Genomic DNA, 57,671 nt, shown 5'->3' with positions numbered 1-57,671 from the left:
GCAGCAAGCTGGATGGCACTGCGTTTTGGTCCAGTGCTTGCGGTCATTGGTATTATTGGCGCCTACAGCGTGCCGGTTTGGGTCAATACCGGGAGTAATGACTTTATAGCACTGCTAACCTATGTTGCGTTTGTCAGTGTATCAGCTTCGCTAGTTGCTCATTACGTAAAACGGCATTGGTTGTGGTATCTGTTATGGGCGGGTCATTTAGGCTGGTATTACCTAGTTGCAATGAGTGCAGCTAAAAACCTGCACTGGTTTATTAATCTGTATGCTCTATTTAGCATCGTATTGTTAATTGCTATTCCACGCCTTGGGCTGAGTATTAAGCAAATTGAACACCGCCCACATCGCTTTAAAACGCTACTTAAACAACTACCCGACAACCCTTTGTTGTTAGCTGTTGTCGTGCCACTTTATCTTTTACTCATGAGCAGTAACCAACTGCTTACTTGGCAGCTTAGTATGTTGTCGTTAGTGGCTTTACTGTTGTTTTTGGTATTAAAAAACAGTGCATGGGATCATTGGCTGATAATAGCTGTTGTGAATGTGGTGTGTTTGCTTATAGGGCAACACAATGCTGTTGATTATTCTGAGCAACTTTTTGTATTTCGGCAAAACTACGGAGCAGGGCTGTTTTTTATTGCTTTGTTTGCTGGCTATGGGTTTTTATTTGGCCGTAAATACCCTAAACGCTTTGGCTTTACCTTACTCGCTTCACTTTCAGGCTTTGTGATTATTAGTTGCTTATATATCATCACGCCCGATCATGCCTTAACAACGGCATACCCGGTTTGGTGCTTTGTATTACTCGCACTGTCTGCTTGGTTATTTAAGTTATCAATTAACAGCACGAACCCAATGCGGGTATTTAGTTACTGGCTTGGCGGCAATGCCAATATTAGTTTGGCATTAACCATGCTCCTTGAAGGCAGTAGCTTAACCTTAGCGCTTGCTGCGCAAGTATTGTTGATTAGTTTTTATGTTAATAAACATGCACTCAGCATTCCGACTTGGCCGCTTAAAGGTTTAGTTGGTGCTTTACTTGTTAGGTTAAGTTTTGCCCCTTGGTCAGCTGATTATAGTGATGCGCTGCTGCTCGGTGTGCATTGGAGTTTGGTTGTGTACCCAGTATGCGCTTGCTTATTTTACTTAGCGGCGAGGCACTGGCAGCTGCAATCTGTTCGGGTGTGGCTAGAAGGTGCGGTGCTTCATTGTATTGCTTTATTTATTACCACAGAGACGAGCTATCAGTTGGTGGGGCGCTACCCTGATTTTGAGAGCTTGTCTGTGTATGAGCATATTTTATTAACCTGTAACTGGGGCATCTTGGGTTGTGTTTATTTACTGCGTTCACGCTTTACAGCGCAATTAGCTAAGCTCTATCAAGTAGCAGGTTTTGTGTTATTAACATTGAGTGGCTTGTTAGTGCTGAAAAGCTTTACCGCAGTAAATCCGTTTTTTGAGCCGATAAATATAGGCAGTTGGCCGATTATTAACTGGCTATTATTACTTTGGTTAGTCCCTGCCTGTATTGCAATTTGGGCCAGCCGACTAACTCAATCTCAGCACTATTTACAAAAGCTGTTTACAGCTCTTGCGGGTGTGATGAGTGTTTTATATATCAATGCGGAAATTCGCCATAACTGGCAAGGCGAGTTTATAAATATTGCTTTGCCAACCTCAGATGCCGAGCTTTACAGTTATTCTTTAGTTTGGCTTGTTATCGGTGCCTTGGTGGTTGTGGTGGGGCAGTTAAGAACCATTACGGTATTACAAAAGCTCGGCCTTGGCTTATTGGCGCTGGTGGTGTTAAAAGTGTTTTTGATTGATATGGCAAACTTAACTGGATTACTTCGAGCTATTTCGTTTATCGGCTTAGGCTTGTCGTTAGTGGCACTTAGCTGGTTATTCCAAAAACTTAAGGCAAAGCCTGTAGCTTTGCCTTAAGTGGTATTGTTAAGCACTGTGATTAAGCAGTGCTTTGAGTTTTGCGGGCTTAACGGGTTTACTAAGGTAATGAATTTGCTCAGCTTTGGTTTGTTGTTTTAACGCTTCATCACGCACCGCTGTGATTAAAATAGCAGGCACAGGGCTTTGCCAAATTTCTCTTAGGGTTTTAATAAGCGTTATCCCATCGCAATCATGACCCAACTGATAATCCATTAAGATCACATCGGGCGCTCGGTGCTCTTTGGCATAGGCCATCACGGTTTCAACTTGATCAAAGAGTTGATAATTTGCCTGCCATTTTTGCAATAGGCTTGCCATGGCATTAAGGTTTTCAGGGTCATCATCCACCGCAATAATATTCATCGCACTGCGGTTCTCAACACCTTTTTTAGGCGCCTCTTTTTGTTGAATAAACTGGCTTTCACCATAAGGTACTTCAATACTAAAGCGGCTACCTTTGCCAGGCGTTGAGCTTACATCTAAACGTAAAGAGAGTAAGTCGGCCATTCGTTTTACAACTCCTAAGCCAAGACCCACCCCTTTGTTATCACCGGCTTCAATACGATAAAAGTCATTAAAGATTTTCGCTTGCTCTACTTCTGTAATGCCAGGGCCTGTGTCCCATACTTCAATTCGTAAATGGTGTTTGCGTTTGCGACAAGCAATTAAAACTCGGCCACTATCGGTGTATTTAACCGCATTTGACACTAAGTTTTGAATAATTCGTCGTAAGTAAGTGATATCACTGTGAACAATAATTCCTTTTGAACGCACCGTCAGTTTTAAGCCTTTTTCGCTCGACATAATGGCGTATTCATTTTTCAGCGGGGCAAGTATGTCATCAATACTAAAGTGGCGTGGAGTAGGGGTCATTGCCCCTTGCTCAAGCTTGGCAATTTCTAACAGCGCCGACATCAAATGGACTGTCGAATCTAAACTTGCGCCAAGCTTTTCAAAGTTATTTAAGTTGTTGCTCGATAGGGTTTTATCATCAATGGCTGCAAGGTACAGACGCGCCGCATTCAGCGGTTGTAAAATATCGTGGCTAGCTAAGGCTAAAAATCGTGTTTTACTGTCATTAGCTTGTTCTGCCTCTTTTTTAGCTAAAGTAAGTGCTTGCTCAGTTTGTACTCGGCTATCGATTTGTGCTTGTAAATCTTTATTGATAGTACGGATTTCTTGAGTACGCGCTTCAATACGGTTTTCAAGGTCCATGTTTACTTCTTCAAGCGCATTTTGCGTTTCGATATGCACAGTAATGTCAGAGAAACTTGTTACAAAGCCGCCATCTGGCAGTGGGTTACCAATCATTTCGAAAACTTGGCCATTACGGCGGTGGCGAATAAAGTGATGGGGCGTGCCGTTTTTAAGATGCTGTACACGCTTCTCTACATGGCGCTCAACTTCACCGGGACCACATTCACCACGCTCGGCATTGTACCTAAGCACATCTTCAATTGGTTGGCCTACTTCAAGAAAGTCATCTGGGTAGGCAAACATCTCTGCGTAGCGCTTATTCCACGCCACTAAATTAAGCTCTTTATCTACAACTGAAATACCATGACTGAGGTTTTCAAGAGATGTAAATAGTAAGTTTTGATTGAATTGCAGGGCTTGCGTGGTTTCATCAAAAAAGTTAACCACTTCTTCAAAGGCCATGCGTTTACCAGAGGCAACCGTGTGGATCAGCGCTTGTGCTGAAGAGGCACCAAGCACACCGGTTAAGGCGCGTTCACAATAAGCGATAAACTCAGGTTCAGGGTGCGCGTTGTTGTCATCTAAGTTATGCGACAACGCAAAGTGAGCCAGCACCTGTTGCGAGCGTTGTACGCCTAAGAAGGTTTGCAGCAGCACTTTAAAATCGTAAACGGTGGCTTTAACGTTTTTATTTAAACGTCTGGCGAACACGGCTTGCTCTTTTGGATTTACAAAGGCTGCAGCTTGAATTTTATCAATTAAACGCTCATCTGCACCGAGCGAAAAGCTAATGTAACAACCAATATTGGCAAACAAGGCGATTAGAGTGCCACGAGTAATAAGTGTTTGTTGTAGCTCTGCGTTTAAGGTATTGCCCGCATCTAAAATAGGCAGCATTAAGAATAAAACCCAGCAAATAAAGCCTGCTAATAATCCGGCATAAACCCCATAAGCATGGCCTTTTCGCCAATATAGGCCACCGACAATTGCAGGAAGTAATTGCGATACCAAAGAAAAGGCCACTAAACCCATACTAGCCAATGCTTTACCATGACCAAACCATTGCTGGTAGAAATACGACAAAATCAAAATGCCGGCAATTGTGAAGCGCCTTACTAACAGGATTTGCGACTTATAGCTGCTAGTGATGAGATTACGTTTAAACTTACGACGCAGCATTAGCGGCAATACTACATCGTTTGAGATCATGGTGCTGAGCGTGAGTGTGGCTACAACAATCATCGCTGTAGCCGCAGATAGACCCCCGATAAATACAAAGGTCGTTAAAAAGGCGTTTTCGTGCATCAGTGGTAGGGCTAATACAAAGCTATCTGGTGAGAAGCCACTGCCAATGCCAGGGTGTATAGCTGCCGTTGCAATAGGGAAAATCATTGCAGCAGTCAGTAATAAATACAGGGGGAATGCCCAGCGGGCAGTATAAAGATGGCGTTTATCTTGGTTATCGACCACAGTTACGTGGAACTGCCTTGGTAAACAGATAATCGCCGCTGCCGCCATTAATGACTGGCCGATAAAGTTAAAGCTAAAAAAGTCGAAGTTATGCCAGTGCTGCCAAATAGAGCCCGTAAGCTGCTCGGTTTGCACCGTACTTAAATTAAATAATGTGTATAAAGCAAGTCCAGCAACGGCCACCAATGCCAGTAATTTCACCATAGATTCAAAAGCGACAGCCAGCATGAGTCCTGAGCGATATTCAGTTACATCGACTTTACGCGTACCAAAAAATATCGCAAACATTGCCATGATAAGTGTTGCTGAAAGGGCCAGCATAGACCCCGAAATACGATCGTCGTTTTGTAATAATAAGAAGCTGCCACTCAGTGCTTTTAATTGCAGAGCGATATAAGGGATCGTCGCTAATAAAGCGATAATGGTTACCATAATCGCGGTGGTTTGCCGTTTACCATAGCGAGCTGAAATAAAGTCGGCGATAGTGGTGATATTCTGCTTTTTACTGACCAGTACTAATTTACGTAAAAACCCTTGGCCAAAGAAAAATAGCAGCGCAGGGCCAATTAAAATAGGTAAGTAATTCCAACTGCTGGTGGCTGCTGTTCCAACTGAACCGTAGTAAGTCCAAGACGTACAGTAAATCCCTAGTGAAAAAGAATAAACAAATGGGTGGTGACTAATTCTTTTTGCAAGAGGAGTGGTTTTGTCTCCCCAATTTGCCAACCAAAACAACACGCCAATATAGGCGAGTGCAACAAATAAAAGCGCAGCTGTCATGTTTAAATTCAGTAATTATTGTAATAACACTACCTTACCAGAATTATGTGCGATTTCGATGGCTAGATTTTTTGCAATAAAAATTAATAAATAGCAAGTTATTGATATTTAAAAGATAGTGGTGTTTTGTTCGCTGTTATTAGACTAATGTCGCAGATCATTCGTTTTTACTATTTTCGCTATTTCGCAAATTTATCTTTATAGATTAAGTTGTTGTTAATTATTGTTTTTTACCATTCATTAACAAATGGTGTTTTGCAGTTTACGTAAACGTAAACTAGCTGTTACGACTATGGTCTCAATTCCATAAATCAGAACCCTTGCTAACTTAGTTAATGACAACTAATACCACTCATTACTTTTTTGTAATGCATAAGGGGATAAAAAATGGCTTTTAAAGATGAAGAACAAGCAAAAGCTTATTGGGCGGAAAACCTCGCACTGCTATTTAAATTATTAGCAATTTGGTTTGTCGTGTCATTTGGCTTCGGCATTTTACTAGTAGACGTACTTAACGAGATACGTTTCTTTGGGTTTAAACTCGGCTTCTGGTTCTCCCAGCAAGGCGCTATTTACACCTTTGTTGCTTTGATTTTTGTTTACGTTTTCAAAATGAATACGTTAGATAAAAAATATGGCGTAGACGAATAGGAGCTAAGCAATGGATGTTCAAACACTCACGTTTATTATCGTCGGTTTAAGCTTCGCGCTTTATATCGGCATCGCAATCTGGGCTCGTGCTGGGTCAACTAATGAATTCTATGTTGCAGGGGGCGGTGTACCGCCGCTAGCAAATGGTATGGCAACCGCTGCTGACTGGATGAGTGCGGCATCGTTTATCTCAATGGCGGGTATTATCTCGTTTGCGGGTTATGACGGTGGTGTATATCTAATGGGTTGGACAGGTGGTTATGTACTACTTGCACTTTGTTTAGCTCCTTACCTACGTAAGTTTGGTAAGTTCACGGTGCCAGATTTCATTGGTGACCGTTATTACTCACAAGCTGCACGTGTTGTTGCAATTTTATGTGCCATCTTTATCTGTTTCACATACATCGCAGGTCAAATGCGTGGTGTAGGCGTGGTTTTCTCTCGCTTCTTAGAAGTAGATATTGAGACCGGTGTTTACATTGGTATGGTGATTGTATTCTTCTACGCTGTATTAGGTGGTATGAAGGGGATTACATATACGCAAGTAGCTCAGTACTGTGTACTCGTATTTGCTTACCTTGTTCCAGCAATCTTCATTTCAATGATGATGACAGGTCACTTCTTCCCACAAACAGGTTTTGGTGCAACCCTTAGCGATGGCTCAGGACAGTTTGTACTCGATAAACTAGATGGACTCAGTACCGAGCTTGGCTTTGCGCAATACACCGAAGGCTCGAAGAGCATGATTGATGTATTCGCAATCACAGGCGCGCTAATGGTTGGTACTGCAGGTTTACCACACGTAATCGTTCGTTTCTTCACTGTTCCTCGTGTTAAAGACACGCGTATCTCAGCTGCATGGACACTTGTTTTCATTGCAATCGTTTATACAACAGCACCTGCTGTAGCGTCATTCGCTCGTGTAAACATGATTGATACAATTAACGGTAAAGACGGTAGCGGTACAGAGTACGCTGAAGCACCAGCATGGGTTAAAAACTGGGAAAGAACAGGCCTAATCACCTTTAACGATAAAAATGGTGACGGTAAAATGTTCTACTCAGCAGGTAAGATTGATGATCCAAACAGCGCAAACGAAGTTAAAGTTGACCGCGACATCATGGTACTTGCTAACCCTGAGATTGCAGACTTACCTGCATGGGTTGTAGCATTGGTTGCAGCAGGTGGTATTGCAGCAGCGCTATCAACTACAGCAGGCTTACTATTGGTAATCTCAACCTCGGTATCGCACGATTTATTAAAACGTACATTAAAACCAGATATTAGCGATAAACAAGAGCTACTTGCTGCGCGCTTAGCAGCGATGATAGCGATTGTGATTTCAGCTTACTTTGGTATTAACCCGCCAGGGTTCGTGGCCTCGGTTGTTGCCTTTGCCTTCGGCTTAGCAGCGGCGAGCTTCTTCCCAGCCATCATTATGGGTATTTTCTCTAAGAAGATGAATAAAGAAGGTGCGATTGCGGGTATGGTGACAGGTATTACATTTACAGCGGCTTATATTATCTACTTCAAGTTCGTAAGCCCTGAATTAAATGCACCGGCACACTGGTTATTTGGTATTTCACCTGAGGGTATCGGTCTAGTTGGTATGATTGTTAACTTTGTAGTTGCAGGTATCGTACTGAAACTAACAGCTGAAACACCAGTTGAAATCCAAGAAATGGTTGAAGGTATCCGTAACCCTAAAGGTTCGAGCGCAGCACACGCGCACTAATAAAACCATTTAATGAGAACACACTCTTGAAGTTCAAAAGCCCGACTTAAGTCGGGCTTTTTATTTATTTAAAACAGGGGTAGTGTAGATATTGTCTCTATTTTATAGCGAGAATGACCATGAATACCGAGCAACAGGAAGTCGCCCAATTTGTGATGCAACAAACGCCATTTAATCAGCTCGAAGGTGCTGCTAGTGAGTATTTTGTAAACCATCTCGATATTATTTATCTGACCCGTGAGAATCAAAATCAGTGGTTAAGTTCAGATAATCTAAGATTATTTTTAATTCGCTCTGGCGATTATGATTTGGTCGACCCAAAAGGCGATGTGATCACTAAGTTATCAAGTGGCGATTACTTTGGTTTTCCTTCACTGTTAACCGGCGAAGCAATTCAAAATAGCATTTCAGTGCAAAAGGAAGGCATTGTGTACATGCTAAACCAAGCGGCATTTGATTACTTACGCCGTGAGTATAAAGTGTTTGAGCAGTACTTTGTTCGCGCCCATAAAAACCGTTTATTGTCGTCTCATTATAAAAGTCAAAACGACAGTTGGTCGGAGAAAAAAATTTGCGAATTGATGAATCGCAAAGCCGTCACCTTGGCACCAGATGCAAGTATTCGTCAAACCGCTAAAAAAATGAAACAGCATGGTGTTTCGTCGATTATGTTAACGGAACATGATCGCCTCGTTGGGGTTGTCACCGACAGAGACTTACGCAACCGCGTATTGGCCGATGAGGTTGACCCTCAAGAGTCAGTAAGTAGCATCATGACGTGTAAGCCCAAGTTTATTTTTGAAAATAACCGCGTGTTTTCGGCGCTACACTTAATGCTTAAGCACAATATTCACCATTTACCTGTGCTTGATGAACATCACAAACCCCTAGGTATGCTCACCAGTACTGATTTGCTGCGTCAGCAAAAAAGCGACCCAGTACAATTGATTGGACGAATTTACAAAGCGCACAGCGTGGTTGATTTAAAGCGTTATTCGCAAGAGATACCTGGCTTGTTAAAAGGCTTTTCGAACAATATTGATGACATCTCCTTGATTGGTAAATTATTAAGTGGCTTAACCGATGCACTGACTTCGCGTTTGATCCGTTTGTTTCAAGAAGATAATGGTGCGGCACCAACCAGCTTTAGCTTTATTTGTTTTGGTTCACAAGCACGAGAAGAACAAACGCTGCATTCAGACCAAGATAATGGCCTGTTGCTACCTGATGATCTAACAGACGAACAACATGATTACTTTAAGCGCATGGGCGAGTATGTCTGTGAGCATTTAATTGAGTGCGGTATAAAACGTTGCCCTGGCAATATTATGGCGAGCAATGCAGCGTGTCGAATGGGCATTAATGCTTGGACAGAAAAGTTTCATAAGTGGATCACTTCACCGACACCAGAGGCGATGCTCAATTGTAAGATATTTTTTGATTTACGGTTTATTGAAGGTTCCACTACTTTATATGCGCGCTTTTGTGAGCAGCTAAAACGCATTTCTAAAAATGACTTGTTCTATGCGGCTATGGCGAGCGACATTAAAAATACCCCAGTGCCCATTGGTTTGTTCAATCAGTTCAAATTAGAGAAAGACGAAAAGCAGCATAAATACCTCGACTTAAAAAAACGTGGTGTGGTGATCATCAACGACATAGTGCGTTTATATTCCCTCAAAGCGGGTATTCAGCGTGCTAATACGCAAGAGCGTATTGACGCGTTAATGAAGTTTTCGCTACTCAATAAAGATGACTTATATAACTTAAAAGACTGTTGGCGCTTTTTAACTCAACTGCGTTTGGGCACGCAAATTAACGAAGAGGGATTGCCTAGCAACTGTATTAACCCAAATGCGTTGAATTCATTGGAGCGACATCAATTAAAAGAAGCATTTTATTTGGTTAAGCAGGCGCAACAAGCCGCCGCATTTAAGTTTGCTCGCGGTAGTTTATAGGAGAGGGTATGGTTAAACGCTGGTTAAGTCGGTATTTAGCGCGCAAGCAACTCTTGGCAGCCGATGCCTATAAAGAGCGCTACGTAGTGATAGACATGGAATTAACGGGTCTAGATCCTCGCCAGCACGAAATTGTCTCGGTGGCGTGGGTAATGATAGAAGATCAATGCATTAAGCTCAGCGGTGCACAGCACTTAATAAATAAAGACGTGCAAAGCTTAGAACAAAGTCCGATTTATCATGGTATTGCAAAACAAGACATAGATACAGGTGAAAGCCTCGAAACTATTCTTGGCAAGCTGCATCAGCATTTTGGTGAGTGCATTTTAGTGTTTCATAACGCGGCACTTGATTGGGGGTTTTTAAAACAGGCCTGCAGGACGCTTGGGTTAGATGCAAAGGCGCGATTAATTCTTGATACCTTTGTTATTGAAAAAAAACGCCTGCACCAGCAAGGCCACGAAATCGGCCACGATGATTTAACACTTAGCGAATGCCGTAAGCGCTACAACTTACCGCATTATAGCTCGCACCATGCCCTCACTGATGCGATGGCAACGGCCGAGTTATTCTTAGCACAGTGTCATCAAATTAGTCGAGGTAAGGCATTGAAAGTAGGGGAGCTGGTGTGAATCAGTTAAAATTAAAAGTGCCCCCAGTTGTGCTGCTGTTGATCATTGCGTTGATGATGTGGGGCACAGCTGACTTGTTTATGAGTTTTAGCTTCTCGTTTTTTGCATCATCTTTTGTAGCACTACTCATAGCATTTTCAGGTGTGATGTTTGCTTTATTAGGGGTTTATCAATTTCGTAAGCAAAGCACGACCGTTGATCCTCGAATTCCAGAAAAGTCAGCGAGTCTTGTTACAAGTGGTGTTTATCAAATTAGCCGTAACCCAATGTATGTTGGTATGTTACTAATGCTAGTTGGTTGGGGAATTTATCTTGGTAATATTGCGAGTTTTATTATGTTGCCGGTATTTATTCTTTATATGAACCGATTTCAAATTATGCCAGAAGAAACGTTTATGGCAGAGAAGTTTGGGTTAGCATACCTGCAATACCAAAAATCTGTTCGTCGCTGGCTATAAAGGAATAAAGAGGACAGAAGTTGCTATGGCAGTTGCATTAACTTTGCTCTCATATAAAAAAGTGTAAGGTCGATTACCAAAATTGAGCCATCTAAAACATGCTAAGCAACTTTTATTTCACCTGACCTCTTATAATAATGTGTAAGGTCGATTACCAAAACTGCGCCATCTAAAACATACTAAGCAATTTTTATTTTGGCTGACCTCTTATAAAAACTTCAAAGGTCGATTACAATACCGCCATCTAAAAGGCAGCTGCCTTTATCTGCAAGCAAATAGAGTGGATTTTCTTCTTCATGGCAATCAAACTTGCAATTAATGGTTTTGGTCGAATCGGGCGCAACATCGTCCGTGCTCTGTATGAATCAGGGCTTGAAGATCAAATCAAAATTGTCGCTATTAACGAATTAGCCGACCCTAAGGGCATTGCCCATCTCCTTAAATACGATACATCTCACGGCCGCTTTTCATTCCCTGTTAATCTTGGCGAAGATACTTTAACGGTTGCTAATGACTCTATTGCTTTGTTTGCAGAAGAAAACCCAGCAGAACTGCCTTGGCAAACACTTGATGTTGATGTGGTTCTTGAATGTACTGGGGTGTATCACTCACGTGAACATGCTGAGCTACATTTAAACGCTGGTGCGAAAAAAGTATTGTTTTCGCAGCCTGCAGATGCAGATGTTGATGCCACAATTGTGTATGGTATTAACGATGATGAATTAAAAGCTGAACATACGATTGTTTCAAATGGTTCATGTACCACAAACTGCATTGTACCAGTGATTAAAGTGTTAGATGACGCATTTTCGATTGAATCTGGGGCCATTACGACGATTCATGCCTCGATGCATGATCAGCAAGTCATCGATGCGTATCATCATGATTTACGTCGTACTCGCGCTGCAAGCCAGTCTATTATTCCGGTAGATACAAAGCTTGCTCGTGGTATTGAGCGTATTTTGCCTAAGTTTCATAGCCGCTTTGAAGCCATTGCTGTTAGGGTACCCACTATCAACGTGACGGCGATGGATTTAAGTGTAACAGTGAATACTGATGTGAATTTAGCGACTGTCAATCAAGCACTTAAGTTAGCTGCAAAAGACCGCCTTGACGGTATTTTAAGTTACACTGAAGAGCCATTGGTATCGGTAGATTTTAATCATGACCCACATTCTTGTATCATAGATGGCACTCAGACACGTGTTAGTCATAAACGACTGATAAAGTTGTTAGTGTGGTGCGATAATGAGTGGGGCTTTGCGAATCGTATGCTCGACACTGCGCGTGCGATGATGGCTGTAAGCCAATAATTTATAAATATAATATTAGTATCGTTAACTAAGGAGAAGTCCATGTCGGTCATTAAAATGGCAGATTTAGATTTAAACGGCAAACGCGTGTTAATTCGTGAAGATTTAAATGTGCCTGTAAAAGAAGGTAAAGTGACCTCTGATGCACGTATTCGTGCAGCATTACCAACTATTAAATTAGCGTTAGAAAAAGGCGCTAAAGTAATGGTGATGTCACACCTTGGCCGCCCTACGGAAGGGGAATATGATGAAGCGTTTTCACTTGCCCCTGTGGTTAATTATTTAAATGATGCCCTTGAGCAAACAGTTCGTCTTGAAAAAGACTACCTAGAAGGCGTAGACGTTGCTGATAACGAAGTGGTTGTTTTCGAAAACGTACGTTTTAACGCTGGCGAAAAGAAAAACGACGAAGCACTGTCTAAAAAACTTGCTGCCTTATGTGATGTTTACGTAATGGACGCATTTGGTACGGCTCACCGTGCACAAGCATCTACTCACGGTGTGGGTTTATTTGCTGATGTTGCATGTGCAGGCCCACTACTTGCGGCAGAGCTAGACGCATTAGGTAAAGCGCTTGATAACCCAGCTCGTCCTTTAGTTGCTATCGTTGGTGGCTCTAAAGTATCAACTAAGTTAACAGTACTTGATTCACTATCTAAAGTGGTTGACCAACTTGTAACAGGTGGTGGTATCGCGAATACCTTCATCGCAGCAGCAGGTTACCCGGTAGGTAAATCTTTATTTGAAGCTGATTTAATTGATGAAGCAAACAAATTAAGTGCTGCAGCAAAAGCTAATAACGGTGAAATTCCGGTACCGACTGATGTTGTTGTAGGTAATGAGTTCTCAGAATCTGCAGTGGCAACACTAAAAGATGTGAATGAAGTAACAGACGAAGACATGATCTTCGATATTGGTCCTGATACAGCAAACCAATTAGCAAAAATCATTGCTAATGCGGGTACCGTTGTATGGAATGGCCCAGTAGGTGTATTTGAATTTGACCAATTTGGTAACGGCACACGTGCTATTGCTGATGCGATTGCTAATTCAAGTGCATTCTCGATTGCTGGTGGCGGTGATACGCTTGCAGCGATTGATAAATACGGCATTGCCGATAAAGTTTCTTACATTTCAACAGGTGGTGGTGCTTTCCTTGAATTTTTAGAAGGGAAAAAATTACCAGCAGTTGCTATGCTTGAAGAACGCGCTAAGTAATTAGTGCGTATACCAGCGTAGTTATTAAGTAATTACGCTGGTTCAGCTGTTAATAAAATACCTCTCACCCTTGTTTTATTTACAGCTGTTACGGTAAGCGCGAGCTTTTCGTGATGCAGTGATGCATCAAAAAATAACTTATCCGTTCAAACTAGATAGTAGGAAACTACTGTCGATACAATTTGGAGAATACCAAATGGCTTTAATCAGTATGCGACAACTTCTTGATCATGCAGCTGAAAATGGTTACGGCGTACCTGCGTTTAACGTTAATAACCAAGAGCAAATGCGCGCAATTATGGAAGCGGCTGACAAAACAAACAGCCCGGTAATTGTACAAGGTTCAGCAGGCGCACGTGCCTATGCTGGTGCCCCTTTTATTCGTCATATGATTTTAGCAGCCGTTGAAGAATGGCCTCATATTCCAGTTGTAATGCATCAAGACCACGGTACTTCACCAGGTGTGTGTCAGCGCTCAATCCAGTTAGGCTTTTCATCAGTAATGATGGATGGCTCATTAATGTCTGATGGTAAAACACCTTCAAGCTATGAATACAATGTTGATGTAACACGTCAAACAGTTGAAATGGCACATGCTTGTGGTGTGTCTGTTGAAGGCGAGCTAGGTGTTTTAGGTTCACTTGAAACAGGTGAAGCAGGTGAAGAAGACGGCGTGGGTGCAGAAGGTAAATTGTCTACTGATCAAATGCTAACAGATCCTGAAGAAGCAGCTGATTTCGTTCGTAAAACTAAAGTGGATGCACTGGCTATTGCTTGTGGTACATCACATGGTGCCTATAAATTCACGCGTCCACCAACGGACGATATCTTAGCGATTGATCGCATTAAAGAAATCCACGCGCGTATCCCTAACACGCACTTAGTAATGCATGGTTCGTCTTCTGTGCCACAAGAGTGGTTAGAAGTGATCAACCAATACGGTGGTGAAATCCCTGAAACGTATGGTGTACCAGTAGAGCAGATCATCGAAGGTATTAAGTACGGTGTTCGTAAAGTAAATATCGATACCGATCTTCGTTTAGCATCAACAGGTGCAATTCGTCGTCACTTAGCTTTAAACCCAGCTAACTTCGATCCACGTAAATACCTAGCTGAAGCAACGAAAGCAATGACTGAGATCTGTGTTGCTCGTTACGAAGCCTTTGGTACTGCGGGTCAAGCAGCTAAGATCAAGCCTATCTCTTTAGATGATATGCACCTTAAATATTTATCAGGTGAACTTGATCCACAAATCAAGTAATTGATAAAAAATTGAAAAAGCCGGCTTACATGCCGGTTTTTTTATGATTCGATCAAGGCGGATCAGCGATTTACTTACTCATGTTCGTGAGGATCAGTGTTTTACTAACCTTCGCTTTCACGGATCATTATTTTACTAGTTACGCACTGATCATCGGCTTTTCTTTGCTCAGCTTTTAAACTAAATACTGATCCCCTTAACATTAAATCAACAAGTTACCTTATTCTCTAAGTAAAATACTGATCTCGGGCTGATCAACTTAGTAAAAACCTGATCCTGATCTGATTTGGTTAGTAGATCAGTGATCCGTGATTTTTGTGTGAAATATAGCCACCTTGCCTTGACCAAAAGCCCTTTATGTTCGATTTTTAAGTTACTGCTTAAATTAAGGATCGCTACCATGAACAAACCTGCCATGATGTTGTCGAGCTTTGCAATGTGCTTTATTTCTTTTCATAGTGTTGCCGAAGCCGTAGATGTGTATGGTCGGGCCCATTTAGGGATTGCCAATAGCGACACCGGGGAGGGCAGTAAAACGTCTGTTGAAAGCTACAACTCACGTATGGGTATTAAAGGTAGCGGTGAAATAAGTGATGGTTTAAAAGCCGTATATAAGTTTGAATTTGCAGTAAATGCGGCTGATCAAGATAGCGATGGTAAAACAGAAGAAAATATTACCGCGCGTAATCAATACGTTGGCTTACAAGGAAGCTATGGCCAGGTGGTGCTCGGCCGTCATGATACGGCATTAAAAGTATCGCAAGGTAAAATTGATTTAATGAACGACTTTAATGGTGACATTAAAGCCTTGTTTAACGGTGAAAATCGCCTCGGCGATGTGGTTCATTATAGCTCGCCTATTGTCGGCAATATGCAATTTGTGGTCACCTATATTGCTGAAGATAATTCTAAACAAGATGAAGAAACCGGTGTCTCTGCGGCCTTTATGTATGGCGATAGTAAATTTAAAAATGCGCCTTACTTTGTGAGTGTTGCCCACGACAGTAAAGTAGCCGGCTACGATACTACGCGATTTACGGCGCAAGGTAAATTAGGCGATTTGACGGTAGGCGGTATGTATCAACAAAGCGAAAAAGTCACAGGCTCTGACAAAGAAGATGGCTATTTAGTGAGTGCATCTTACAAAATAGATAAATATAAATTATTAGCGCAATATCAAGATACCGATGGTAGCTTTGGTAAGTTGAAAGATTCGGGCAGTGGTACCTCTGTTGGGGTTGAACGAAGCCTGTCAAAACAAGCACGTATGTATATGTGGTATACGCAATTTTCACTAGATAATAATACTGATGAAGATCACGTGGCAGTCACTATAAGGTATGACTTTTAATCTAAAATTCACTATTAAAGCGTAAAAACTGGCTATTTTTGCATTGATTTTTTTGCGCTTTTTGAATTACTCGTTAGACTTTCATAAAAATGTCATACTTAGTCATAATAATGAAACCAGTTCGCTAACGAAAGAGATAAATTGGAATGTCACGTAAAGTACTAGTCGTCGATGACGAAGCGCCTATCAGAGAGATGCTGGTTTTTGTTCTAGAGCAAAATGGTTTTCAAGCAATTGAAGCAGAAGATTATGACTCTGCAATTGAAGCTATGGTAGAGCCATACCCAGATATGGTTCTATTAGATTGGATGTTACCTGGTGGTAGCGGTATTCAAATTGCTAAGAAATTTAAGCAAAGCGAATACACTCGTCAAATTCCTATCATCATGCTGACAGCTCGCGGTGAAGAAGAAGATAAAGTGCGCGGCCTTGAAGTAGGTGCTGATGACTACGTAACAAAACCATTTTCTCCTAAAGAATTAATGGCACGTATCAAAGCGGTAATTCGCCGTGTTTCGCCAACCTCATTAGAAGAAGCCATTGAAGTACATGGTTTACGCCTTGACCCTATTTCACACCGTGTAACCTCAGAAGGGAGTGAATTAGATATGGGTCCTACAGAATTTAGATTACTGCATTTCTTCATGACTCATCCAGAACGTGTTTACAGCCGTGAACAATTACTTGATCATGTATGGGGAACAAATGTATATGTAGAAGACCGTACAGTTGATGTACATATTCGTCGTCTGCGTAAAGCGATTGCACCATTAGGACATGACCGTTTAGTACAAACAGTTCGCGGTGCTGGCTATCGTTTTTCAAGTAAATTATAAGTGTCATTGGAATGACCTTAACAAGCTAATTTACATACTTAAGGTAAAGTGAGTGTATGTATCGAGTAGTGAATAAACAGGCGTTAGCAAAACGCCTGTTTATGTATTTCTTACCCTTGTTATTAGTTGGCGTACTTGTAGGTGCGCCTTTTTTGCTTTTATTTTTAGGCTCTTTTGCACTTCTAATTTGGCATTATCATCAATTATATCGCCTCAGCGATTGGCTCCTAAATCAACGTAGTTTTAATCCACCGGAAGGTGAGGGAGCGTGGGAACAAGTCTTCGAAGGGATCTATCATTTACAACATCGCAACCGTAAAAAACGCAATGAGCTGGCTGACTTAATTCGCCGTTTTCGTGATGGTGCCGAAGCTGTGCCTGATGCGGTGGTGGTGTTACAAAAAGATCTCAGCATCATTTGGTGTAACCAACTGGCGTTAAAGGTATTAGGCTTAAAATGGCCGACTGATCATGGACAGCGCTTAGATAATCTTATTCGCGATCCTAAGTTTGCTAAGTACATGCATAAAGCCTGTTTCGATGAACCGCTCGAGCTTGATGGTGGCCACAGCTACGATCAAACGTTAGAGTTTCGTGTGATGCCCTATGCAAGTTCGCAGTTGATGATGGTGGTACGTGATGTTACTCGCTTAAAGCAACTTGAGCAGATGCGCAAAGATTTTGTGGCGAATGTTTCTCATGAGCTGAGAACACCACTTACGGTGGTGACAGGCTACTTAGAAATGCTTGATTCAGATAGCTTACCACCTCCTGCAATGTGGCAAAAAGCGCAAACAACCATGCTTGAACAATGTAAGCGTATGGACAGTTTGGTTAATCAATTACTCTCGCTATCGCGTATTGAGGGAGCACGTCGTCAAGATAACGATAAGCCGGTTAATGTGCCGCAGCTACTTACCTATATTCAAACCGAAGCACAGTCATTAAACCAAGATAAAGGTCATGAGCTTATCTTTAATGTTGATGCAAGTTTAGATATTAAAGGGGCTGAAGACGAATTACGAAGTGCCTTTTCTAATCTTGTGTTTAACGCCATCCATTACACCAAGCCTGGTGGCAAGATTGTAGTTGATTGGCAGCTTAAAAATAACCAAGCCGCGTTTAGTGTGACTGATAATGGTGATGGTATTGCTGCTGAACATATTAACCGTTTAACCGAGCGTTTTTATCGCGTTGATAAAGCGCGTAGCCGCACAACAGGTGGGTCTGGATTAGGTTTAGCGATTACAAAACATGTACTTACAAGGCATGACAGTCGTTTAGATATCAGCAGTAAATTAGGACAAGGCTCGACCTTTGCGTTCGCATTTGGTAGCGAAAAAGTCGTGCGTATAACAGATAATATTAAAAAAACGGCAAAGTCATAAAAATGTCATTTAAGGGTAATCTAACTGTCATCTAGTGTCATTAGAGTAGACCGCAGTTAGGAAATGGGACGAACAAATCGGAGTAACCCCTATGAAATTCAAAAATCTCGTTGCCGCAATGGGTGTGGCTGTAACAACATTTGTATCAGCACAAGCAGCTGCAGTTGATAAAGATATGCCTGAGTACACTAAAACAAGTGGTATCTCTGGTAATTTCTCATCTGTTGGTTCTGACACTCTTGCTAACATGATGACGTTCTGGGCAGAAGAGTACAAACGCTTCTATCCAAACGTAAACATCCAAATCCAAGCAGCGGGTTCTTCAACTGCTCCTCCAGCATTAACTGAAGGTACAGCAAACTTCGGCCCAATGAGCCGTCGTATGAAGTCAAAAGAAATCGAAGCTTTCGAAAAACGTTACGGCTACAAGCCAACTGAAGTACGCGTTGCAATCGATGCTCTAGCTGTATTCGTACATAAAGACAACCCAATCAAAGGTTTACGTATTGACCAAGTTGATGCGATTTTCTCTTCTACACGTAAATGTGGTGCTGAAGCAGAAGTTAACCGTTGGAGTGAAGTAGGTCTTGAAGGCGATTGGGCTGCAAAAGATATCCAACTTTACGGTCGTAACTCAGTATCGGGTACTTACGGTTACTTCAAGAAGAAAGCACTTTGTAAAGGTGACTTCCGTAACAACGTAAACGAACAACCTGGTTCTGCATCTGTAGTACAGTCAATCTCTTCTTCAGTGAATGCGATTGGTTACTCAGGTATCGGTTATAAAACATCAGGTGTACGTACAGTACCACTTGCTAAGAAAGGCGATAACTTTGTTGATGCGACATTAGAAAACGTAGCAACAGGTAAATACCCACTATCTCGTTTCTTATACGTTTATGTGAACAAGCACCCTAACAAGCCTCTTGCACCAATTGATGCAGAGTTCTTAAAAATGGTTCTTTCTGTAGACGGTCAAAAAATTGTTGAGAAAGATGGTTATGTGCCACTTTCAGGAAAAATGGCAACAGCTGAACTTAAAAAGCTAGGCCTTCTGTAACAACCATACAGACATAGATGAAAAAACCGCTCATTGAGCGGTTTTTTTTCGTTTAGCTTTTGGCAAATAGTTTTGCCTTAATGCGTTGCTGGGCAAGGCGTACTTGCTTACGCTTTTTACCCGAAGGTGCCTTAAAGCTTTGAATTGGCATTACCGTAGGGTATTCATTAGGCAATGCTGGCACACTAAAGTCAGCGTGCTCATCTTTAGGCAAACCAATCTCTTGTTGATGTACACGAAGTGCCGCTAAGGTATCATCGTTTTCAACTTCACTTGGGCATAAAAATAAACCCATTTTACGCATTTTAACACCTAAGCCGATGCTGCTTGAGTAGCGTACAATTGGCGCTGCTAAAACAAGGCCCACTAAAATAGGTGATAACCACCAAAAGGAAGGTCGGTGTGTAATAGTAAGCAACCGAGCCCCAAATAATCGCAGTAATAGTCGAAAATAGCGTATAACCAATCGCTTCTTTCCACGGCACCATTCTGCCTTCACGAGGCTGTGCATCCCAGCTAACTTTTTTACCTAAAAATACGCACACGACAAAATAGCTATGGAATACCATCATTAGCGGCGCAATTACAATGGCAAAAACCGTTTCGATGAGTGAACCTGCAATTAGCTTCATCGTGCCACCAAAGGCTTTATTACGGTGTACTAAAGTCACAATAACACCCATTAATTTAGGCAGTAACAGCAGCACGGCAGTAATAAATAACAACGAATCAATTAAATCCGTTTTGGCAATTTGCCAGGTTGGGAAAAGCTGATAAGCATGGTTAAAGTACACGTCGCTATTTAGTGCCCGAGTCACTGCATCTAAGGTACTTAATGCCAGCATCGATAACCAAATTAACGATGAGATATACGCCGTAGCACCGAATAAAAAGTGCATTTTACTCATTAGCTTAAGGCCTGATTTAGGCAATAAACCTAAATGCTGGATATTTCCTTGCACCCAACGTCTATCACGAATCGCGTAATCGAGAATGTTACTTGGCACTTCTTCGTAGCTACCTTCAACATCGCTAAGCAGCAACACATCCCAACCACTTCGGTGTAGCAGTGAAGCTTCAACAAAGTCATGACTTAAAATTTCACCACCAAATGGGGCATTGCCTTTTAAAACCGGCAGGCCGCAGCATTTTGTGAATGCTTCAACGCGAATAATCGCATTGTGACCCCAGTAGTTTGCTTGGTTTGTTTGCCAAAAAGCAGAACCGGTTGCCAACATTGGGCTATATAAAATCGATGCAAACTGTAAAAAGCGACCAAAAAACGTGTCTTGGCGAACCGGGATCGGGATTGTTTGGATCAAGCCTGATTTTGGATTGCTGATCATGCTAGAAGTTAGCTCAAGCATACACTGACCGGTCATAATGCTATCGGCATCAAGCACAATCATGTGATCGTACTGGCTGCCCCAACGCTCACAAAAGTCGGTTAAGTTACCTACTTTACGGTGTTTGTTGTCTTCGCGGCGACGATAAAAAGTATGCGCTGCTAAATCACCTAAACGCTTAGTAAGAGCATTCCATGCTTTAAGTTCATTACGAGCAATTTCAGGGTCTTGCGTATCACTGAGCAAGTAAAAGTCGTAATGTGGCATTTGCCCTGTTTTTGCCAGCGAGCGAAGGCTAACCTCAAAACCGGCAATTACACGCTCGGTATCCTCGTTATAGATAGGCATAACAATGGCTGTTTTAGTTTGGCTTAAGGCATGCTGATCAATCTCGATTGGTTTTTGACGTTTTAAGGTCAACGGGTCAATACGAAATAATTGCAGGATGAAGCCCATACAGCCACTACAAAAGGCTGTAACAATCCACGCGAAGGTGACTGTAAATAATGCTAGTAAAGCGTACTCAAGCGGTGTCATGCCGTTAGAATTTAAAATATCGAACATGATCCACACGCCATAGGCGGTAATGGTGAGCGCTAGGCTCGAAAAAAGCCAAGCGCGGGTTTTCTTAAAAGGCATTGCTGTTGCTTCTAATGCTTTACTATTGGACGTCGTTTGGATACCAGACATAGCTCCATACCTCGCTGATTTCTTTATCACGTAGTTTTAACGATAAGCGCATATCAACTGGCTTATCTCCCTCTGGCGCCACTTTAAAGGCTACGCGCCATCCTTGATTGTTTGGTAACTGCTGTACCGTTTTATCGCTTACTTGACCTGAAGACAGGGTTAAATCGGCCATCATGGCAAAATTAGCGGATAGTTGATTAATGGTTTCACCACTAAAATCTACGGTAAATTGACGATGACTTTTCGGTGGCGGATTCTTCTCACCCGGAAGTGCAGCACTACCAATTCGGGTTCTTAACACACTCGCTTTATCTTGAGTTGCAAGCGTGGCATTGAAAGTTGAAAGCTTGTAACTAAAGCTTAAGTTGTCACCGGCTTTCATTGGCTGCTCTGGCACCCAATAGCTAACAATATTGTCGTTGGTTTCTGTATCTGTTGGGATCTCAACTAACTCAACGCGTCCTTTACCCCAGTTACCCAGTGGCTCAATCCACATGCTTGGACGATTGTGATAATGGGCCTCAGTATCAAGGTAGTTATTAAAATCACGGTCTCGCTGTGCAAGACCAAAGCCTTTCGGGTTCTCGTAGCTAAATGAAGTGACACTTAGCTTCTTCGGGTTATTCAGTGCGCGCCAAACCCATTGACCTTGCTCTGATTGCATTAAAAGGCCGTCAGAGTCATGTACTTCAGGGCGGTAATCATCAAAAAACTTAGTACTATTTTCACCGTGATAGAACATACTTGTTAGCGGGGCAATGCCGAGCTTTTTGATGTCTTTGCGGGCAAAAATTTGCATTTGAGTTTTCACTTCAGTGTTGGTCGAAGGCGTTAATTCAAAACGATAGGCTCCCGACACTGATGGGCTATCTAATAATGCATAGAGCACGATAGTGGTATCTTCGGGTGCCGGTTTTACTAACCAGAACTCTTTGAACACGGGGAATTCTTCACCTGAACTGAGTGCTGTATCAACCGCAAGACCACGCGCTGACAGACCATATACTTGGTGCGGGCCAACTAAACGAAAATATGAAGCACCTTGGAACACAGCTACTTCGTCTTTGTACTGGTTGTTGTTCAGTGGAAAGTGTAAACGAAAACCTGCATGGCCAAGTTGTGTATTAGCAATAGCGGTGCTGATCTCTTGCTCTAACGGAGCAGCGGTTGCATCGTAACGATAGTAATCTGTTTTAAAAGGTAAACTTTTTACTTCAGCATTTTGTTCAAGGGTATTAATCGCCACCGGTGAGCGATATAAAAAGCCAGGGTGGAATAACTGCACTTCATACAGGCTTTGATCTTTCCAAATTGCTTGCTCAGTACGAAAACGGATTGCACGGTAGTCTTGATAACCAATGCTAGTTAATGCTTCAAGCTCTAATTCTTTAGGCGCTACATACGGCTCAGAGGCTAATTTTTTCGCACGTGCAGTGATAACTTCAAATAGCTTTTCTTGCGGAATAGTGATCATTGCAGGCTTAAGCTCAGCAGCATTTTCCTTTACTTGCTGTTTTTCATTTTCGGTTGCTTGAACCTTGACGGCTGTTTGTTCTGTTTCAGTCGCTTTTGGCTGGTCTGGATCTTCAACTGCGTAACTATGACCTGCACTCATGGCTAATAATACGCCCAAGAAGGTCTTCTTTTTAACAGCGCTGAAGAGCTTAGTTCGGGTTTCTGGTCTCATTCAATTTTCCTTTAGCCGTAAATCACATTAATTCATTCATATCTCTTAGCAATTACTGAACCCAAAATAAAAACTAATAATCTCAATGGCTTTGAGTTGGTACAGCGAAATGCGAAGAGTAAAATTTTGAAATTAGTGAGAAACAATTACACGGTTGCAGTTGTTTATTCGTCACCAATATGGAGAAGTTTAATGAACGAAAGCTTGCCCTAATATGAATAGCTTAAAGGATAAACAAAAATATGAACAAAATTACCAGAGGCTTAATTTTGCAAGCGAAATTGTAATCGAGGAGGGGAGTGTAGGCACCGAACAGGTTTTCAGTGCCTTAGAAAGGCAAGCCGTGTTATTTAACTTCACCTAACTTTTCTGCATTGGCTTTACATTGGTTGTAAGCTTCAATGCATTTGTTGCTACAGACTTTATGAACTAAACCATCAGCGGTGCTTTGCTGTTCACAGCTCGCTTCACATTGATAGTTTTGCTGAGCACATTGCTGCATTTCTGGGTTTTCAATTTTGTTTGAGCAGGCAGACAGTAATGTCATTGCAAAAAATGTTGCTGCAATTGCTGGTAATTTTTTCATGCTTATCCCTAGTTTATGTCTTTTCTTTGCAATCCATCTTACCCAGATTGTTGCTATTTAATCCAGCTCAACTTGTAAATTGTCAATTAAACGTACTGAGCCTAAATAAGCAGCAGCTAAAATAACAAGTTGTTTGTCAGTTGTTGTTGCAGGCTTTAATGTTGAGCGCTCTGCAATTGCGTAGTAGTCAGGCTTAAGACCTGCATCTTCAAGCTGTGCTTTTGCATCAGCCTCAAGTGCTGCAATGTCTTTGTTGCCTTGCTTAAGTGCTGTTGCTGTATTATTGAGAGTGGCAAACAGTACTTTTGCGGTGTCTTTTTGCTCATCAGATAAATAGCCATTGCGAGAACTCATTGCTAAACCTGAGATTTCTCGGCAAGTAGGTACGCCAACAATTTCAACTGGGATAGATAAATCACGCGTCATTGTTTTAATAACTTGCAGCTGCTGAAAATCTTTTTCACCAAAACAAGCAAAGTCAGGTTGTACTAAATTAAATAGCTTAGTAACAACGGTTGCAACGCCTTTAAAGTGACCAGGACGCGAGCCTCCACAGTAACCCATAGAAACACCCGGTACATCGACAAAGCTTTGCTCGCCTAAACCATTTGGGTAAATTGTTTCAACCGAGGGAGTAAACACGATATCAGTACCAAGTTCAGCCAAACCTTGTTTATCTTCGTTTAGTGTACGCGGATAACTATCAAGGTCTTCATTGGCACCGAATTGCATCGGGTTTACAAAGATACTCACAACAACCTTATCAGCAAGCGTCTTGGCTTTTTCAACAAGTGAAAAGTGACCTTGGTGTAAATTGCCCATGGTAGGTACTAGCGCAATGCTCAGGCCAGCTTGACGCCAAGCTTTGATTTGACTGCGTAACGATTTAATTTCAGTGATTGATTGCATTTATTTAAACTCGTGTTCGGCACTTGGGAAAGCACCACTTTTTACATCTTCACAATACTTTTGCACTGCTGCTGGCATATTGCCGGTTTCTAATAAAAAGTTCTTTGAGAACTTAGGAATATAACCTGCAGAAATACCAACTAGGTCGTGCATTACTAAGATTTGACCATCGGTTTGATTACCCGCACCAATACCAATGGTAGGAATATTCAATTCATCAGTAATACGTTTAGCAAGCTCACTTGGAATACATTCTAAAACAAGTAACTGTGCACCTGCCGCCTCAAGTGCTTTTGCATCACTGACCATTTTATCGGCTTGAGATTGCTCACGACCTTGAATTTTAAAACCGCCAAATACATGCACTGACTGAGGTGTTAAGCCTAGGTGACCACATACAGGAATACCTTGCTGTGTCATTGCCCGAATGCTGTCGTGCAGCCATTCGCCGCCTTCAAGCTTGATCATGTTTGCCCCAGCACGCATCAACTCTGCTGCATTTTTACAGGCATCAGTTGGATTGGCATAGGTCATGAAGGGTAAGTCAGCAATCACAAATAGCTCTCGGCTACCTGCACGTACGCAGCGTGTATGATAAGCAATCTCACTGTTGGTCACCGCTAATGTGTCATCACCACCTTGCAATACCATACCTAGTGAGTCACCGACTAAAATCACCTCGACGCCATTATCATGAAACAATTTAGCAAAGCTGGCGTCGTAAGCCGTTAATGCGGTGATTTTTTGTTGTTCTTGTTTCATTTTATTGAGAGTTGAAACGGTGATTTTAGACATAATTTCCTCTAAGGCTTAGCCTTGGTTGATTACTGCTGAGGGAGTTGTTGTAAATCGTTTAAAGGCAACGTTTTTGTTATATCAGCAAGTGATTGATTATTCGGTAGTACAAGCGTTGGTGCTATCTCAAATAATGGATAAACAACAAATTCTCGCTCTGTTAAGCCATAATGAGGCACAGTTAAGCGAGGGGTGTCTATCACGTCATTACCGAACAATAAAATATCTATATCAAGGGTACGAGGACCCCAGCGTTCTTCTTTTCTAACACGGCCATGTTCAAGTTCAATGGCTTGAGTTAAATCAAGCAATTGTTCAGGCTCAAGTGCAGTTTTAACACACGCGACCGCATTTACATAATCTGGTTGATCCTGCGGTCCCATGGGTTTGCTTGCGTAATCATGAGATACACAAACAAACTCAACATCTTTTAATGCTTTTATGGCAGCGACAGCGGCATGTATCTGTTTGCGTGGTGCATTTAAGTTAGCACCTAAACCTAAATAAACAGTCTGCATGCTTAGTCTACTTTTTTCTTACGAGGGCGACGACGGCGTTTTGGGCCACCTTGGTGCCCTAAATTTTTAACCATCTCTTTTTGGCCATTGATGTCTTGGCTCAAGTAAGCTGTCCACCAATCTGCAAGTTCTTTATGTTGCTCTTCACCGGCTTGTACACGCAGTAATAAAAAGTCATAGGCAGCTTTGAAGCGGGGCTGTTGAGTGAGCCTGTAAGCGCGCTGACCGCCTCGTTTATCAAGACGCTGCTGAATATGCCAAATATCGCGAGCACCCAAAGTGAAGCGTTTTGGAACCGCGACATGTTGTGCACTTTCACTAAGTACTTTATTCATTGCTTGAGCAAATGCATCGTACTCTGAAAGCTGATCGCGTTGTTGTAGCTTCTTAGCAATACTGAGTAATGGGAACCACAATAAGGCTGCAAAAATAAAGGCCGGCGTGACTTTTTTATCTGCATTGATACGCTTATCGGTGTTTTTAAACATTTGCAGAATAAACGCATGCTCAAGGCCATCAGGATTGGCATCTAAGATTTTATCAAGTGCAGGGAATAATGCTTTGAATAAGCCATATTGGCGTAGCATTAGGTAGTTTTCTTCAGCTTTACCGTTTAAGAACAATTTAAGTGATTCTTCGAATAAACGAGCTGGCGGAATATGGTCAAGTAAATTAGCAAGGCCTTTAATTGGTTTTTCGGTGCCAGGCGCAATGCTCATTCCCAGTTTGGTAGCAAAACGCACTGCACGTAACATACGCACAGGGTCTTCACGGTAACGTGTTTCTGGGTCGCCAATCAATTCAATTTGTTTTGCTTTTATTGCGCTAATACCATTGGCATAGTCATAAATACAAAAATCGTTTATTGAGTAATACAGTGCGTTAATTGAAAAGTCGCGGCGTTCGGCATCTTCTTCGATACTGCCGTAGACATTATCGCGCAGGAGTTGGCCGTGTTCACTTGATTGACTAATTTGATTTTTACTTTCGTCAGCTTCGTGATGACCACGCATGGTCGCTACTTCAATAATTTCTCGACCAAATACAATATGCGCTAAACGAAAACGACGACCAATTAGGCGACAGTTACGAAATAGCTTTTTGATTTGCTCAGGCGTTGCGTTTGTTACAACGTCGAAGTCTTTTGGCTGTTGGCCTAACAATATATCTCGAATACAACCACCAACTAGGTAGGCATCAAAACCACCTTCTTTTAGGCGGTACAATACTTTGATTGCATTTGGGCTAAATTGTTTGCGTGAAATACCGTGTTCACTGCGCTCGATCACCAAAGGTAACTCGCTCGTTGGTAAAGCATCACTCGATGTCGTGGCATTTGGGCCAATAATCTGCCGACAAAATTGAAAAAGCTTGGAAATAATAATCTGTCTCCTACGACGCGGACTTTGCGACTCATCAAGTATAGCGTTTGTTTGTTACTTCGCCGATGTGAGATTGACGTGTAATCAGTGTGTTTTACTTGGCGCTAAAATAAGCTGTTGATGATTCGCACACTTTGGGTCGCTATCATATACCAGCAGGGCAGAAAAATTAAGTTACTCGGCCTTTAAAATTGGCAATTTATTTTTCAATAGTAACAAAGTCACAAAAAGGAGAGTTTGGATTTTCGCTGACCGTATTTCTTGCACCTTTGGGATGTGTTCAAGACGGTAAGTTTCCACTGCCCAAGCTAACATTTGTTCGATATTTAACGATAAAAGAGCGCTTTCTGGCTTTAGTCCTAAAAAGTGAAAAGCATCGAACAAAGCGGGCTTAGGATCTGATTTTGCTATTGCGGGGGCGTAATTTTGCTTTGATAACTTAAAACCCGGCTTAGCAACCGCTAAAGGTAGATGAGCGTAATCGGGCGCAGGTTTATTAAGCTGCTTAAATAAACTAAGTTGTCGTGCGGTTGGCTCTAGTAAATCAGCGCCGCGCACAACATGTGTTATACCTTGTGCAATATCGTCAACCACTACAACGAGTTGGTAGGCAAATAAACCATCGCTACGCTTTATTAAGTAATCTTCTTTGGCAAGTTGGCTATCAATACGCACCTCACCTTGAATTAAATCATGGTAGTGGCTGGTCGCAAATTGCTGGGTTAAACGCAGTGCTGAGTCAGAAAGCCCATGACTTTTATCTCGGCAATGGCCTTGGTAAATGCCCCCGATAGCTTTGATTTCTTTACGAGTGCAGTGACATGCATAAACTAGGTTTTGTGAGATTAGTTCATTAACAATAGCTTGATATTGCTCATGACGCTGGGTTTGGTAAATGACGGATTCGTCCCAATGTAGGCCGTAAGCTTCTAAGGTGTGTAATATATCGTCGCTAGCACCGCTGACAACACGCGTTGTGTCGATATCTTCAATGCGTACTAACCATTTTCCTTGATTGGCTTTAGCATCAAGGAAACTACCCACAGCCGCTATAAGTGAACCAAAATGTAATGGCCCAGAAGGTGATGGCGCAAAACGGCCACGATATTCACGCGTTGGCGTGTTAACGGCTGTGGTAGACATTGGCTAATTAAAGGATATTAACCGCGTCCAGATTGTTTTTCTTTAATTTCCGCAAGCGTTTTACAGTCTACACATAAATCAGCTGTAGGACGCGCTTCTAGGCGGCGGATACCAATTTCGATACCACAAGATTCACAATAACCAAAATCGTCTTCTTTGATTAATTGAATCGTTTTCTCAATTTTCTTGATCAGTTTACGCTCACGGTCACGAGTACGAAGTTCTAATGAGAATTCTTCTTCTTGTGCTGCACGGTCTACTGGATCTGGAAAGTTAGCTGCTTCGTCTTGCATATGCGATTTAGTACGGTCTACTTCGTTACGTAAATCGTTACGCCAAGCTTCTAAAATTGTTTTAAAATGAGCACGTTGTGCATCATTCATATACTCTTCACCTGGCTGTTCTTGATATGGTTCCAACCCGGCCTGAGCCAATAACCCTAGTTTTTTTTGGTCTGGCATAACTTTCTCCTAAATCCTTAATATTTTGCCCAGCGTTAGCCGGCGGCTATAAATAGCAGAATCATTAGATTGAGGCAAATTTATTTTTAATTAATCCTCTTGACCTCGGACTAATGATTGCTCAAATAATTATGGGCGGTGTTATAAGCCCTTAACTATCCGTAAATTTTTTAAATTTGCTAAGTTATATGGGCAAAAAAAAATAATACAACTTAAATCGTGCTTTTATTGTCGTTTTAGTAAAAGAGTAGCTTAGGCGATGAATGGGCATTTTTCCTGTATTTTTATCTCATCAGCATATATTTTTGCTTTGTAAGCAATAACTTCAACGCCTTTTTCAATTGCATCAGTTAAAAGTTGTGCGTATTTAGGGTCAATATGAGTTGCCGCACTTACTTGGTTAATACCTTCATGTAAAACAGCAAATAAAAGGACCGCACGATGTCCTTGCTGCACCATTTCGACAAGCTCTCGAAGGTGCTTTTGGCCACGCTCAGTTTTTGCATCGGGAAAATACCCTTGCCCAGACTGCGGCTCTGTTTGCGACAGTAAGGTCACTGACTTGACTTCAACATAACAATGAGGTTTTTGATCATCTGTTAATAAAAAGTCGATGCGGCTGTTTTCTTGGCCGTATTTTACTTCTGCAGCAATGGTTTGGTAGTTTGCAAGTTCAGCAATCGTGCCTGCTTCGAGCGCCTCTTGCACAACATTATTTGCTATAGCCGTATTTACACATATCAATTGGTTAAATTGGTTCTGGGTTAATTGCAGCGAATGAGGATATTTGCGTTTGGCATTATCGCTTGTTGAATAGAAAGCATTAAAGCCAGGCTCTGCACAGCCTGTCATTTTGCCGGTATTAGCGCAGTGAGCTGTAAACTCTTCTCCGTCAGCCGTTTTTAAGTCAGCTAAAAAGCGCTTGTAACGCTTAATTAAGGTGGCTGATTGTAATGCGGGAGTAAATTTCATAACTTTAAATAATTCGTTTTTCTTTATTGTATGTGATTCAAGACAAGGATAGAACCAAACAGCATAACGCTATTTATCGCAAGCTGTTGGGAACTGACGAAGGCTGTAGTAAACTCAAGCAACATTTTTAGCGCAAAGAGTATTCTAACATGTCAGAAAAATTTCTAGTTCAACTTAGCGAGCAGGGCGCTGCCGCACATTGGGGCGAAAAAGCCGCTCTTTCTTTTACTGAACAAGGCGCAACTGTTCATCTAACTGAGCAAGATACACTTAAAAACGTACAAAAAGCAGCACGTACGTTAGCTAATCAAGGCTTAAAAAATATTGCGTTAGTAGGCGATGTTTGGTGCACTGAATCTCAATGGGCTTTCTATCAAGGCTTTGTTTCACCTAAGAATTTAGATGCGATTGAATTTGTTGAAAATGCAAAAACAGACAGCAAAGAATTAGCTTCTTTAAAGCAAGCAGCGACGTGGGCTCGTCAAATGATCAATGGCACAGCTGATGATATTTTCCCAGAAAGCCTAGCCGGTAAAGCGGCGGAGTTTATTCAGTCATTAGCGCCTGAGCACGTAAGCTACCAAATCATTAAAGGTGATGCTTTATTGGAGCAACAGTGGATTGGTATTCACGCGGTAGGTCGTGGTAGTGAGCGTCCACCGGTATTATTAGCATTAGATTACAACCCAACGGGTGACGAGAACGCACCTGTTGCGGCTGCTTTAGTTGGTAAAGGCATTACGTTTGACTCAGGCGGTTATTCTATCAAGCCAAGTGAAGGCATGTTAGGTATGAAGTGCGATATGGGTGGTGCTGCTACAGTAACTGCGGGCTTAGCGCTTGCTATCAGCCGTGGTATCAACAAACGCATTAAACTATTCTTATGTTGTGCAGAAAATCTTATTTCAGGTCATGCCTATAAACTTGGCGATATCCTTACTTATAAGAATGGTACAACGGTTGAAATCGTTAACACTGATGCAGAAGGCCGTTTAGTGCTTGCTGATGGCTTAATGGCTGCAGGTGAGTCTGGTGCGCCATTAATCATTGATGCAGCAACACTAACAGGCGCTGCGCTTGTTGCTGTTGGTCAAGAGTACAATGCATTGTTTGGTCTTGATAAAGAGCTTGTACGTGACGTACAAGACTTTGCAGAGCAAGAAATGGAAGCCGCTTGGCCATTACCACTTGAAAAATGGCACCAACAAAACTGCCCATCGCCATATGCAGATACTGCAAATAGCCGTCCTCAAAAAGGCGGTGGTTACGGTGGCGCTTCTAATGCGGCTGGCTTCTTATCACGCTTTGTGCCAAATGAAGGCAAAGGTTGGGTGCATATTGACCTTGCGGCTGCATTTAACATGGGCAGCACAAGCGAGTGGGCTGCTGGCGCGACAACACAAGGTATGCGTACCGTTGCAAGAACATTACTAGAAAAAGCATAAGCAATTATCTTTTTTTAGTTAATTAAAAGCCCCTTAACTTTATCTAAGTTAAGGGGCTTTTTTGATCTAACAGGTAATTTTACAAACTGATACAAGCTTTTTTGAGTAAATTAGTATAAAATCCCGCCCCACATTTTCTCATCCTGTGGTTAGTTTTTATTAAATTAGCTACACTTGAATGATCATCCACACTGGGGTCTCTATTTATGTCAGATAAGTGCTATATTACTGCGCAGCAGCTTCTTGAAGATTCATTTCGTGTTGCGGCACAAGTTTATGAAGATGGTTTCCGTCCTGATTTCATCATTGGTATTTGGCGTGGTGGTGCTCCAATTGGTATCGCAGTTCAAGAATATTACGATTACAAAGGTATCGAAACTGACCATATCGCAGTGCGTACTTCTTCGTATTACGGTATTAACCAGCAATCTAAAGAGATCAAAGTTCACGGTTTGCATTACATCATTGAAAATGCCAATGCAGATAACTCATTACTAATCGTTGATGACGTATTCGATTCTGGTCGTAGTATTGTTGCATTAAAAGAAAAGCTTTCTGAACTAATGCGTTTGAACCTACCACGTGATATCCGCGTTGCATGCCCATACTACAAGCCGAAAAACTCAAAAGTAGACATGGTGCCAGATTATTACATTCATGAGTCTGAAGAGTGGCTTGTGTTCCCGCATGAGCTTTCAGGCCTAACGCCAGATGAAATCATCGAAGGTAAGTCTGATTTAGCGAATATCCACGACATTTTACTGGAAAAGTAACTTCGCTCAAAATATCAAAAAAGGTTCCTAGTGAGCCTTTTTTATTGCCTGTAATTAAGAGTAGTTTAAGTTGCACAAATTTATTGATGCTTATCACTAAAGAGAAGATTGGTGTTTATGTATAGTTTTAAAAAGGCAATAAAAAACCGCGCATAAGCGCGGTTTAAATAGTTATTTCTAGTGTTAAAAATTAGCCATTACCACCAGTAGATCCCGTTGATCCTGTACCACCTGTAATAGGTTGTTCTTCAACTTCACAGATAGTGGGTATATCTAAATTTTCAACTGTATTGCTTGCAGTAATTTCTTTTACATTCCAGCTATAGTTTGTGTAATTGAAATAGCCAACATAGTAATTAGAGCCTTCCTCTAGGTTAAAATTACCTAGCCCATTAGCTCCTGTATAAACTCTACCTTGCCACATCCAACTAGTATCGTAGATATATACAATCGCTGGCGTAGCTACAGGGGATGCATCAACATCAAAATCTTCAGTATTACTACATACCAACTGAGACTTGAATTGCTGTGAAACCATTGATGGAGGTGTGACATTAAGCTTAATAGTTTTACCATTTAAGTCACATAAATTATCAAAAGATAATTTTGAAACCACTCCATCAGCGCTCGCTTCGCCAACAATACCATCTAAAACATTTTTACTACCACGAATAAATTTAATAGATGCAGGGAACGATGGAGGATTTCTGAAGGTTCCTTCTGAATAGTTTCCTCCATAATTATAAATTCGTTGGCGATAACCCTTGGCTTCGATTAAGAGGTCTGCACGTAAAGTATTTGGGTCATTATTTACATCAACTACATTAAATGAAAGAGTATTTCCTGGGCACTTTGAAGCGCCTATTTGATATGTGAAATAATCCAAGTTCCAATAAGACAGGTGATTAACAGAGACTTCAACATCAAATGTATTTGCTGCACCACTATCTTTTACTAACCCATAATTCTCAAACGACCATTTTCCTGTGTCTTCATCATAGCTCCAAACAGGAAAAATATCATTTACAGCTAAATCTCTAGACGTTGGACTTTCAAGAGTACAAACACCATTCGCATAACCGTTCGCTTCTGCTTGGGCTGAAAGACTGTCTGTTGAAGCTTCATCGTATGTTACAGGGCAAGGATTCAAGGTGTTTTTATCAACCTGCATTGCGACTTCAATTGAAATAGGTTCACCACCATCATCTTCACCAAACGTACTAACTTTGTTTCCTTCATCATCAACTAGCTCTATTGCAACAAAACCACCTGATGTAAATGAACCTTCAACTTGTTCTGTATCGCTATTTGGAGCTGTGACAGACAATGAAAGTCCACCAGGAAAAGCATCTAGTGAAGAGCTTTCTAGGGCGTTATCTTCTGTTTCGGTATTATTTCTTGTTGCTTCATTTGCAAAATAAGCCAAGGTCATTTGAGGAGCAGAGGTTAATGCTGTTCCATCTTTATCAAGAAACTTAGTTCCGTTTTTAAGTTTTACAGTAGCACTGCCAACAGCAATATTTGCTTTTGAACTATCGATTTCTTGTTTTAATACTATTTTGTCAGCGCCATCTAGTGATAGTCCTGTTGATGGATCATAAGTTACAGTAACATCTTCCCCTGACTCCCCTTTTAATGATGAAACCGCTTCAGTCGCAGCAGCAACAGCAACATCAGAATCACTCAGCTCTCGTGGTGTTAAACGAACTTCTTTAGCACCAATATTATCAGTAGATGACAAGGTTATAGAGGCATTATTATTTAGGTACCCTTCAGCGGTAATTATAAACTCATAGGTACTGCCTTCTGCAGGAATTGACTCGACAGTAAAGGCAAATGCACTACCTGTTGTTGATTTATCACTATCTGTCAACTCTTCACCACCACCAGATAAAAGCCCATCCTCACTTGATGTAAATGATATCATTGCAGTGACTGAGTCAGGTAATGGTTGACCTGTAAGGTCTGCGATGTTGATTGTTAACGCACCAGCTTGTACGGCTGCTGCAACTGGCGGGACTGCTACATTTTGTGTGGGGGTAGGGGGTTCAGGTATTGTTTCATTGTTATCGTTATCACTAAAACAGCCCGCTAAGATCAGCGTAGAGCTTACTGCAAAAGCTAGTTTAGATAAGTTAAAGCTAGACTTTTTCATCGTCACTTTCCTTGTAAAGTTAATTTTTACTGCATTTGTATGAAAATTAATGCTAGTAGCCATACACTTTTACGTCAAGGAAGTTGCTAATGATCTGTTTAATTATTTTAAAAAATAGGATTATTGGTGTAAGAAGAAATTTAGATAAAAAAATACCTCCCAGAGGAGGTATTTTTAAAACCTTAACAAACTAAATTTGATTAGCCGTTACCACCAGTAGAACCAGTTGAACCAGTACCACCAGTTACAGGAACTTCTTCTAATTCACAGTTATCACGAACGACGTTGAATGTCTCATCAGTGCCATCGGCTGTAATAGTGAATGTTTGTTGATCAACGTCAACACCACGTGGAGTGAATACAACATCATACTGTTGACCACTTTGTAGGCCTGTTAAGCTGTATGAACCGTCAGAACCCGTTGCAGCAGTTTTAATTCTGTTTGCTTGTGCATACTTAACTAAAGCACCTGTGAATGGGTACGTATTATCTTGGAAATCTTCGCTCGCGTTAGAACAAGAATAAGTTACATTGATATTCTCACTAACGATTTCGTAAGGTTGTGTAACTGGAATTGAAATTGGACCACATACTAATTGTGAGCTGAAACCCCATGAGTTACCTAGTAAATCACGTACAGAGATACGAGCATTTAATGTATTCCATAAGCCATACTTAGCTGCAGCACGTAAGAATAGGTTACCGCTGCCAGATTTAATACGGCGGCTGTATGAGAATTGAGGAGTATCAATATCAATAATTAATGGTACGCTACCAGGGTAGCCACCTAATGCGAAAGTTGGTACCGCTGTACAAGCTGGGAAGCTCCAAAGGAAAGGCCAGCCAGATAAGTGATTAGTAGAAACAGTTGCATTACCGTCAGCGTCTACTGTTACAGAATCTTCTGTTGCCCACTCACCAGTATCTTCGTTATAAGACATTACACTTAGAGAATCGCCTTCAGAAATTGCTTGGCCATTAACTGTTGCTGGTAATGATGCAGTAAGAGAAATTGGGCTAGAGAAGTTTTTAACTTTTGAATCACCAGCTTTCATTTCAATATTCATCATCGAAACAGGAACTTGAACAGTAGTTGTGCTTGATTCATTTAAGCCATCAGGGATAAGGTCAATTGCTTTCGCTTTACCTGAAGCTGCGTCAACATCAGCAGTAACTACAGATAAGCTAATATCACCGTCTGCGATTGCATTACCATCTGCATCCTGTAAAACAACATCTGTACCAATTGCAACAGACGCTGAGCTTGAGTCTGCATCTGCTGATACAGTTAGTTCTTCAGCAAGTTGACCAGAAGTGGTTGTACCTGTGCCAGAAGCTGATGTTACTGTTGTATCAAGTTTTGTAAGTTGGACGAAAGCTTCAAAAGGCTCAGAGCTGTCCACTTCAGAGAAATCTAAAATTGAAGTTTTAGAAATGAACTCATCTGAAGAAACAATCATTTTAAGCGTAGAAACATCAGATGATGCTAGATTGAATGTGAAAGAACCATCTTCAGTTGTAATAGAGGTAATAGCGTTACCGTCGATATCAACAACATTTTCAGAAGGAGCACCATCTTGGTAAAACATAATTGTTGCAGCAATTGGATTACCTGTTGATTTTTGAACTACGTTACCTGAAACGTAGAACGTTAAATCCTCAGGGGTATCAGCCACAGGAACGTCTACTGTAGGTACTGGTGGCTCAGGCACTGTGTCGTTTTTGTCGTCATCACTCAAACAACCACTTAAGCTTAAAGTGACACCTAACGCTAGCGCTAGCTTGGTTAGTTTAAATTCATTGTTTCCCATAATCGTTACCTTTCTTTCCTTTCTCGTAAAGTAATCAGACTTTTATTAGAGCAAATAGTACCGGTTTGTGCACCGAAAAAACGCCACACATGGTTATCTGTTATTGAAGGATAAGCGTACATTATATATACGTCAAGTGAACATTATATATACTTTCATTAATAAAATAAGAAAGTTCTGTCTCATCTTTCAGGTGTAACTTGTGACAACACACCGCTTTGCAAAATTATAATACAGAGCTTTGCTGTTAAAAAGCTTAACTCTATGAATATTTATAGATTATCCAACTGAACTTATGCTGACTTTGCTTTTCAGTTTGGTAATATTATTTTAAAGCATTTAAGAAAAATTTGTAACACATTTATAACTGCGCAAAACTTTCGACGTAGTCGCTAAGCTTGTCGATATCTACTACTTGTAAGCCTTGATTACTACGCTGCACTAAGCCTTTTTCAACCAATTCTGTAACGACGCGTCTATATGCTCTTTCGGTGGTGGCAAAGCGCTCAGCTTCAGCATTTACGGTAGGGTAGGCACGCAGTAACGTTGGGTTACTGTTTTCAGCTCTTAATAAGCAATCTTTAGCTATGTTGTAGCTAAGTGGTAATAGCAGCTTATCTAAATTTATTTTTTGGTTTTCTTGGAATTTAGCGGCAATTGTTTGCGCTGTGTACAAGCTTAACTCTGGCTTTTCTAAGAGTAGTGCGCGCCAATGTTTAAGCTCAATTAGGTTATAACTTACATCGCTAAAGCACGTAACTGTGTAGATACACGGGTAGTTATTCAGTGCTTCAATTTCACCAATCAGAGTGTTGTTACAATCAAGCTGGCCCAAAAGAAGGCGTCGGCCATTACCCACGTCATAGCTGAACGACACTGTGCCACTTCTCACTAATACGAGTTTTGACAAAGGTTGATCTTGGTGGATCAGCACTTCTTTTTTAGCTTGTTGAAAACTACTGCCAGCAAATGTCAGTAATTGGTCAACAAGATAGCTTGAAAAATGATATTGAAACATTAACGCCGCTCTTCGGACAATTGTCCTATTTATTACATCTTAATGACGTTAGCATTAAGATTCTAAGAATTTACGCTAACTTGCTAGTAAGGTGATTCACGTTACTGATACCTTCATTTCCCGTGTAATGATTTTAAAGCCAAGATTATTCTTAAGCTTTACAAGGTTTTTAGTAAGTTAGCTTTTTTATTTTATTGTCAAACTAGCACAGAGTGCGTCAAAAAAAATGACAAGCTCCAATGCTAACCTAAAGCCTAGGAGAGAACAATTGAGTTGGGAATATTTAGGCTATTTAGCGTCAGCACTGTTGGTTGCTTCTTTGACAATGAGCGATGTAGTAAAACTACGCTGGCTCAACCTAGCAGGGTGTATTGCATTTACCTTCTACGGACTGGCAATAGGTGCCGTTCCGGTGGCCTTCACCAATGGTTTACTGGCGTTTGTGAATATTTTCCACATCATTAAATTAAAGCGTCAGCAAAAAGCTGACGCCGAGTAATATTATTCCTCTTTTTTATATTTTAACTCGCCCGCAATCCAAGTTTGTGTCACGTTTATATCGTGGATCTCAGAAACTGGGGCTTTGTAATAGTCTTTATCAATCAAAATAAAGTCAGCCCACTTTCCTTGCTCTAAACTACCTATCTTAAACTCTTGATGTGCAGCATAAGCACCACCTAAAGTAAACGCACGCAAAGCTTCATCACGCGATAGCAGCTCTTGTGGTCGCCAGCCACCTTCAGGAAGTTGATTATGATCCATTCGTGTAATGGCTGAATATAAGCCATCAAACGGATCAGCAAGCTCTACAGGAAAGTCAGAACCTGCTGCAATTACAGAGCCTTGCGCTAAAAAGGTTTTCCAAGCATACGCCCCTTCAAGTTGTTTTTCAGTCAGGCGCTGCTCTGCCATATGCATATCAGAGGTTGCATGAACAGGCTGCATTGAAGGAATAATTTTTAACGTTTTAAAACGAGGGATATCTTCAGGAGTCACAATTTGTGCGTGTTCAATTCGGTTACGAAGTAAAATGCCACCGGTTTTTTTAAACACATTTTCATAAGCATCGAGCACCACGTGATTGGCTTTATCACCAATTGCATGGGTGTTCGCACTAAAGCCATGAGCAAAGCTTAAGTTGAATAGCTGTTCAAGCTTTTCTTGGGTTTCAAGCATTAAGCCGTGGTGATTTTTACGATCTGCGTATTCCTCGATGAGGGCTGCGCCTCGACTGCCTAAAGCACCATCTGCATACACTTTGACACTTCGAATCGACAGCATGTCATTCATGTCTTTATATTTGCCTGCTTTGAGCATGGTTTCTAGTTGAGGATCGGCAGCACTTAGCATGGCTACGATTCTGACAGGAAGGGACTTTTGCTCAGAGCGCTGCTTGTACACTTGCCACGTGTCGTAATCGATACCGGCATCATGGGTTGATGTAATACCCAAACTTAGTAGATGTTTACCTGCATTATCTAATGCCGTATTAATGCTGGCATGGCTTGCTTTTGGTACATGTTGGGTAACAAGCGTTTCGGCTTTATCAATGAATACCCCAGAAGGTAACCCTGAATCCAGCTTTAAAATTTCACCGCCGGCAGGAGAGGGAGTTTGTTTATCAATACCTGCAAGTTCCATGGCTTTTGAGTTAACCCACACAGCATGGCCATCAACGCGAGAAAGCACCACAGGTTTGTCTTTTACATATTTGTCTAAATCAGCTGCAGTTGGAAACTCACCGCCAGGCCATTGCTCTTGATTCCAACCGCGACCAATGATCCAACCTTGTTTATCTTTGGCAAACTCAGCCAGCATTTTACCAACCTCATCTGCCGAGCGCGTATTTCTGACATCAAGTTGTGAAAGGTTATTACCTAAACCAATTACATGGCCATGAGCATCGACTAAGCCAGGTAACAACGTGGCTTGCTTGCCATCAATTGCGGTGGCGTCAGGGAAGCTATTTTTAATTGAGTCAGTGCCTGTTTTTACGACTTTACCGTCTTTAAAAACCAGTGCTGAAAAGTGTTGGGTTTCGCCTTTGTAGGTAGGCGTGTAGCCATTTACATTATAAATAACAGTGGTGTTGGCAAAGCAGCTAAGTGATGCTGTTGCTAGTAAGCTGATGATGAGTTTCATAATCTTCTAATAGTTTTTATTGATTTATGAAAACAGTATCAGAGTTGCAGTAAACTGCAACTCAGCTGCAAGTAAATAATTAACTGTAACGCTTTATTTGCTTGCGTAGACCTTAAATTCACTGAGCGATAATTTATTATCTTTATCACTGTCGTAGTTTTTGAAACGTGACCATAGAGCAGGGTCTCTCGCAGACTCTGAGCGAGTCAGGTAACCATCGTCATTACGATCAAGTTGTTTAAATTTTTCACCAATACTATCTGCAGCAAAACTCACTGTGCTAGTTACACAACATAAAATTAGGCTGGCAAAGGTTAATTTTGACATTACTTTAACTCTTGTTTGTTAAATAGTGTTTAAATTCAAGGAGCGAGATTTGTTGATCTTTATCTGTATCCCACTGCGCCATGCGTTTTTGCAAGTGCGGTTGCGATGACAATTCCTGCACAGATAAAAAGCCATTTTTATCTTTATCTAGGTGATCAAATCGTTGTTTTACATCCAATGCTAAGCTATTGAAGCTTATAGTAATTAAGGTACATGAAGCAAGCCAGAAAATTCTCATAATTACACTCCTTTATTCATACTCATAATTACACCCCTTTATAAATAAAAGTGCTTGCCATAATTTAACTCCCAAAATTTAAATCCGTTTACACATTCCCTCTGGGATTATGGCAAGCACTTTAAGCCGTTAAGGTTTGAATTTTTCAAACTCTTGTTCAGACAGAACCTGATCGCCGTTTTCATCCAGATCGGCAAATTGCTTAAGTATGTTATCGTGTTTGGTTGCTTCAGTTAATGAAATCTCGCCGTCGGCGTTAATATCAAACTTAGCAAATCGAACATCCATTTGTGATGCTAAAACGGTGGCGCTGATAACTAAAAACATCAGCGAGAATGCAGCTAATAGTTGTTTCATTACAATCTCCTATTGAATAAACGACTGAAACTCAGAAAATGAAATTTGGCCATCTTGGTTACTATCAATTTGCGTAAAGTTGCCATGTAATAATGCATCTTCAGATGCTTCAGCTTCACTCAAAAAACCATTACTGTCTTTATCGAGTTCGTTAAACGTTGTTTGCAAATCAAGTGCATAACTACTTAACGAGATTAGACTTATAAGCAGGGGAGCTGCCAAGGCCGTTACTTTCATTTTGTGTCCTAAAAAACTAATTTGCTTAGTACTAATCAAAATCAGTGCCAATTTTAAAAATATTTAATTATCAATTGGTTATGGGTTTTGTGTGGTTTTGAATGCGAAATAGTTACAGGGTGTTGTGTCTTTTTTGCAACGATTTTCAGGTGTTAAAAGTTTATCTATTTTATTTCAATGAGTTAGCTTGTTGCTAAATAGCAACTTTGTATCGGTTTTTGGGTGAAAATCAGTCCTTTTTAAGGTCGGATTCAGCGAGTGTCTAAGTTTGTTCACTAATAATCAGCATCTGCAATTATGTTGAGAGTGAATATGCAAAATAAAGTAGCGATAAAAATAAAACAGTTACTCAATTGGCGACCTAGTCTTATTGGCCAGTTCGTCTGTAGCATTTTGCTGTCTTTGCTGCCGTTATCCTTGGTGGTGATTTTATTTTTAAATGCGCTCAATAAGCAGCTTGCAGTGACTCAAGAAATCGTCGGTGACAATTACGAAATTACCAAAGCATTTAACAACCTCAAACAAGACTTAAATAGCCTTGAACGAGCAACTCGACAAAACTGGGTGCTTAAAAGTGAATCCCTCGATAGCTTAATTGCCAACAAGTGGCAATCGTCACTGCAAAGTGTCGATGAGCTCATTTTCTTAAGCCCAACCGCTGATTATGTCTCGCAGTGGCGGCAATTGGCTGAGGTATTACAATTTGCGCATCAACATTTATTAATAGAACAAAAGCAAGATGGTGAGCTGTTTGCACCCGCTAGTAAGCTTATCAGTGAGCAAACAAATTGGCTCAAAGAGCAAAATGAATTACGCATCACAAAAAATCAGCAGCAATTAAAAGCACTTCAAGCTTCATTTATTAATTGGTTATTTGCGTTAATTCCACTCACTTTATTGGTCGGGGGCGGGTTTCTTTGGCGGATCAGCGGACGGCTCAGGGAGCTCACACATGTTATTGATAAACTTGGACAAGGCCATTGGCAGCAAAAAATTCAAGTTAGAGGTTCGTCAGAGTTAGTTGAATTAGGTAACAAACTAGAGTGGGTTCAAGCACAGCTACATATGCTTGAGCAGCAAAAAGATACATTTTTACGCCATGTGACACATGAATTAAAAACGCCCCTAGCTTCGATGGTTGAAGGCACAGACTTACTCGCAGATGAAATTGTTGGCCCAATCAATAGCGAGCAACAAGCTGTCCTTGGGCTAATAACACAAAGTATGGTGCGACTCAGAGCTATGATTGAAAGCTTATTGAGTTACAACGCCATTCGCACGAGTAAGCAAAGCCTAAGCGAGCTTAACTTTAATTTGATGATGAATAAAATTGAGCGTCATTTTGAGCACCGATTATCAGCGCGTGACTTATCCATTGTGTGGGTGAACGAGTTACCAAATAAAGCCTTGTTTATCTCAATTGAGCTACTTGAAATGGTGCTCATTCAATTGACTTCAAATGCGCTAAAGTTTTCGCCGGAACATGAGTCAGTGACAATAAAAGCAAGCTTAAAGCAGGGACAGTTAATTTTGAGTGTCAGCGACTTAGGTGTAGGGATAGAGGATACTGAAAAAGCCGCTGTATTTGGGGCTTTTTACCAAGGTAAGAATGCAAAACAACATACTGAAATGGGCAGCGGACTCGGTTTAACCATAGTTAAAGAAACCGTTGAACAATTAAACGGTAAGCTCTCTATTACAGATAATGAGCCACAAGGGTGTGTATTTACAGCCATTTTACCAATTCAATTAACCCAAGGAGTTAACTGATATGGGCTTAGCGAATAAAGCCAGTTTTATGCTTGTTATAGGCACACTTTTTATAACAGGGTGCACGATCACGCAAAAGCATGTTGAGGCAGAGCAAGTAGAGCCGACAGCAGATGTGAAATCTCAAGGGCAACCTAATCCCAAGCCTCGGCCGAAAAGTGAGCCGTTATACCCGCCTGCAAGTACAGTCATTGCTTGGCATGCAGCCAAGTGTGGTGGCTTTAAAGCGGCTTCTGATAAAGCAAATTATGTCGGCGAAAATGAGCTAAAGCGTCTGTTTGAGTCAATTTGTTTACTCGGTGCTTCAGAGCCAGAAAAAGCCCTTAATCAGCTTGAAAAAAGTGACCATGCTTTTTATTGGCCAGATGATATTAAGCAGTATCTATGGTTACAAAAGCAATATTTACAACAGAATTTAGCGGCAAAACAAGCTAAGCAAGCACTGAGTGATGAAATGGAAAAAACCTTATCGTCGCTTGCGACTATCGAACAACAACTTCTGCTACGTGAAGAAACCAAGGAGCAGTAATCATGAGTGAAGAAACAAAACCACGGGTTTTATTAGTTGATGATGATGCCAGCTTATTAAAATTACTGGCTATTCGGATTGAATCTAAAGGCTATCAGGTAAGCACAGTTGAAAGTGGCATTGAGGCATTACAAACACTAAAAAACCAAACCTATGATGCGGTAATCACTGACTTAAGAATGGATGAAATGGACGGCATGGCTCTACATCGCCAGTTACAAAGTCGTTATCCTTCAATGCCGGTGATTATGATGACAGCACATGGTTCGATACCTGATGCAGTGGAAGCGACGAAGCAAGGTATATTTGCATTTATTACCAAACCGGTTGATAAAGATGAGCTGTTCGACAGCCTTGCTAAAGCTATCGAGATCCATGGTGTACATGGTGATGAAACACCCACACAAACAAATATTGTCACCCGTAGCGGGGCGATGTTGCATCTACTTGAGCAAGTTAAATTGCTTGGTCCAACGCAAGTGAATGTATTGATCTCCGGTGCTAGTGGAACAGGTAAAGAACTCCTTGCACAAGCGATACATCAACACAGCCATGTTAGTGATGGGCCATTTGTGGCAATTAACTGCGGCGCTGTGCCGGGAGAGCTTTTAGAGTCTGAATTATTTGGACATAAAAAAGGTGCGTTTACAGGTGCAGTCAAAGACCATCAAGGTTTGTTTCAACAAGCACAAGGTGGTACCCTTTTTCTAGACGAAATTGGTGATATGCCGCTAAATTTACAAGTAAAACTGCTAAGGGTTTTACAAGAGAAAACCATTCGTCCTGTAGGCTTTCAAGAAGAGATCCCAATTGATGTGCGGGTGGTGTCGGCGACTCATAAGAATCTTCCTGAGGCAATCAATAATCAGCAGTTCCGTGAAGATTTATATTACCGATTAAACGTGGTGAACTTAAAATTGCCTCCGCTTTGTGAACGCCGAGAAGATATCAGTTTGCTAGCACAGCATTTTGCAGGTCTAATTGCTAAACGTATGGGGCAAGATCAAAAGCAGTTTGCCAATGATGCAATGCATGCTTTGGTTCGCTATGACTGGCCGGGTAATATCCGTCAATTACAAAATGTGATAGAGCAGGTAGTAGCCCTTACACCTGGTAAAGTGATTGCTGCTCAGTTAGTTGAGAGTGCATTAAATAGTAATGTTAGTATTGCTGAGCCACTTTCGTTAAATGATGCAAAAAAAGAATTTGAGCGAGACTATTTAATTAATACGCTGAAAATGTCAGCGGGTAATGTTGCTGAAGCCGCAAAGCTTGCGAAACGTAATCGCTCAGATTTTTATAAATTAATTAAAAAGCACAACATTAATGTTGAAAGCTTAATATAAGGAAAAACATGGCGCTTTTTTTAGTCTATCTGGGCGGTCGTATTCAAGGTTGTCACATTGAAATGCACGACGTTCGATTTGTCGTAGGTGATAACATTGAACAAACCTACTCAAAACTAAAAGCACAATGGGTGGGTGATAAAAACAATGTGCACATGGATAGCTACATGCAAATTCAGCACATCGATGGCTATCAGGTCGAAGTGGTTGATACTGCGCATCATCAAGCCGAAAAACTGTATTTTGTGAATTTAGGTGCTTACCGAGCTGATAGTCTTGCGGAGCAACATGATTTTGCATTGTACGTTGCGCGTAGCAGTGAAGAAGCAAAGCAACGCGCTAAAGAGTCTTTATTGGCGGGAATGACTCATCTTCATAAAGATGACTTACACGATGTAGACGATTGTTTTGCGATTGATTTGTTAGATAGCAACTTATCAATAAAATTAACGCCAAGCGGGCAAGCTCAAGCAATGAAGCCCGATTGGTTTGGCTATTACGTTCTTTGATCTAATCTTGGTTATCGTTTTTACTGGCAACTTTAAAGGCGATAATCACCAATCCAAACAAAGCAAATGGCAGTGCAGCGAGTAAATACTCAACGGTATGGCTGTCTTGGTAGTTGGGCTGGAGTAGGAAGTGACCTGCAACACAAAGTAAGATAGCCACGAATAAAACGGGCAGTAAAATCAGTTCTTTTTTAGGTGAGTGTTTTTTCATTACAAGGCGTTATATTCAAAAGGTGCGCCATTGTAATGAGCTACCCTTAGCTAGGTCAAATAAGTTGCTTTGTAGTTTGCTTTATATTGCGCTGTATCAACTTTTTTAGTGTCAGCTTTTACAGGCTGCTTTTTTGGAGCCGCTGGTTTATCGGTTGTTTCATTATAGCTAAATAGCCCCATAATGAATTCAATCTCTTCACGTTGTAATCCAGATCGCATGATGCCCTCCAAAGAATAATTTGCCTTTTGTATTACAAATATTACGTCCTGTAATCTGAATTATCGGTGAATACCCAGTCATTAAACTGTAATCATATGTAACGCAAATATGCTTATTTAATAGGCAGCTCCACAGTAAACACAACACCTGTGCCATCATCTAAATTTTCTGCCAATACTTTACCGTGATGGTAATCGCAAATAAGCCTTACAATATAAAGACCTAAACCCAAGTGTGGCTGCTGTTGATGTTGCTGACTTCTCACCGAGACCATTGAGTCGAAAATGTGTTCAACTAAACCGTCAGGGAGCAAAGGCCCTTGGTTGCTGATTTTTAATAATGCATGGTGCTCTTGCTTGGTTAAGCTGACTGAAATTGTGCTTTGCGAGGTTTTAAACTCGAGTGCGTTGTTGATGAGCTTATCGAGTAATTGGGCAATAAATTCTGGTGCGCCACTAACATTTAACGGCTCTTTACAAAGCGACAAGGTAAATAGGCTTTCACCATAGGTTATTTGATAGCCCTGCATGCAGCCGGTGATCACCTTGGTCAGGTCAAACTCTTCTGCCTCGGCGCTTTGAATACTTTGTTCAAGGCGCGTTGCTTCACTCATGGTGGTAATAATTTTACCTAACCGCTCAACCCCTTCACTGGCACGGTCGAGGTATTTTTGACTCAGTTCAGATTGCGGCTGCATTTGTAAATTTTCAAGTGATGAGCGTACAACAGCCACAGGCGTACGCAGCTCATGGGAGAGTCGTGATGACATATTTTCTAAGTAATCAGTATAACCACTTAAACGGCTAACAATGTTGGCAAAGCTGCGAGAAAGGTCGCCAATTTCGTCATTCGAATCGGCATAAGTAATTTTGCCGGTGATCCGCCCTTGGGCATCAATAGCTTGCTCGGCATTATCACGTAAGCGGCGAATACGGCTGGAAATTCTTGAAGCAAAAAAGAACAGTGTCACAGTACCAACAAGCATCACCGCTAAAATCACATTAAAGAGCTTTTCTAAGGATTTATTACGCAGAGTGCGCACGCCGTTGGTGGTTTCTTCTGCGATTACTGCACCAATGACTTTATCTTGGATCCAAATAGGGTAGGCCGCCGATAAGATAACGGCTTTGTTATCTGGAGTTAAGCGCCATGATGATGCGGGTTTACCATTTAAAGCACTGGCTATGTGAGTACCTTGCATCGCAGCGACATCATGCAAGGTATCAATAAACTCATTTTCTGGGCGAGTTAAAATTTTATAGTAAAGTGGGTGTAAGTAATCTTGCTCAAAGCGTTGCCACCAGGTTGTTGCGGGCTCCTCTTTTAGGCCGTCAGCCCAAACGCCATCGGCATGATGAATTGAGCCTGATTGTGCAAGTACGCGATGATGGTTATCGACGACCCAAATTCGGCTGCCACTGTGGCCCATGCCTTTCAAAATACGGTTAATTTCCGGCGAAGGTACTAAAACAGAGCCGATATCATTGGGGTTTTGTAGGTTTGAGGTCGACATAAGCTGAGGCTCAACCTTGTCTTCATCCCAATCTTCAATAGCAAAACCAAGCTTATTCCCTAGCATCGAAAGCGGAAAACGCAGTTCTATGTTGTAACCCGTGTCGGTGCTTTTAAAATAGCCTTGAATTTTAGTGATAGGCTCTTGTGTCGAAGCATCAAAGGCATTAACCCAACCATCTTGGCGGGCAGCCACCACATAACTTTTAAACTCACCTTCAGGTGTTTTTAACATGATCTGTAAGTGATCATTACGGGTAAAGCTGAGCACATTTTTAGCACGATACACCAGTGAGTTATCAGTGACTTTAAATGCCGCATAAAGGTAGTTTTCGTATTTGCCTACCATGTGATCAAAACTTAGATCACTTGGTTGATGATCATTACTTAACCCCTGTAAGTAGCGCTTGTCATAATGCCAAAATAAGCTTTGATAAGGCTGCCATTCCGACAATTTACCATCAAGTTGAATCGGGTTATTCAGATTATAGGCATATAAATCTCGGCCTTTTACAACTTGATCTAAAAAGTTGGTTTGCGAGTCAAACAAAGCGGGGCGCTCATGTAATGCGGTTGCGAGTGCGCGGGTGGTGCCCACTAAGGTTTTTTCTTGTCCTTGCCTTAAGAACTTTTCCATTTCCCAAACATATTCATAGCCAAGCCAAGGCAATAAAAATAAAAAGCAGGATAAGAAAATAAACTTTGTTCTAAGCCCCAAACGCAGCATTAAGCTTGCTCCCAGCGATAACCCATACCGTAAGCGGTATCAATGCAGTCAAATGCATCATCTAAAGCAATAAACTTTTTACGAATACGTTTTACGTGTGAGGTAATAGTGCTGTCATCAACATAAATCTTGGCATCACTCATTAATTCGTTGCGGCTTTTTACATGGCCAGGGCGCTGTGCAAGCGAATGTACCATCCAAAATTCTGTCACAGTTAAATCAACCAGTTGCTCTTGCCAAAAAACCTGCATGCGCTGAGTATCTAACTTTAACGGGCCGCGATGCAAAAGAGCGGTTTGATCGGCGGGTTGATCAAAGGCATCAAGGCGTCTAAACAAGGCACCAATGCGAGCAGCAAGATGCGCCATACTGATGTCTTTGGTTAAGTAATCGTCAGCACCCATGCGCAGGCCACATACGGTATCAATTTCGCTATCGCGGGCGGTTAAAAATATAATCGGTAAGGTTTTAGATAGACTGCGTAATGTTTGGCAAAGTAAAAAACCACCATCCACTTCATGGCCAAGGCCAATATCAACAATGGCTAAATCGGGTAAAGATTGACTAAATGCCAGTTCAGCACTCGCTCTGTCAGCAAAGCCTACAACCTGATAGCCCTGAGCGCTGAGCATTTCTGTGTAGTTTTCGCGGATTGCTGTTTCATCTTCAACGATTGCTATTTTCTTCATTGTTAATACTTACTTAAATTCTTTCTATAGCGAACTATACCTAATTTTTTGCCTTACGTACTGGCAAAAACGCGATTGCCATTTTTCTGCCATAATTGCTCAGCAGTTTGCCTTTTTTGATCCCCTTTATTGCCATTTCGACTTGTTTTAATAGCTCCATACCAAGTTCGCAACACCAACCAATGTTGCCAAGCAATTAAGTAGAAAAAGGATTAAACCATGAAAAAATTAATTATTGCCGCTGTTATTACATCTGTTGTATCTGTAGCCCCTTTTGCAGACGCTGCGAGTCAAACTAAACAAGAAACACCAAAAGAAACAGCCATTGGCTTAGGTGCAGGTGCCCTTGTTGGCGGCATAGTCGGCGGCCCAATGGGAGCATTTATTGGCGCGTTTGCTGGTGGCTTAATTGGTGAAAAAGAAGCGGCAGACAACACCATTGATGAACAAGCTCACGCATTAGTTGTAATGAAGGAGCAAACCGCTGATTACCAACAAGTGATTGCCGATAACGCAGCACTAAGTGAGCAGCTTGAATTATTAGCTGACGAAAAAGAGCAGTTACTACAAGCCCAATTAAACACCTTACTGGCGATGACGGTACAGTTTAAAACCGGCTCTAGCGAAATTGCCCCACACTTTGCAAATCAACTCGACAAAGTCGCGCAGTTATTGATTGCCCAGCCAAATTTGGCTATCGACTTAAATGGCTTTGCAGATCAGCGTGGTGATGAATTGGCTAATTTAATGCTCTCAAAACAGCGTGTAAATGCAGTGCAAAGCTACTTAATTAAACAAGGTGTGCCTCATACGCGCTTAACCGCAACCGCCTTTGGTGAGCAGCAAAGTGTTGCCGATTCAAATAACTACGAAGACAACGTGTTTGACCGCCGCGTAACCTTAACGACACGCCCTGTGTCACAAAGCAGCTTACGTACAGCACAAAGTAACCACTAATTCATCGGTCGATGGAGTGACATATTATGTTGAGTAACCGTACCAAAAGGCTCCTTTTTGGGAGCCTTTTTATCCTCTTATTAGGTTATGCAGTTAACCCTGCATTTGCAGCCAATGCCAGTGCCGAACTGCGTTTTTATGATGATTCAAATAGCCAAGTGTCGTCGGGCTTATTAGTGAAAAACGATGTCACTATGACGCTCACTGGGCTTATTAATCATGTTGTTGTTAAACAACGTTATCAAAACCCGCACCCGTTTGCGGTTAATGCACGCTATGTGTTTCCGTTACCTGATGAAAGTGCAGTTCATGCCATGCAAATGCAAATTGGTGAGCGCATTATCACCGGTAACATTGCCCTTAAACAGCAGGCAGAACAGCAATTTGAGCAAGCTCAAAAACAGGGTAAACGTGCCGCTTTAGTTCGTCAGCAGCGTGCGAATATTTTCTCTACTGATGTGGCAAACCTTGGAGCAGGGGAAGAGATTGAAATTACCTTGCAATATCAAGAGATAATCGGTTTTCGAGATGGTGTGTTTTCACTGCGTTTTCCAACCACTATTACACCGCGCTACGAACCTTTAACGGCAGAACTGCAGCAAAAAGCGAATCTAGAAACAACAGACACAGAACAACAGAACGACACAACAGCTAACACAGTGCAAGTGGCATCAGCGTGGCTAAAGCCTGTTTTTCATCGTGCACAAAGCCAAGAGTCTGATGCGAGCCTAAACCTTGCAATTGCGATGGATATTGGCCTTGAACTCAGTGATATCAGCGCTAATTTAGCGGGTATGCAAATCGATAACCCAAGTTTTGGTCGCTATCAATTATCACTTAATCGTGATGTTCCAATGGATAGAGACTTTGAGCTGACATTTAAACCCCTTGATAAAGCCCACTCTCAGGCTGCATTTTTTACCGAAACAGTAGCAGGGCAAGAATATGGTTTACTGATGTTAGTACCGCCAAGCGATCACTTTACCTCGCAAGCTCGTCTGCCTCGTGAAATGGTGTTTGTTGTTGATACCTCCGGCTCAATGCATGGTCAATCTATGGAGCAGGCCAAACAAGCCTTGTTTTATGCCCTTTCGTTATTGGATGAAAATGATAGTTTTAACATCATCGGCTTTGATAACGAAGTGTCAGTGTTAAGTGACACGCCAATGATTGCTAATGACTTTAACATTCGCCGTGCAGAGCGCTTTATTTATGGCTTACAAGCTGATGGCGGCACTGAAATCGCAAAAGCACTAACTCAGGTACTTGATGGTAAACAGCATGATGGCTTTGTACGCCAAGTGGTGTTTTTAACCGATGGCAGTGTGGGTAACGAAACGCAGCTATTTAAACAAATTCAAACAGATTTAGGTGACAGCCGACTCTTTACCGTCGGTATTGGTAGCGCGCCTAATAGCTTTTTTATGACCAGAGCTGCTGACATTGGTCGTGGTACATTTACTTTTATAAGTAGCACCAGCCAAGTACAGCCAAAAATGCAGCTACTTTTTGATAAGCTGGCCCATCCCGCGGTTACTGAGCTTGCTCTTGAAGGCGACAAAGTAGCCCTTGAGTATTGGCCATCGCCATTACCTGACTTGTATTTTTCAGAGCCGGTTTTGGTTGCCGTGAAGCTTGATGGCAGTCAGCACTTAACATTAAAGGGGCAGACAAACACAGGGCCAATGACGATTAATTTAGCAACTGCCAATGCTGCACACGGCGAAGGTATCGCTAGACTCTGGGCCAGACAAAAAATTAAATCGCTGCTGCTTTATAACGAAAAACAAGCGGTACGCGCAGAAGTCGAAACATTAGCACTTCAGCATCATTTACTTAGCCCTTTTACGGCCTTTATTGCAGTTGATAACTATGCGGGGAATGAGATTGCAGAGCGTTCAATGCAAGTGCGAAACAAACTTCCTAACGGCATGACGCTACCGCAAACCGACGGACAAAGCCGGGTGTTTATGTTACTTGGATTGTTGTTGCTTTCTTTCTCGTGGTTATGGCAATGGCGACGTTAAAAAAAGCGCTGCCGGTATGCAGCGCCTTACTTGGTATCGCATTGCTTGCTAATGGCGGTTATATGCAGGCAAAAGCTTGGCTGGCACAGGCCTTGATTGAGTCTGCTTGGCAGCAAGCTTTGCTAAGTCCTAATCAGCAAGTAAGGCCTTGGTTTTACGCCGATGGTTATGTCACTGCACACATAAATTGGCCAAGCCAGCAGCAAGAATTGACTGTACTTGCTGGTGCATCGGGGCGAAACCTCGCGTTTGCCCCCGGGCATTTTTTACCAAGTGGTGAACTTGGCAGCACAAAAGGGGTGTTAATAGCTGGCCATAACGACACCCACTTTGCATTTTTAAAACATGTTGCAGTGGGTGAGCAGTTCAGTATGCAGTTGCAAAATGGCCAGATTGAGCACTATCAAGTTCGTAGCATTGATGTTATTCATCAAAGTGAACAGGGCTTTTTAGCACAATCAGGCCTTTATTTATTAACCTGTTACCCTTTTGACTCGTTAGCTTCAGGGACAGAGTTTAGGCTATTGGTGTCGGCTGATAAATTATCGTCGTCTACGTCAACTTTCAGCTCTTGATGACGTTGACTAACAATAACACCGGCGAATACCACTGCAATACTCACCCATTGCCATAGTGTGAGTACTTCGCCAAGTAAAATAGCTGACAAAATTAACGCAAAAATTGGAATGAGGTTTGAATAAGCCGCAGCGGTTAATACCGACACTTTACTAATGGCGTAGTTGTACATGCCATAGCCGCCTAAAGTGACACATGAGCCTAAATATAAAATGCTCAGTAGGGCACTTAAGTCGTGCTGATTTTCGCTGGGTAGTTCGATGAAAAATAAAAAAGGCGCAAAGAATAAGCTACCACTGAACCCTTGAATTGCTATTAAGGTCAGCGGTGAGTAACGGGCGACTAAGTGTTTTACGCTCACGGTATAAAACGCGGCACACACCATCGCCATCAACTCTAAAAAGTTACCAAGCAGTGGGTTAGGGGCTTGCTCAGTGCTTGGTGATAATAGCGTTAATAAAATACTGCCACCAATACACAAGGTAAAACCAACGACGATGGCTTTACTGATGTACTCTTTTAATATTAAGAACGCCAAAATAGCGACGATAATTGGTAAACAAGAGACAATTACCCCAGCTTGCGATGCTGAAGTGTATTCAAGAGCATGCCCTTCAAATAAATAATAGAAACAAGGCTCAGCCAGTGACATACCAATTAAGTACTTCCAGTCACCTGGTTTGAACTCAAAGCGGATCACATAGCGCCATAAACATAAGCTAATCAATAACGTGGTTAGCATTCTTAAGAAAATGACTAACACAGGATCATAAACATTGATTGCATGCTTTAATGCAATGTAGGAGCTACCCCATAAAAAGGTCGCGATAATTAAGCATAAACTGGCTGGCATAGGTGTCGCTATTGAGTAAAAAAACGAGAGCGCGATCCTAGCATGAATTTTTTTAACTTGTTCAAAAATTGTTAGCTGGTATATATATACCCAAACTCCCTCAATATGCAGAATATAAGAATCAAATGCAAAGGCCACACGTCGTTGTTGTAAAGCTGGGCACAAGCGTGCTGACAGGCGGTACCGACAAATTAGATAAAGCACACATGGTTGAACTTGTTCGCCAATGTTGTGAATTAAAAAAACAGGGTTATCAGGTTGTTTTAGTATCAAGCGGCGCGGTTGCTGCAGGTCGCGAGCAACTCATTACCCCCTGTGGTCGTTCTTTGATTGAAAAACAAATGCTTGCCGCAATCGGCCAAGGACAGCTTATTCATATTTGGCAGAGTCTGTTTGCTTTGTATGGTGTGAATGTTGGACAAATGCTATTGACCCGCGCCGATGTGGAAGACCGTGAACGTTACTTAAATGCCCGCGATACCTTGAATGCACTTCTAGCGCACAATGTGGTGCCAATTATTAACGAGAACGACGCTGTAGCCACCGCCGAAATTAAAGTCGGCGATAACGATAACTTATCTGCTTTAGTCGCAATATTAGCGAATGCTGAAAAGCTGTTATTGTTAACTGATCAAGAAGGCTTATTTACAGGCGATCCTCGCTCTGATGCCAATGCAACACTAATCAATGAAGTGTCTCACATTAATGATGAACTCAGAGAGCTCGCTGGTGGCAGTGGCACAACCCTAGGTACCGGAGGTATGGCAACCAAACTGCAAGCGGCCGATATTGCACGTCGTGCTGGTGTTGAGGTAATTATTGCTAAAGGGGCAGGCAAGAATGTGATTTTAAATTGCATGGCTGATAAGCTTCCAGGTACGCGCTTTTTAAAACTCACCGCACCAAAAGATGGCCGTAAAAAGTGGCTTCTAGCAGGGCCTAAAAGCACTGGGCAATTAGTGATTGATGACGGCGCAAGCCTTGCGCTTAAAGAACGTGGCGCAAGCCTTTTGGCAAAAGGCGTAAAAAGTGTGCGAGGGCAGTTTGAGCGCGGTGATGTGATTGAAGTGGTGACAAGCCAAGGGCAATGTATTGCTAAAGGTCTTGTTAATTTTAACCACCAAGAAATTGATCAAATAAAGGGCTGTCATTCATCGCAAATTACTGAGTTGCTTGCATTTGCACCAAGCAGTGAAGTAATTCACCGAGATGATATGATTTTGTTATAGTTTTTTAGTAATTCTGATAAAGTTAACTAAACTAAAGTAATATGCGGTTTTGGGGACTTTTAAATGGCGGCTAACGCTTGCGGACATGACTGGGTTGTAGAAATTACCCAACAAGAAGAAGAGCCTGAGCTCGATCAGGCGCTTATTAATGCCGTGAGTGAATTAGATGAATTCTCTCGTTTCGCTATTTACATCAATAAGTTTTTTAAACCTGGCCTTCCTGCAAGACTGCTAAATAAAGATTCGGTTATCGAAGAGCTCAGTGAACATGAAGTCAATGAGCTCATCGAAAAAGTAAGCCGTAATAAAATTCGCATCAGTCGCAACTACGGTTTTATTTCTACTTATGTGCCTATTTATTACATGGGCAATGTGGTTGGTGTACTGGTTATTGAGTCTGAAAAAGAGCTTTCAGAGCGCTGTAGTATGCTCGCCATCTACATGCTGAATATCTATGCGAATCAACTGTCGTTACTTTATAAGTCGCAACTAGACCCTTTAACTGAACTTTTAAACAGACAAACCTTTGATAAAAAAGTGATTGAAATTGCAGCCGATGCTGCAATAGAACATATTGAACCTGACTCTAAGCATCGTCATTGGTACTTGGCTATGGTCGATATAGACCACTTTAAACGTGTAAATGATAACTATGGTCACGTTATTGGCGATGAAGTGATCTTGTTAGTGGCGCAGCTATTAAAAAATAACTTTCGCTTTGAAGATTATGTTTTTCGTTACGGCGGCGAAGAATTTGCTGTGTTATTTCAAGCAAGTGACGAGCTCGATGCCCGTAATGCCCTTAATCGCTTTCGTGGCTGCGTAGCAGAATACCCCTTCCCGCAAGTCGGTAACTTAACAGTGAGTAGCGGTTTTATGCCAATCTACGAATTTGAAATGGTTGCCAGTCTGGTCCAAAAAGCCGATAAAGCCTTATACCATTCTAAAAATATGGGCCGCAATCGCGTGACTGCCTATTCCGAGTTAGATATTCAACAAAGCCAACCTCAAGATGATTCAATAGAGCTGTTTTAAGGTGTTGCAGCGCGCTTTGCTGTGTTAAAATTGCCCACTATTTTTTAGAGCCCTATTGAGAAGGTAAGATGAAGTTTGTTCGTTGGTTGTTAGGCCGCATCATTTTGTTTTTTGATTTTGTATTCACACCACGTAGTAAGAAGCGTCCAGCAGCAGAGCAAGCGGCGCTTGATTCAGTAACATCACAATTTAAGCTATATCAATTTAAAGCTTGTCCATTTTGCGTGAAAGTACGTCGTGCAATTAAACGCCAAGGTCTTTCAGTTGAAACTCGTGATGCCAAAGGCAACGAGCAATTTCGCCAAGAGCTTTTAGAGCAGGGCGGAAAAGTAAAAGTGCCTTGTTTACGTATTGAAGAAAACGGCCAAGTAACTTGGTTGTATGAATCAAACGATATCATTGCTTATTTAGATAAAGTCGCTGCTTAAAGCGGCTTTTCACTTCGATTATAGCCCGTGCTGTGCTAGCATTTGGGCAAATTTTTAATTGTCTTTTGAGAGATATAACCATGACAATTCGCACCCGTGTTGCTCCGTCACCGACAGGTGACCCGCACCTAGGTACTGCATACATCGCATTATTTAACTACTGTTTTGCTAAGCAGCAAGGCGGTGAGTTTGTGTTACGTATTGAAGATACGGACCAAGTTCGTAGTACGCCAGAATCAGAGCAAGCTATTATGGATAGCTTGAAATGGTTAGGCTTAAACTGGGATCACGGTCCAGATGTAGGCGGTGAGTTTGGTCCATACCGTCAGTCTGAGCGTAGCGATTTATATAAGAAATTTGCGCATCAACTTGTTGAACAAGGTAAAGCGTTTTATTGCTTTGCTACGAGCGAAGAACTAGACCAAATGCGTGAAGAGCAAATGGCCGAAGGCCTGCGCCCTAAATACGATGGTCGTGGTTTAAATCTTTCTGAAGATGAAATTAAAGCAAACCTTGAAGCGGGTAAGCCTTACGTAATCCGTATGAAGATCCCAAGCGAAGGCACGTTTAAGTTTAACGACTACCTACGTGGCGACATTGAGATCCCATGGGAAAACGTAGACATGCAAGTGCTACTTAAAGCGGATGGTTTCCCAACTTACTTCCTTGCCAACGTAGTTGATGATCACCACATGCAAATTAGCCACATTTTCCGTGGTGAAGAGTGGATCAATTCAGCGCCTAAGCTATTAAAATTATACGAAGACTTCGGTTGGGAAGCGCCGGTACTTGGTCACTTACCGCTTCTTCGTAACCCAGATAAATCAAAGTTATCGAAGCGTAAAAACCCAACTTCAATCAACTACTATAAAGAAATGGGTTACTTACCAGAGGCGCTATTAAACTATTTAGGCCGTATGGGTTGGTCAATGCCAGATGAGCGTGAAAAGTTCACACTAGATGAGATGATTGAGCACTTTGATATGAAACGTGTGTCGCTAGGCGGCCCTATTTTCGATATCGATAAGCTTAGCTGGTTAAACGGTATGTGGATCCGTGAAAACTTATCTGATGCAGAATTAATGCAACGTTTTGTTGATTGGAAATTTAATACTGAGCTATTCGCTAAAGTATTGCCAGAAGCAAAAACGCGTATTAATACGCTTTCTGACATGGTTGACCTAGCTGGTCACTTTGTAGGTGGTATCCCAAGCTATGACCCAGCGCTATTAACCGCAGGTAAAGCAGGTGAAGATGCAACGCGCCAAGCGTTACAGTTCTTCATCTGGCAATTAGAAGGGTTACGCAGTTGGGAAAAACCAGCGATTTTTGCTATCGCAAAAGAAGTGGCCACTTTCCATGAATTGAAGATTAAAGACTTCCTTGAGCCAATCTTTGTGGCGATCACCGGTAAGACATCTTCAACATCAGTACTTGATGCGATGGAGATTTTAGGCTCTGACTTATCACGTGCTCGTTTACGTGTAGCATTAGCGCATATTGGTGTGTCTAAAAAGCAAGCTAAAAACATTGAGCGTGCATACCGCGATTATCCACAAGCATAATCGTGATGAAACTTCCAAAAACCGAGCTCTATGCTCGGTTTTTTGTTTATAGCTGTAGCTGTTAAAAGTGCCAGTTCTGTAATAAATAAAGCGAAGTGGGCCTCAGTAACTATACGCCTTACCTTTACATACAGTCGCAACATCGCAGTTTTGATAGTCACTGGTAAAGTCTTTACAGCTTTCTACCCAGTAGCCATTACCGCCTCGATTTACTACTTCAAGTTTTAGCTGCTCAATAGCGATACTATTTACCTCTGTAGGGTTGTAGCCACCAGATTTCACTGAGCGTTCACCAAGACAACTAAGCCCTTCAACGTCACCTAAATAATAGGCGCCGCTTTCAATAGCCTGTTGTTCACTTATAAATTCTTGTAATCGCTGTTTTTCAAATTCATAGGTAAACAAATTATAGAGGCTGTTTAGTCTTATACCTATGTTGCCGCAGGCTGACAAAGTTGCAAAGGTGATGAGTAAAATTAGTAGTCTAGTCATGTTTTTCACCTCAATTTAGTTTTCTTACTTTATCGCTAAAAGTGCATATGTGTTGTAAAAAATTGTTGGTTAAAACTGAATAAATGCATTTAATCATGCATTTTAATATGACTAAAATGCGCTTGAAAATGTAACTGAATGTGCATGTTTGTTAACTTTGTCGATTAATTAGCTCTTAAATAAAACGATAAAAAGTTCACATTCTAATAGCGGCTGATAAATTTAGATTAGCGTTATGGCTTGTTTTATAAGCTTAAAATTGATTTTTTCGTTTTTTAGGTAATTTATTTGTTAACCCTAAGTACAAAATGCTACACGCATGTAGCTTTCTTTTAACCCCCTTTGTGATTGAATTGTCTATACAAGTGGTGAAATGGATATTCACAAATCTTGAATAACTATACTTACCAACTATCCAGGGGATACTAATGCAAGTTAAGACCTTATCGATTGCTGTTGCAGCAGCAATTTATAGCGCCAGTGCAGCTCATGCTGTCGGTATAGACCAACCATTTAAACAAGCAAATGTTTTAAAGCCAGCTAGTTTCACGACTGAAGAAATCGTCAAATTAACAGAAGAATTTCATACCGCAGACTCGCATAGCATGCTGCAGAATGACGGTTTAAACGTGCAAGTGAATGGCCAAAAGAGCAAATTCAACGCAGAAGGCCTTGATGGCGAGCATGTTTATATTGTGACACTTCGTGAAAATTCAGTTGCTCTAGAAGCGCGTAATTTTG

The 57,671-nt window shown here is 41.5% G+C and carries 52 protein-coding genes and 1 pseudogene (2 of these 53 cut by a window edge); 28 read left to right on the top strand and 25 right to left on the bottom strand.

The window, feature by feature from the left end; translation table 11 throughout:
• Window positions 1-1,950: the 3' portion of a DUF2339 domain-containing protein gene (locus C2M33_RS15345; protein ID WP_105174839.1), read on the top strand. 654 nt of this gene lie to the left of the window's left edge; only the last 1,950 of its 2,604 coding nucleotides appear in the window; the start codon falls outside the window, past its left edge; it ends in the stop codon at window positions 1,948-1,950.
• 9 nt (window positions 1,951-1,959) lie between these two features.
• Here the strand turns inward: C2M33_RS15345 and C2M33_RS15340 are convergent, their stop codons facing one another.
• Complete coding sequence (locus C2M33_RS15340; protein ID WP_063703255.1) at window positions 1,960-5,400, bottom strand: PAS domain-containing hybrid sensor histidine kinase/response regulator; 3,441 nt, start codon at window positions 5,398-5,400, stop codon at window positions 1,960-1,962.
• Window positions 5,401-5,787: 387 nt separating this feature from the next.
• Here C2M33_RS15340 and C2M33_RS15335 point away from each other — a divergent pair, with 387 nt between their 5' ends.
• The 12 genes from C2M33_RS15335 to C2M33_RS15275 all read left to right on the top strand — a co-directional run bounded on the left by C2M33_RS15335 (window position 5,788) and on the right by C2M33_RS15275 (window position 19,261).
• Window positions 5,788-6,051, top strand: a complete 264-nt coding sequence (locus C2M33_RS15335) for a DUF4212 domain-containing protein (protein WP_054551160.1) — start codon at window positions 5,788-5,790, stop codon at window positions 6,049-6,051.
• A gap of 10 nt (window positions 6,052-6,061) precedes the next feature.
• Window positions 6,062-7,786 carry a sodium:solute symporter family protein gene (locus C2M33_RS15330; RefSeq protein ID WP_063703256.1) on the top strand — a complete coding sequence of 575 codons (1,725 nt, stop codon included), beginning with the start codon at window positions 6,062-6,064 and terminating at the stop codon, window positions 7,784-7,786.
• A 119-nt stretch (window positions 7,787-7,905) separates the two neighbouring features.
• On the top strand, window positions 7,906-9,744 hold the full coding sequence (locus C2M33_RS15325; RefSeq protein ID WP_063703533.1) for a DUF294 nucleotidyltransferase-like domain-containing protein: 1,839 nt from the start codon (window positions 7,906-7,908) through the stop codon (window positions 9,742-9,744).
• 8 nt (window positions 9,745-9,752) lie between these two features.
• Window positions 9,753-10,376 (top strand): 3'-5' exonuclease, encoded by a 624-nt coding sequence (locus tag C2M33_RS15320; protein ID WP_054560884.1) that lies wholly within the window; start codon window positions 9,753-9,755, stop codon window positions 10,374-10,376.
• Complete coding sequence (locus C2M33_RS15315) at window positions 10,373-10,834, top strand: methyltransferase family protein (RefSeq protein ID WP_105174838.1); 462 nt, start codon at window positions 10,373-10,375, stop codon at window positions 10,832-10,834. Before C2M33_RS15320 ends, C2M33_RS15315 begins: the two co-directional genes overlap by 4 nt.
• A gap of 296 nt (window positions 10,835-11,130) precedes the next feature.
• Complete coding sequence (gene epd / locus C2M33_RS15310) at window positions 11,131-12,147, top strand: erythrose-4-phosphate dehydrogenase (protein WP_063703258.1); 1,017 nt, start codon at window positions 11,131-11,133, stop codon at window positions 12,145-12,147.
• A 42-nt stretch (window positions 12,148-12,189) separates the two neighbouring features.
• Window positions 12,190-13,365, top strand: a complete 1,176-nt coding sequence (locus C2M33_RS15305; RefSeq protein WP_105174837.1) for a phosphoglycerate kinase — start codon at window positions 12,190-12,192, stop codon at window positions 13,363-13,365.
• A gap of 196 nt (window positions 13,366-13,561) precedes the next feature.
• On the top strand, window positions 13,562-14,626 hold the full coding sequence (fba, locus tag C2M33_RS15300) for a class II fructose-bisphosphate aldolase (RefSeq protein ID WP_063703260.1): 1,065 nt from the start codon (window positions 13,562-13,564) through the stop codon (window positions 14,624-14,626).
• A 400-nt stretch (window positions 14,627-15,026) separates the two neighbouring features.
• On the top strand, window positions 15,027-15,977 hold the full coding sequence (locus tag C2M33_RS15290; protein ID WP_105174835.1) for a porin: 951 nt from the start codon (window positions 15,027-15,029) through the stop codon (window positions 15,975-15,977).
• Window positions 15,978-16,123: 146 nt separating this feature from the next.
• Entirely contained in the window at window positions 16,124-16,813 is a 690-nt protein-coding gene (phoB, locus tag C2M33_RS15285; RefSeq protein WP_036970740.1) for a phosphate regulon transcriptional regulator PhoB, read from the top strand.
• Window positions 16,814-16,869: 56 nt separating this feature from the next.
• The gene (phoR, locus tag C2M33_RS15280; protein WP_063703263.1) at window positions 16,870-18,201 is read left to right on the top strand and encodes a phosphate regulon sensor histidine kinase PhoR; all 1,332 of its coding nucleotides are present in this window, start codon (window positions 16,870-16,872) and stop codon (window positions 18,199-18,201) included.
• 91 nt (window positions 18,202-18,292) lie between these two features.
• Complete coding sequence (locus C2M33_RS15275) at window positions 18,293-19,261, top strand: PstS family phosphate ABC transporter substrate-binding protein (protein WP_063703264.1); 969 nt, start codon at window positions 18,293-18,295, stop codon at window positions 19,259-19,261.
• Between the two features lie 52 nt (window positions 19,262-19,313).
• On the opposite strand, the pseudogene mdoH reads toward C2M33_RS15275, so the two are convergent.
• The 10 genes and pseudogenes from mdoH to sfsA form a co-directional block, all read right to left on the bottom strand.
• Window positions 19,314-21,297 (bottom strand): annotated as a pseudogene (mdoH, locus tag C2M33_RS15270) (glucans biosynthesis glucosyltransferase MdoH).
• Entirely contained in the window at window positions 21,269-22,984 is a 1,716-nt protein-coding gene (locus C2M33_RS15265; protein ID WP_063703266.1) for a glucan biosynthesis protein, read from the bottom strand. Before C2M33_RS15265 ends, mdoH begins: the two are co-directional and overlap by 29 nt.
• Window positions 22,985-23,330: 346 nt before the next feature.
• Complete coding sequence (locus C2M33_RS15260; protein ID WP_370625252.1) at window positions 23,331-23,531, bottom strand: hypothetical protein; 201 nt, start codon at window positions 23,529-23,531, stop codon at window positions 23,331-23,333.
• Between the two features lie 96 nt (window positions 23,532-23,627).
• A complete protein-coding gene (panC, locus tag C2M33_RS15255) occupies window positions 23,628-24,479 on the bottom strand; it encodes a pantoate--beta-alanine ligase (protein ID WP_063703268.1) in 852 nt (283 codons plus the stop codon).
• Complete coding sequence (panB, locus tag C2M33_RS15250; RefSeq protein WP_063703269.1) at window positions 24,480-25,274, bottom strand: 3-methyl-2-oxobutanoate hydroxymethyltransferase; 795 nt, start codon at window positions 25,272-25,274, stop codon at window positions 24,480-24,482.
• Between the two features lie 29 nt (window positions 25,275-25,303).
• Window positions 25,304-25,792, bottom strand: a complete 489-nt coding sequence (folK, locus tag C2M33_RS15245) for a 2-amino-4-hydroxy-6-hydroxymethyldihydropteridine diphosphokinase (RefSeq protein ID WP_063703270.1) — start codon at window positions 25,790-25,792, stop codon at window positions 25,304-25,306.
• Window positions 25,793-25,794: 2 nt separating this feature from the next.
• The gene (gene pcnB / locus C2M33_RS15240; protein ID WP_229677565.1) at window positions 25,795-27,081 is read right to left on the bottom strand and encodes a polynucleotide adenylyltransferase PcnB; all 1,287 of its coding nucleotides are present in this window, start codon (window positions 27,079-27,081) and stop codon (window positions 25,795-25,797) included.
• Window positions 27,082-27,348: 267 nt separating this feature from the next.
• Complete coding sequence (gluQRS, locus tag C2M33_RS15235; protein ID WP_105174833.1) at window positions 27,349-28,317, bottom strand: tRNA glutamyl-Q(34) synthetase GluQRS; 969 nt, start codon at window positions 28,315-28,317, stop codon at window positions 27,349-27,351.
• Window positions 28,318-28,334: 17 nt separating this feature from the next.
• The gene (gene dksA, locus C2M33_RS15230) at window positions 28,335-28,778 is read right to left on the bottom strand and encodes an RNA polymerase-binding protein DksA (RefSeq protein ID WP_063703275.1); all 444 of its coding nucleotides are present in this window, start codon (window positions 28,776-28,778) and stop codon (window positions 28,335-28,337) included.
• A gap of 252 nt (window positions 28,779-29,030) precedes the next feature.
• Complete coding sequence (gene sfsA / locus C2M33_RS15225) at window positions 29,031-29,750, bottom strand: DNA/RNA nuclease SfsA (RefSeq protein ID WP_063703277.1); 720 nt, start codon at window positions 29,748-29,750, stop codon at window positions 29,031-29,033.
• A 149-nt stretch (window positions 29,751-29,899) separates the two neighbouring features.
• On the opposite strand from sfsA, the gene pepB reads away from it, so the two are divergent.
• Both pepB and C2M33_RS15215 read left to right on the top strand, forming a co-directional pair.
• On the top strand, window positions 29,900-31,195 hold the full coding sequence (gene pepB, locus C2M33_RS15220) for an aminopeptidase PepB (RefSeq protein WP_063703280.1): 1,296 nt from the start codon (window positions 29,900-29,902) through the stop codon (window positions 31,193-31,195).
• Window positions 31,196-31,401: 206 nt separating this feature from the next.
• Window positions 31,402-31,968: a phosphoribosyltransferase gene (locus tag C2M33_RS15215; RefSeq protein WP_063703281.1), complete on the top strand. Its 567-nt coding sequence runs from the start codon at window positions 31,402-31,404 to the stop codon at window positions 31,966-31,968.
• A 190-nt stretch (window positions 31,969-32,158) separates the two neighbouring features.
• Here the strand turns inward: C2M33_RS15215 and C2M33_RS15210 are convergent, their stop codons facing one another.
• The 3 genes from C2M33_RS15210 to C2M33_RS15200 all read right to left on the bottom strand — a co-directional run bounded on the left by C2M33_RS15210 (window position 32,159) and on the right by C2M33_RS15200 (window position 36,952).
• Window positions 32,159-34,123 carry a hypothetical protein gene (locus tag C2M33_RS15210; RefSeq protein WP_105174832.1) on the bottom strand — a complete coding sequence of 655 codons (1,965 nt, stop codon included), beginning with the start codon at window positions 34,121-34,123 and terminating at the stop codon, window positions 32,159-32,161.
• 200 nt (window positions 34,124-34,323) lie between these two features.
• Window positions 34,324-35,934 (bottom strand): hypothetical protein, encoded by a 1,611-nt coding sequence (locus C2M33_RS15205; protein WP_105174831.1) that lies wholly within the window; start codon window positions 35,932-35,934, stop codon window positions 34,324-34,326.
• Window positions 35,935-36,295: 361 nt separating this feature from the next.
• Window positions 36,296-36,952 carry a Crp/Fnr family transcriptional regulator gene (locus C2M33_RS15200; protein WP_054560870.1) on the bottom strand — a complete coding sequence of 219 codons (657 nt, stop codon included), beginning with the start codon at window positions 36,950-36,952 and terminating at the stop codon, window positions 36,296-36,298.
• A gap of 268 nt (window positions 36,953-37,220) precedes the next feature.
• Between C2M33_RS15200 and C2M33_RS15195 the strand changes: the two genes are divergently transcribed.
• Window positions 37,221-37,451: a YgjV family protein gene (locus C2M33_RS15195; protein ID WP_063529621.1), complete on the top strand. Its 231-nt coding sequence runs from the start codon at window positions 37,221-37,223 to the stop codon at window positions 37,449-37,451.
• Between the two features lie 2 nt (window positions 37,452-37,453).
• On the opposite strand, the gene C2M33_RS15190 is transcribed toward C2M33_RS15195, so the two are convergent.
• The 5 genes from C2M33_RS15190 to C2M33_RS15170 form a co-directional block, all read right to left on the bottom strand.
• Window positions 37,454-39,094 (bottom strand): amidohydrolase, encoded by a 1,641-nt coding sequence (locus tag C2M33_RS15190; RefSeq protein ID WP_105174830.1) that lies wholly within the window; start codon window positions 39,092-39,094, stop codon window positions 37,454-37,456.
• 93 nt (window positions 39,095-39,187) lie between these two features.
• A complete protein-coding gene (locus tag C2M33_RS15185) occupies window positions 39,188-39,421 on the bottom strand; it encodes an EF-hand domain-containing protein (RefSeq protein WP_063703288.1) in 234 nt (77 codons plus the stop codon).
• 4 nt (window positions 39,422-39,425) lie between these two features.
• A complete protein-coding gene (locus C2M33_RS15180) occupies window positions 39,426-39,659 on the bottom strand; it encodes an EF-hand domain-containing protein (protein WP_063703291.1) in 234 nt (77 codons plus the stop codon).
• Window positions 39,660-39,788: 129 nt separating this feature from the next.
• Complete coding sequence (locus C2M33_RS15175; protein ID WP_105174829.1) at window positions 39,789-40,016, bottom strand: hypothetical protein; 228 nt, start codon at window positions 40,014-40,016, stop codon at window positions 39,789-39,791.
• A 9-nt stretch (window positions 40,017-40,025) separates the two neighbouring features.
• Window positions 40,026-40,253 carry a cag pathogenicity island protein Cag25 gene (locus C2M33_RS15170; RefSeq protein WP_105174828.1) on the bottom strand — a complete coding sequence of 76 codons (228 nt, stop codon included), beginning with the start codon at window positions 40,251-40,253 and terminating at the stop codon, window positions 40,026-40,028.
• A 312-nt stretch (window positions 40,254-40,565) separates the two neighbouring features.
• Between C2M33_RS15170 and C2M33_RS15165 the strand changes: the two genes are divergently transcribed.
• From C2M33_RS15165 to C2M33_RS15150, 4 genes are read left to right on the top strand one after another with little or no spacing between them, the layout of a single operon-like run.
• Window positions 40,566-42,023: a sensor histidine kinase gene (locus C2M33_RS15165; protein WP_105174827.1), complete on the top strand. Its 1,458-nt coding sequence runs from the start codon at window positions 40,566-40,568 to the stop codon at window positions 42,021-42,023.
• A 1-nt stretch (window position 42,024) separates the two neighbouring features.
• Entirely contained in the window at window positions 42,025-42,552 is a 528-nt protein-coding gene (locus C2M33_RS15160) for a hypothetical protein (protein ID WP_105174826.1), read from the top strand.
• A 2-nt stretch (window positions 42,553-42,554) separates the two neighbouring features.
• Window positions 42,555-43,898, top strand: coding sequence for a sigma 54-interacting transcriptional regulator (locus C2M33_RS15155; RefSeq protein ID WP_105174825.1), 1,344 nt, complete (start codon window positions 42,555-42,557; stop codon window positions 43,896-43,898).
• Between the two features lie 8 nt (window positions 43,899-43,906).
• The gene (locus C2M33_RS15150; protein WP_105174824.1) at window positions 43,907-44,407 is read left to right on the top strand and encodes a DUF1543 domain-containing protein; all 501 of its coding nucleotides are present in this window, start codon (window positions 43,907-43,909) and stop codon (window positions 44,405-44,407) included.
• A gap of 1 nt (window position 44,408) precedes the next feature.
• On the opposite strand, the gene C2M33_RS15145 is transcribed toward C2M33_RS15150, so the two are convergent.
• The 4 genes from C2M33_RS15145 to pdsR form a co-directional block, all read right to left on the bottom strand.
• Window positions 44,409-44,618 carry a hypothetical protein gene (locus tag C2M33_RS15145; protein ID WP_054560860.1) on the bottom strand — a complete coding sequence of 70 codons (210 nt, stop codon included), beginning with the start codon at window positions 44,616-44,618 and terminating at the stop codon, window positions 44,409-44,411.
• A 50-nt stretch (window positions 44,619-44,668) separates the two neighbouring features.
• Window positions 44,669-44,839: a hypothetical protein gene (locus tag C2M33_RS21130; protein ID WP_158685596.1), complete on the bottom strand. Its 171-nt coding sequence runs from the start codon at window positions 44,837-44,839 to the stop codon at window positions 44,669-44,671.
• A 113-nt stretch (window positions 44,840-44,952) separates the two neighbouring features.
• Window positions 44,953-47,079 carry a proteobacterial dedicated sortase system histidine kinase gene (pdsS, locus tag C2M33_RS15140; protein ID WP_105174823.1) on the bottom strand — a complete coding sequence of 709 codons (2,127 nt, stop codon included), beginning with the start codon at window positions 47,077-47,079 and terminating at the stop codon, window positions 44,953-44,955.
• The gene (gene pdsR / locus C2M33_RS15135; protein WP_105174822.1) at window positions 47,079-47,768 is read right to left on the bottom strand and encodes a proteobacterial dedicated sortase system response regulator; all 690 of its coding nucleotides are present in this window, start codon (window positions 47,766-47,768) and stop codon (window positions 47,079-47,081) included. Before pdsR ends, pdsS begins: the two co-directional genes overlap by 1 nt.
• Before the next feature lie 219 nt (window positions 47,769-47,987).
• Between pdsR and pdsO the strand changes: the two genes are divergently transcribed.
• The 3 genes from pdsO to C2M33_RS15120 are packed head-to-tail and all read left to right on the top strand — an operon-like array spanning window position 47,988 to window position 51,327.
• The gene (gene pdsO / locus C2M33_RS15130) at window positions 47,988-48,725 is read left to right on the top strand and encodes a sortase-associated OmpA-like protein PdsO (protein WP_105174821.1); all 738 of its coding nucleotides are present in this window, start codon (window positions 47,988-47,990) and stop codon (window positions 48,723-48,725) included.
• A gap of 26 nt (window positions 48,726-48,751) precedes the next feature.
• A complete protein-coding gene (locus C2M33_RS15125; RefSeq protein ID WP_105174820.1) occupies window positions 48,752-50,752 on the top strand; it encodes a marine proteobacterial sortase target protein in 2,001 nt (666 codons plus the stop codon).
• A complete protein-coding gene (locus C2M33_RS15120; protein ID WP_105174920.1) occupies window positions 50,740-51,327 on the top strand; it encodes a class GN sortase in 588 nt (195 codons plus the stop codon). Before C2M33_RS15125 ends, C2M33_RS15120 begins: the two co-directional genes overlap by 13 nt.
• Here C2M33_RS15120 and C2M33_RS15115 read toward each other — a convergent pair.
• The gene (locus tag C2M33_RS15115; protein ID WP_105174819.1) at window positions 51,234-52,181 is read right to left on the bottom strand and encodes a DMT family transporter; all 948 of its coding nucleotides are present in this window, start codon (window positions 52,179-52,181) and stop codon (window positions 51,234-51,236) included. The genes C2M33_RS15120 and C2M33_RS15115 overlap by 94 nt on opposite strands.
• 125 nt (window positions 52,182-52,306) lie before the next feature.
• On the opposite strand from C2M33_RS15115, the gene proB reads away from it, so the two are divergent.
• The 4 genes from proB to gltX all read left to right on the top strand — a co-directional run bounded on the left by proB (window position 52,307) and on the right by gltX (window position 56,438).
• Window positions 52,307-53,410: a glutamate 5-kinase gene (gene proB, locus C2M33_RS15110; RefSeq protein ID WP_063703313.1), complete on the top strand. Its 1,104-nt coding sequence runs from the start codon at window positions 52,307-52,309 to the stop codon at window positions 53,408-53,410.
• A gap of 63 nt (window positions 53,411-53,473) precedes the next feature.
• On the top strand, window positions 53,474-54,445 hold the full coding sequence (locus tag C2M33_RS15105) for a GGDEF domain-containing protein (RefSeq protein WP_105174818.1): 972 nt from the start codon (window positions 53,474-53,476) through the stop codon (window positions 54,443-54,445).
• A gap of 68 nt (window positions 54,446-54,513) precedes the next feature.
• Window positions 54,514-54,873: a glutathione S-transferase N-terminal domain-containing protein gene (locus C2M33_RS15100; RefSeq protein ID WP_054560852.1), complete on the top strand. Its 360-nt coding sequence runs from the start codon at window positions 54,514-54,516 to the stop codon at window positions 54,871-54,873.
• 80 nt (window positions 54,874-54,953) lie between these two features.
• Window positions 54,954-56,438, top strand: a complete 1,485-nt coding sequence (gene gltX, locus C2M33_RS15095) for a glutamate--tRNA ligase (protein ID WP_063703318.1) — start codon at window positions 54,954-54,956, stop codon at window positions 56,436-56,438.
• A 102-nt stretch (window positions 56,439-56,540) separates the two neighbouring features.
• Here the strand turns inward: gltX and C2M33_RS15090 are convergent, their stop codons facing one another.
• Window positions 56,541-56,930, bottom strand: coding sequence for a hypothetical protein (locus tag C2M33_RS15090; RefSeq protein ID WP_105174817.1), 390 nt, complete (start codon window positions 56,928-56,930; stop codon window positions 56,541-56,543).
• 428 nt (window positions 56,931-57,358) lie between these two features.
• Between C2M33_RS15090 and C2M33_RS21500 the strand changes: the two genes are divergently transcribed.
• Window positions 57,359-57,671 carry the start of a S8 family serine peptidase gene (locus tag C2M33_RS21500; RefSeq protein WP_158685595.1) on the top strand. 2,561 nt of this gene lie beyond the right edge of the window, so only the first 313 of its 2,874 coding nucleotides appear in the window; it begins with the start codon at window positions 57,359-57,361; the stop codon falls past the right edge of the window.

The sequence above is a fragment of the Pseudoalteromonas sp. T1lg122 genome, assembly GCF_002964825.1.
In the GTDB taxonomy this organism is placed as follows: domain Bacteria; phylum Pseudomonadota; class Gammaproteobacteria; order Enterobacterales; family Alteromonadaceae; genus Pseudoalteromonas; species Pseudoalteromonas gelatinilytica.
The sequence above is the reverse complement of the archived record's forward strand: the minus strand, read 5'-3'. Positions and strand labels throughout refer to the sequence as shown.

Bases quoted from the DNA above. Each gene is read 5' to 3' on its own strand.
- C2M33_RS15340 (WP_063703255.1), bottom strand. From the start codon at position 5,400: ATGACAGCTGCGCTTTTATTTGTTGCACTCGCCTATATTGGCGTGTTG.
- C2M33_RS15335 (WP_054551160.1), top strand. From the start codon at position 5,788: ATGGCTTTTAAAGATGAAGAACAAGCAAAAGCTTATTGGGCGGAAAAC.
- C2M33_RS15330 (WP_063703256.1), top strand. From the start codon at position 6,062: ATGGATGTTCAAACACTCACGTTTATTATCGTCGGTTTAAGCTTCGCG.
- C2M33_RS15325 (WP_063703533.1), top strand. From the start codon at position 7,906: ATGAATACCGAGCAACAGGAAGTCGCCCAATTTGTGATGCAACAAACG.
- C2M33_RS15320 (WP_054560884.1), top strand. From the start codon at position 9,753: ATGGTTAAACGCTGGTTAAGTCGGTATTTAGCGCGCAAGCAACTCTTG.
- epd (WP_063703258.1), top strand. From the start codon at position 11,131: ATGGCAATCAAACTTGCAATTAATGGTTTTGGTCGAATCGGGCGCAAC.
- C2M33_RS15305 (WP_105174837.1), top strand. From the start codon at position 12,190: ATGTCGGTCATTAAAATGGCAGATTTAGATTTAAACGGCAAACGCGTG.
- fba (WP_063703260.1), top strand. From the start codon at position 13,562: ATGGCTTTAATCAGTATGCGACAACTTCTTGATCATGCAGCTGAAAAT.
- C2M33_RS15290 (WP_105174835.1), top strand. From the start codon at position 15,027: ATGAACAAACCTGCCATGATGTTGTCGAGCTTTGCAATGTGCTTTATT.
- phoB (WP_036970740.1), top strand. From the start codon at position 16,124: ATGTCACGTAAAGTACTAGTCGTCGATGACGAAGCGCCTATCAGAGAG.
- phoR (WP_063703263.1), top strand. From the start codon at position 16,870: ATGTATCGAGTAGTGAATAAACAGGCGTTAGCAAAACGCCTGTTTATG.
- C2M33_RS15275 (WP_063703264.1), top strand. From the start codon at position 18,293: ATGAAATTCAAAAATCTCGTTGCCGCAATGGGTGTGGCTGTAACAACA.
- C2M33_RS15265 (WP_063703266.1), bottom strand. From the start codon at position 22,984: ATGAGACCAGAAACCCGAACTAAGCTCTTCAGCGCTGTTAAAAAGAAG.
- C2M33_RS15260 (WP_370625252.1), bottom strand. From the start codon at position 23,531: ATGACATTACTGTCTGCCTGCTCAAACAAAATTGAAAACCCAGAAATG.
- panC (WP_063703268.1), bottom strand. From the start codon at position 24,479: ATGCAATCAATCACTGAAATTAAATCGTTACGCAGTCAAATCAAAGCT.
- panB (WP_063703269.1), bottom strand. From the start codon at position 25,274: ATGTCTAAAATCACCGTTTCAACTCTCAATAAAATGAAACAAGAACAA.
- folK (WP_063703270.1), bottom strand. From the start codon at position 25,792: ATGCAGACTGTTTATTTAGGTTTAGGTGCTAACTTAAATGCACCACGC.
- gluQRS (WP_105174833.1), bottom strand. From the start codon at position 28,317: ATGTCTACCACAGCCGTTAACACGCCAACGCGTGAATATCGTGGCCGT.
- dksA (WP_063703275.1), bottom strand. From the start codon at position 28,778: ATGCCAGACCAAAAAAAACTAGGGTTATTGGCTCAGGCCGGGTTGGAA.
- sfsA (WP_063703277.1), bottom strand. From the start codon at position 29,750: ATGAAATTTACTCCCGCATTACAATCAGCCACCTTAATTAAGCGTTAC.
- pepB (WP_063703280.1), top strand. From the start codon at position 29,900: ATGTCAGAAAAATTTCTAGTTCAACTTAGCGAGCAGGGCGCTGCCGCA.
- C2M33_RS15215 (WP_063703281.1), top strand. From the start codon at position 31,402: ATGTCAGATAAGTGCTATATTACTGCGCAGCAGCTTCTTGAAGATTCA.
- C2M33_RS15210 (WP_105174832.1), bottom strand. From the start codon at position 34,123: ATGAAAAAGTCTAGCTTTAACTTATCTAAACTAGCTTTTGCAGTAAGC.
- C2M33_RS15205 (WP_105174831.1), bottom strand. From the start codon at position 35,934: ATGGGAAACAATGAATTTAAACTAACCAAGCTAGCGCTAGCGTTAGGT.
- C2M33_RS15200 (WP_054560870.1), bottom strand. From the start codon at position 36,952: ATGTTTCAATATCATTTTTCAAGCTATCTTGTTGACCAATTACTGACA.
- C2M33_RS15190 (WP_105174830.1), bottom strand. From the start codon at position 39,094: ATGAAACTCATCATCAGCTTACTAGCAACAGCATCACTTAGCTGCTTT.
- C2M33_RS15185 (WP_063703288.1), bottom strand. From the start codon at position 39,421: ATGTCAAAATTAACCTTTGCCAGCCTAATTTTATGTTGTGTAACTAGC.
- C2M33_RS15180 (WP_063703291.1), bottom strand. From the start codon at position 39,659: ATGAGAATTTTCTGGCTTGCTTCATGTACCTTAATTACTATAAGCTTC.
- C2M33_RS15175 (WP_105174829.1), bottom strand. From the start codon at position 40,016: ATGAAACAACTATTAGCTGCATTCTCGCTGATGTTTTTAGTTATCAGC.
- C2M33_RS15170 (WP_105174828.1), bottom strand. From the start codon at position 40,253: ATGAAAGTAACGGCCTTGGCAGCTCCCCTGCTTATAAGTCTAATCTCG.
- C2M33_RS15165 (WP_105174827.1), top strand. From the start codon at position 40,566: ATGCAAAATAAAGTAGCGATAAAAATAAAACAGTTACTCAATTGGCGA.
- C2M33_RS15160 (WP_105174826.1), top strand. From the start codon at position 42,025: ATGGGCTTAGCGAATAAAGCCAGTTTTATGCTTGTTATAGGCACACTT.
- C2M33_RS15155 (WP_105174825.1), top strand. From the start codon at position 42,555: ATGAGTGAAGAAACAAAACCACGGGTTTTATTAGTTGATGATGATGCC.
- C2M33_RS15150 (WP_105174824.1), top strand. From the start codon at position 43,907: ATGGCGCTTTTTTTAGTCTATCTGGGCGGTCGTATTCAAGGTTGTCAC.
- C2M33_RS15145 (WP_054560860.1), bottom strand. From the start codon at position 44,618: ATGAAAAAACACTCACCTAAAAAAGAACTGATTTTACTGCCCGTTTTA.
- C2M33_RS21130 (WP_158685596.1), bottom strand. From the start codon at position 44,839: ATGCGATCTGGATTACAACGTGAAGAGATTGAATTCATTATGGGGCTA.
- pdsS (WP_105174823.1), bottom strand. From the start codon at position 47,079: ATGCTGCGTTTGGGGCTTAGAACAAAGTTTATTTTCTTATCCTGCTTT.
- pdsR (WP_105174822.1), bottom strand. From the start codon at position 47,768: ATGAAGAAAATAGCAATCGTTGAAGATGAAACAGCAATCCGCGAAAAC.
- pdsO (WP_105174821.1), top strand. From the start codon at position 47,988: ATGAAAAAATTAATTATTGCCGCTGTTATTACATCTGTTGTATCTGTA.
- C2M33_RS15125 (WP_105174820.1), top strand. From the start codon at position 48,752: ATGTTGAGTAACCGTACCAAAAGGCTCCTTTTTGGGAGCCTTTTTATC.
- C2M33_RS15120 (WP_105174920.1), top strand. From the start codon at position 50,740: ATGGCGACGTTAAAAAAAGCGCTGCCGGTATGCAGCGCCTTACTTGGT.
- C2M33_RS15115 (WP_105174819.1), bottom strand. From the start codon at position 52,181: ATGCCAGCCAGTTTATGCTTAATTATCGCGACCTTTTTATGGGGTAGC.
- proB (WP_063703313.1), top strand. From the start codon at position 52,307: ATGCAAAGGCCACACGTCGTTGTTGTAAAGCTGGGCACAAGCGTGCTG.
- C2M33_RS15105 (WP_105174818.1), top strand. From the start codon at position 53,474: ATGGCGGCTAACGCTTGCGGACATGACTGGGTTGTAGAAATTACCCAA.
- C2M33_RS15100 (WP_054560852.1), top strand. From the start codon at position 54,514: ATGAAGTTTGTTCGTTGGTTGTTAGGCCGCATCATTTTGTTTTTTGAT.
- gltX (WP_063703318.1), top strand. From the start codon at position 54,954: ATGACAATTCGCACCCGTGTTGCTCCGTCACCGACAGGTGACCCGCAC.
- C2M33_RS15090 (WP_105174817.1), bottom strand. From the start codon at position 56,930: ATGACTAGACTACTAATTTTACTCATCACCTTTGCAACTTTGTCAGCC.